Below are 57,671 nucleotides of genomic sequence, written 5' to 3'. Positions count from 1 at the left end.
CACGGACTCATTGGTCCTCCTGCGACGGAATTCGGCCGACATGTTTGCCGACGAGGACAAGGGCAAGAGCGTCCTGGGCTCCACGCTCGCACTCCAAGCCGACCTCCCGGACCACCCGATCCTGGACCGGGGGAGGATCATCGGGCTCTGGCAGTACGATCCCGGCAAGGAAAGGATTGCGGCGTGGACCTTCGCGGAACCCACAGCGGCGGTGAGTCAACGGGTTGGCGAGGTGGTGGCGTGGATTCGCGATGAACTGGGCGATTTCAGGTCGTTTAGCCTGGATTCACCGGCATCACGCCAACTGCGGATTGACGCACTGGACGAGGCAGCCGGACGCTGACGCCTGCAAACAACCCGCTCAGCCCGAACCGTATGGACGGGTGATCGCCTCCAGGAAATGCCCATCGGGGTCACAGAAGTAGATCCCCCGGCCGCCGTCGTTGTGGTTGATCTGTTGCGCGCGGGTTCGGGCAGGGTCGGCCCAGTACGGTATGTGTTCCCCGCTGATCCGCAGGAAGACCTGGTCGAAGTCCTCTTCGCTGACGAGGAAGGCGTAGTGCTGCGGTGCGACGTCCCCGTTGGCCTGGAGGAAGTCCAGCGTGACCCCGTTGTCCAACGCCACCGTGACGAACGACCACATGGGTTGCGGCTTCGGAAGCCCAAAGATTCGGGCAAGGAATTCCGCGGAACGGTGCTTGTCCGTTGCGTAGACGATGGTGTGGTTGAAAGAGGCTGACATGGCTTGCTCCCGAGTAGGTACGGCAAAGTCAGACCGGGCGGTGCTCCCCGCCGGCCACCCGATGCGAGGCGAAGAAGTCCCTTAGCAGGATTGCGCATTCCTCCTCGCGGATGCCCGCGTAGACCTCCACCCAGTGGTTGAGGCGGCGCTCGCGGAGGATATCGAACACTGAGCCCACCGCTCCCGCCTTCTCGTCCCACGCGCCAAACACGACGCGGGGAATACGGGCCAGGACGATGGCCCCGGCACACATGGCACACGGCTCAAGGGTGACCACCAAAGTACAGTCCTCAAGCCTCCAGCCGTCTCCATCGGCGCCCGCATCGTGAGCGCGCTGACGCAGCGAAGCAGCAGCCTGACGGATGGCGACGACCTCCGCGTGGGCGGTCGGGTCCCCGTGCGCTTCCCGTTCGTTGCGTCCGGAACCCAGCACGCCGCCGTCGGGCCCCAACACGACGGCGCCAATCGGTACGTCGTCAGTTTTCAACGCCAGCCGGGCTTCCTCCAGGGCAAGGCCCATCCAGGCCATGTGTTCTGCGTGATACGGCTCGGTGGCGCTCATGTCTCAATGATAGTTTTGGGGGATGCGCACACTCGTCGTGGACCACCCGCTGGTCGCTCACAAGCTCACCGTTCTGCGGGATAAGAACACCCCTTCACCGGTCTTCCGGCAACTCACTGAAGAACTCGTCACCCTCCTGGCCTATGAAGCCACCCGTGAGGTCAAGACGCAGCCAGTCGAGATCGAGACCCCTGTCACCAAGACCGTGGGCACGGCGTTCACCAAGCCCACTCCGCTGGTGGTCCCCATCCTGCGCGCAGGCCTTGGCATGCTCGAGGGCATGACCAAGTTGGTCCCTACCGCTGAGGTGGGCTTCCTGGGTATGGCCCGCGACGAAGAAACCCTGGACATCATCACTTACGCCGAGCGCCTCCCCGAGGACCTCACCGGCCGCCAGATCTTTGTCCTGGACCCCATGCTCGCCACGGGCGGCACCTTGCGCGAGGCCATCAAGTTCCTCTTCAAGCGCGGCGCGTCGGATGTCACGTGCATCTGCCTGCTGGCCGCTCCGGAGGGATTGTCCAAGTTGGAAGAAGAGCTCTCTGACGCCAATGTGAAGATCGTCCTGGCTTCGATTGACGAGAAGCTCAACGAAAAGTCATACATCGTGCCTGGCCTGGGCGACGCCGGCGACCGCCTCTACGGCGTGGCAGGCTAAGAGAGCCCCCTACCGGTTTTCCATGCGCCCCGTTAGCCTGTGGCGCATGGACTGGAAACTTGAACTGGTGTTTGTCCCTGTGTCCGACGTCGACCGGGCGAAGGATTTCTACGTCAACAAAGTTGGTTTCAACGCCGATTTCGATGAGCGTCCCATGGACGGCATCCGCTTCGTGCAGTTGACACCGCCGGGTTCGGCTTGCTCCATCGCCATCGGCGAGGGCCTCAGCGACGACCCTCCGGGGTCGGCGCCGAGCCTGCAAGTGGTGGTGGCGGACATCAACAAGGCGCACGAGCAACTCAAGGCCAACGGCGTGGACGTCAGCGACGTCGACATCCAGGATTGGGGCCATTTCGTCTACTTCGCCGACCCCGACGGCAACAAGTGGGCGGTGCAGTACCTCCCGCAGCGGCCTAACGGCTAAGTCACACTTCGGCACCACCGCATGAGTGTGAGGCAGGATGGAACCATGAGCCATCCCGCCGAACCTGCCGGCCAACCATCAGTGCTGACCGTCCGTGCCGTCCTCTTCGACATGGACGGCACACTCGTGGATTCAACAGCGATCGTTGAGCAAGTGTGGCTCGAGTTCTCCGAGCGATACGGCTTGGATTTCGATGAGATCCTGCGCACTTCCCACGGCGTCCAGGCCGGCGATACTGTTCGCCGGTATGCTCCCGCTGGCGCTGATTTCGAGGCACTGACGGCCGAGCTCGGCGAGATGGAACGCTCCCGGACCGATGGCGTGATCGCGCTTCCCGGGGCAGAAGCCCTGCTGGCAGGACTGCCTGATGCCGCCATCGCATTGGTCACCTCCGCGGACCGGATCCTTGCCGATATCCGCATGCAGGCGGCCGGGCTTACCATGCCGTCCACAACGGTCACTGCCGAGTCTGTCACCCGCGGCAAGCCGCACCCGGAGGGATACCTGAAGGCGGCGGCGCTGCTGGGAGCCGACCCGGCCGACGTCGTGGTTTTCGAGGATGCGCCTGCCGGGATCGCTGCTGCGCGTGCGGCGGGGATGCGGACCGTTGTGGTGGGCGACGCTGGCGGCGAGCTGGAGCCGGGCATCTGGCGAATCCCGGACTACTCGGCGGTGACCGTCAGTGCTGTGAAGGACGACGACGGCGGTCACCTCCTGACGCTGACCCTTTAGCCCTTTCTGCGCGGTCTGTTCCAAGCCGTGAACCGGGCGTAGGCTGTGCGCATGTCTGCGATGCCGGAGGCGTACGGTGCTGCATTGGAGCGGGCCATGGTCCACGCCGGTGATTGGCTTGCGTCGGTTCCCACCCGTTCTGTCCGCCCTTCGTCCGACGCCGACCAGGTGGCCAAGAGCATCCTGCCGCGTCTCCCCGACGAAGCCACCGATGCTGCGGAGGTGGTGGACGAACTCGCAGCGCTGGCCGAGCCCGGCTTGATGGCTATCCAGTCCGGACGGTTCTTTGGGTGGGTGATGGGCGGTACCCTGCCCGCCGCCATGGCAGCCGATTGGCTTGTCTCCGCCTGGGACCAGAACACCGGGCTCCGGTTCGCCACCCCCGCGGCCGCTGCCATCGAGGAATCTGCCGCCGCCTGGCTTTTGGATCTCCTGCATCTGCCCGCCACCGCCGACGTCGGATTCACCACAGGCGCCACCACCGCCAACTTTGTTGGACTGGCTGCGGGCCGTCAGTACCTGATGGACGAGGCAGGCTGGGACCTTGAGGCGCTTGGCCTCAGTGGCGCACCACGCATCACCACGTTTGCCGGCCGGGAACGCCATGCCGCAGTGGATCTTGCGTTGCGGTACCTCGGATTGGGTGCATGCGTCCCTGTAGACGCCGATGACGAAGGACGGATCCTTCCCGATGCGCTGGCCGATGCCATGGATCAGCAGCCCGGCCCGTCGTTGGTCTGCCTGCAGGCGGGCAATCTGCACTCCGGCGCATTCGATCCCATGGAGGGAGCAATAGCTGTGGCCCACGATCGCGGGGCGTGGGTGCACGTGGATGGCGCATTTGGTTTGTGGGCCGCGGTGAGCCCGAAGCTGCGAGGCCGGCTGGCAGGTGTGGAGGACGCGGATTCGTGGGCAACCGACGCCCATAAAACCCTTAACGTCCCCTACGACTGTGGGCTGGCAATCGTTGCCCGCCCGGAAGTCCTGAGGCGTGCCTTCAGTGTCCACACGAGTTACCTCATTGCCACGGATGCCGGGCCTGGGGATCCCTTCGAGAAAGTTCCGGAGATGTCCCGCCGCGCCCGGGGCATTCCGGTCTGGGCCGCACTCAGGCAGCTGGGCCGGGACGGCGTGATTTCCATGGTTGAGCGCCTGGCAGCAAATGCCCGTGCTTTGGCTGAGGGCCTCGCCGCGATCCCCGGTGTGGAAGTCCTCAACGACGTCGTGTTCACGCAAGTTTCGGTGAGCTTCGGCAGTGACGATCGCACACACCGCATCACCCAGCGGCTCATGGCTGAGGGAGCGGTATGGATGTCCGGTTCGGCGTGGCGGGGCCGGGAGATTTTGCGGATCTCCGTGAGCAATTGGACCACGGACGCAGGCGATGTCGCCGCCTCCATCGCAGCCGTGCGGGGTGCGGTGGAGGCCGAACCGGAGACGTAGCGTTCTTCGGCGGCGGACCCATGGTGAAACGGCAAAGCCGCGCCCGTTGCCGCCATCCGCTCCAGTGGGTACTGGTGCGAACGGCGGCAACGGGCGCGGCAATCAAGCAGTCCGGCTTAGTACCAGTTGTTGGCCAAGTGGAAGCCCAGAGCGGCGGACGGGGATCCGTAGCGCTCCTTGATGTAGTTCAGGCCCCACTTGATCTGGGTCTGGTAGTTGGTTTCCCAGTCAGGACCAACGGTAGCCATCTTGGAAGCAGGCAGGGACTGGACGATGCCGTAGGCGCCGCTGGAAGCGTTCATCGCCGTGGTCTTCCAGTTCGATTCCTTCTCCCACAGCGTGTTCAGGGCAGTCATCTCGCCCGGGCCCCAGCCGTAGTTGCCAAGGATGCTCAGTGCGTACGCCTTGGCAGCAGCGGGGTCGTCTACAGCTTTCGGAGCTGCGGCAGCTGCTGCGGCTTCCGCGGCGGCAGCGGCAGCAGCGGCGTCGGCAGCTTGCTTGGCAGCAGCGTCGGCAGCAGCCTTCTCAGCTGCGGCTTGGGCTGCTGCCTGATCAGCGGCAGCCTTTTCGGCCGCGGCCTGCGCGGCTGCTGCCTGATCAGCGGCAGCCTTCTCAGCAGCTGCCTTGTCCGCAGCGGCCCTGTCGGCTGCGCCCTTTTTGGCGGCAGCATTCAGGGAAGCGGAGATCTCAGCCGACTTGTTGGCGTTGACCTGGGCGCTGGCCTGGGTTCCGGCTACGCGGCTCGCCTCGGGGAGGGTCAATGCGGCGTTTGCGGCAGTTCCGAGCGATGCAACGCCCAGTGCAGCTGCCACGACACCGGCTACTACGGACATGCGGTGGCCGGACTTACCCTGGCGGGCTGCGTTCTTGAGGACGGACTGCGACTTGGTGAGCGGTGCGTTGTGTTCGTCGCGGTGACGCGCGGAAGGGCGCGTCTGATCGTTAAATTCAGACATGTGATTACCTCTCAGCGCCTGCGGAGTTAGCTGTCGGGTTCGGATGAGGTCATCCGGCCGCGCATCATGCTGCGGCTTCACCCCAAGGGCCGGCCAAAAAGGCCTGGCCCGGAGACTCTGGGTCCCCCGTCTCTGCCTCGGAGAAAGAACGGACTCCGGGAAGTGGCAGAGCTCGGCGCATCCCGGATGTGGGCCTGCTAGGGACGACCCACCCTTTCGACGGTACAGGAGGTTTCCGCAGAAGTCACATTTAGGTAACAGAGATCACGACGCCGGTGAGTCGCCTTGCTCAATTCGTTACGGACCCTCGCTGCTGACGGTGGGGAGTCGCAGGGCGAATTCCGTGTGTCCCGGCCGTGAGGTCATTTCCACGCTGCCGCCATGCGCTGAAACGATGGATTCAACGATAGACAAGCCGAGTCCGGAGGTGCCCTCAGACCCCGATCTTGCGGCATCAGCACGGGCAAACCGGGAGAAGATCCGGCCTTGGAAATCTTCAGGGATGCCGGGCCCGTTGTCCGTCACGGTGACCACCGCGCTGCCGTCTGCGGAGAGCATGACGCCGGTGACCACAGTCGTGCCCGGGTTGGTGTGCTTTCGGGCGTTGGACAGCAAATTGGCCAGCACCTGGTGAAGTTGGGTGGCATCGCCGCGAACGGTGATGGGCTCATCGGGCAGCTGGAGCTGCCAGATGTGGTCCGGAGCCATGACCTTCTCGTCGCTGACGGTCTCGATCACCAGATGTGTCAGGTCCACGGGCTCAACCTTCACCGGCTGCCCTTCATCCAGCCTTGCCAGAAGCAGGAGGTCCTCCACCAGGGTGGTCATGCGCTCGGATTGGCTCTGGACGCGCGCCAAGGATTTACGGCCGTCCTCGGTGAAGTTCTCGGTCATCCTCAGCAGCTCCGTGTAGCCGCGGATGGCAGTCAGAGGCGTCCTCAGCTCGTGCGAAGCATCTGCAACGAACTGACGCACTTTGGTTTCGCTTTCCTGCCGGGCTTCGAGGGCGCTGGAGACGTTGTTCAGCATTTGATTCAGGGCATACCCAACGCTGCCCACTTCCGTTCCGGGATGGGAGGCCGACGGCGGTACGCGCACCGCAAGTGCCACGTCGCCGGCGTCGAGAGGCAGGCGCGAAACCTTCGTGGCCACCTCGGAGAGCTGCTCAAGCGGCCGCATGGTGCGGCGGATAATGACTGTGCCTGCCAGACCGATCAAGACCAACCCGCCCAGCGAAACCAGCACCATGGTCCACACCAGCGAGGCCTCGGCACTTTGCTTGTCCGCAAGCGGCAACCCTGTCACGATCACGTCGCCGAAAGCAGTTTCGACTGCCACGAGCCGGTAGTCGCCGTTGGAGAATGATCGGTCAACAGGGCCGTTGTCCCCGGGGAGGGAGAGCAGAACCTGCTCGTCGTCGTCAGAGAGGGCGACGCGGTTGCCTTGGGCGTCGATCAGACCTGAGCTTCGCACGCTGGATCCGTCGATCCTCGCGTTGAGTGTCCCCGCCGCCTGGCCTCTGGCCTCCAGCGGGTCAGGCCTACCTGAGGGGGAGGAGGGAAAGTTCGACGGCGGCCTGCCGAAGCTGTTCGCGCGGCTGGACGCCTGCTCCAACTGCCTGTCGAGCTGCTTGTTGAAAAACATGTCCATGGAGGCGTAGCTGACCACTCCCACGGCACCGCAAATCGCGATCAACAGGGCCATAGCCACCAGGACCAGCCGTGTGCGCAAATGCCAGGTGGACGGGTTGAGCCAACTTCGCGGTGGCTTATTGGCCACTCCCGAACGTTTGCTCAACGCTTAGTCCGCAGGCTTGATAACGTATCCGGCACCGCGAATGGTGTGGATCATGGGCGGGTGGTTCGCTTCGATCTTTTTGCGCAGGTAGGAGATGTAAAGCTCCACGATGTTGGCCTGTCCGCCGAAGTCGTAGTCCCACACACGGTCCAGGATCTGGGCTTTGCTTACCACTCGTTTCGGGTTCTCCATGAGGTATCGCAAAAGCTCAAACTGCGTGGCTGTGAGGGGAATATCCTCGCCGGCGCGTGTCACTTCGCGGGTGTCCACATTCAGGGTGAGGTCTCCCACCGCCAGCTCTGCTGTGTCCATGGCTGCCACGCCGGAACGCTGGACCAGCCGGTGAAGGCGAAGGAGGACTTCCTCCATGCTGAAGGGTTTGGTGACGTAGTCGTCCCCACCCGCTGCGAGTCCCACGATGCGGTCCTGCACAGCGTCCTTTGCGGTGAGGAACAGGGCGGGAACTTCCGGGGCGAAAGTGCGGATGCGGTTCAGGACCTCGACGCCGTCGAAACCGGGCAGCATGACATCGAGGACCAGCACGTCGGGCCGGAAGTCCTTGGCAAGGCTCACTGCTTCCGGACCATCGCCGGCTACGGCAACGGACCAGCCCGCCATGCGCAGGCCCATGCTCATCAGCTCGGCGAGGCTGGGTTCGTCATCCACCACCAGGGCGCGGATTGGAGAGCCGTCCGGGTGGGTCAGCTGGGGAAGGTTGTTGGTCATGGAGTGCGAGGAGGCCATGGGACAACTTTCCCTTCTGCCGGTAAGCCGACGCTTTGCACGTCCTGTGAGGACGCTGTGAAGTCCACACTAGCGAGGTGGGAGCACCTGCACACGCTCTTGCGGAGGCACCTTGTGCGCCGATTTCGTTGTGTTCTACAGCTTGTAGCAGACTTTGGGGCAGAAAATCGGCGAGGGGGGATACCTACGATTGGACAACAAGTGTTTCAGATCGTGAGATTCAGTGTGGAGGGAGTTCCTTGGAAGTGAGGTGCGCAGGATGCCGACCTCGCCGAAGATAATTCACTGAAGTGCGAAGATTTCCTACTCCAGCCGAATGAAATGGTGTTCATTTATGACCTCCACTGAATTGTGATTTGCAGCACAATAGACCTCCGCGTCTCAAAATGTGGACGGTTCCGCGCTTTGTTACTTGCGTGTTGCCATTGTTACGTTGCACACTTCCAATGTGAACAAGAACTCAACAGCACCTGCAGCCGCAGCAACCTGGCCCAGCACACCCGCTGGCCATGATGACCGCTGTTGTCGAATGCAAGCCTAACTTTCCACCCCAAGAAGTTTCAGGCATTCGCCCCCTAGCCCAGCGTTGGGCGCCCCTCCCCAAACTCATTGCGGGGACAACCAGCATTCGAAGCCGCGATGACGGCTATTCACTTTTGAGGTAAGCACTCCATGTCAGTTGCATCTGGATACGTCCACATCTCCGTCCGTAACGCCAACAAGGCCGCGTCAAACGCAGGGCTTCGCCCCGGCTTCGGCAGCCGTCCAGGCTACTCTCCCGCTCCGCAAGGGGCTGGTCAGCAGGCGCCCGGATACGTGCCGCAGGGCTACAACCCCAACTCCTACGGCCAGTTGCGCGCAGTCCCCACCGCAGAGCCGGCACCCATGACGGCCCCCACTCCTGTGATTGCGCAGTCGGACAAGCTCCGCCCCGTTGCCAACGACAACGTCGCCCGCGGCTTCGTCCTCTACATGGGCATTGACGAAGAAACCGCAGCAGCTGCAGGAACCTCCATCGCCAAGCTGGCCCAGGAAATCCGGGCCTACGCGCAATCCCTCGTGACCGGCGCTGAAAGCTACGCCGCCGTCGCAGTTGCCCCCGCAGGGGCACCCGGGTCCGCGCTCGACGTCGTGCGTTCCACCTTCGGCGACCCCACCGTTGCCGCACGCCAGCGCACTGAAGCCGCACGCCCGGCGCCCCAGCAGGAATCCCGTCCGTCCGGCGTGCTGATCGACCTCGCCCGGCGCGAAGTGCACCTCGACGGCGAATCGCTGAACCTGACGTTCAAGGAATTCGAGCTTCTCAACTACCTCGTCGAGAACGGCACCCGCACGGTTGGCCGCGACGAATTGCTCGAGGGCCTCTGGCGCAATGCCGAAGAGGTACCCAACGAGCGCACCATCGACGTCCACATCCGCCGCCTCCGCTCCAAGCTGGGCCGCCTCGCCAACACCGTCCGCACGGTCCGCGGCCAGGGTTACCGCTTCTACGAGCACCCCGAAGTTATCGTTTGGGCAGCACCCGAATACTCGATCTAAGTAGCACTACGCCGAAAGCGCCTGTCCTGTAAGGGCGGGCGCTTTCGCGTTCGCGGGGTGATTCAGCGGCGGGCGCTTCCGGCGCCGGTGCTGCCATCACCCACATTGGCCGTCAAATACCTTGGACACGCCTGCTTCACCGCGTGTCGTGGTTGCCGCGAATTCAAAGTTGGTGACGGCGGCCCGCAGGAAGCCTCGGGGGTCTGCGGCGGATAGGGTTGGGTTATGAGTGACCATCACATTAAGCGCCTGGTGATCATGCGGCATGCCAAGGCCGATTGGCCCATGGGTGTGCCTGATCATGAGCGTCCCTTGGAGGAGCGTGGGCACCGGGAGGCTCCGTTGGCTGGGAAGTGGTTGCTCAAACAGGGTGTTGTGCCCGACTTTATCCTGTGTTCGTCAGCGTTGAGGACCCGGCAGACCTGCACCTGGGTGTGCGATGAGTTGGGGGACAAGGCACCGACGCCCAAACTTGAGGACGGCTTGTACTCCGCCTCGGCCAACCGGATGTTGACGGTCATCAACCACGTTCCCGACACCGTGACCACGTTGATGGTGATCTCGCATATGCCCGGAGTTCAGGATCTTGCCATGCATCTGGCTTCCCGCGATTCGGACCACGACGCTTACATGGATGCTGCAACCCGCTACCCAACGAGTGCGTTGACGGTAATGGAAACGGAAAAGTCGTGGGCTGAGCTCGATGGGCAGGATGCCAGGCTGACGCACTTCAAGGTCCCCCGCCCCTAGGCCATCTGGCCCGCAAAGTTGCCTTTGTTGGGTGCTTTTGCAACACTGTAGTCCTCTATTCCCCAGTGTTAGGCCGATGTTTTGACGGGCATTTCAGGTTTCACGACGCCAACCGTGCGCTGACCTTTCCCTGATGCCCTTTGTGGGCCGGTGGTTGCAGCGCATTCGCTGAAACCACTGGAGCCTCGGAGCATCATGTCTACATCAAAAAACCCGTCCATCACCCTGACCGACGTACGCCTTCAATGGCCGGACGGCACCACTGCCTTGGCCGGAATCTCCGGAACTTTCGGAACTGGCCGCACAGGCCTGGTGGGGTCCAACGGCGCCGGAAAATCAACGTTACTGCGCCTCATTGCCGGGATCCTCACCCCGACGGGTGGAGCTGTATCCACCAGCGGCGACGTCGGCTACCTTCCGCAGGCACTCACCCTCATTACTGACTCGACGGTGGCGGACCTGCTCGGCATCGGCCACAAAGTGAAGGCCCTGCGGGCGATTGAATCGGGTGACGCTTCGGTGGAGAACTTCGATGTGTTGGGCGATGACTGGGACATCGAAACGCGCGCGGACGAGTCCCTGCGCCACATCGGCTTTTCAGGCGCGGACCTGGACCGGAATGTTGGCGAAATCTCAGGAGGCGAAGCCATGCTGGTTGCCATCACGGGACTCCGGCTCCAGAGGACAGCAATTACCCTCTTGGACGAGCCAACGAACAACCTGGACAGGGACGCACGAGCCAAGCTTGCCAGCCTCCTCTCTACCTGGCCGGGAACGCTGGTGGTGGTCAGCCATGATCTCGCCCTGCTGGAGCTAATGGACAACACGGCGGAACTGCATGGCGGGGAACTCACAGTCTTCGGAGGGCCTTACAGTGCCTGGCGGTCCCATGTGGATGAGAAACAGGCCGCGGCAGTTCAGGCCGCCCAGGCCGCGAAGCAGACCGTGAAGGTTGAGAAGCGCCAACGCCAGGAAGCTGAAGTGAAGCTGGCTAAGCGTTCCCGGACCGGTCAAACCAGCTATGACAACAAGAAGGGCTCCAAGATTCTTATGAATCAGCGGGCCTCCGACGCGCAAGTGTCCGCGGGGAAGCTGCGCTCGGGATCGGACCACAAGGTGAATGCCGCCCAGGCTGCACTGGACGCCGCCTCGTCCAGGATCAGGGAAGAGGAGCGGATCAGTGTTAATCTTCCGGATCCGGACGTTCCCCGCAGCCGGCGGATCGCGGAGTTGTGGGGAACGAATCGTGCTTTCCTGGTGGAAGGACCGGAACGGGTGGCCATCATCGGCGCGAACGGCGTAGGGAAGACCACGCTGCTAGAACGCGTGGTCCGGGGCGAAGCGGTGACAGGCGACGACGGCAGCCGTCACGACGTAGAATCCGGAGCCGCTGGGGGTCGTCTTCTCACCGAGCGGGCCGGTTATCTGCGGCAGCGACTCGATGGCTTGGACGACGCCGCGACCACGTTGGAAAATGTCCAGTCGGCGGCACCAACCGTCCCTGCAGGTGAAATTCGCAACCAGTTGGCGCGGTTCCTGCTGAGGGGCGATAGTGTCTACCGGCCCGTTCATACTCTCTCAGGGGGCGAACGGTTCAGGGTTTCGCTTGCCAGGCTTCTCTTTGCCGATCCGCCGCCGCAGGTACTGATTCTCGATGAGCCGACCAACAACCTCGATATCCAGAGCGTGGACCAGCTCGCGGACGCGTTGAATACCTACCGCGGCGCCGTCATCCTGGTCAGCCACGACGACGAATTCCTGGCCCGCCTTGATCTGGACCTGGTGCTGAACCTGGACCATGACGGGTCACTCACCGAAATGCCGTCGCTGCCTGGTGGGTGGGCTTCTCTATCCAGAGAATAGCTCCTCGGCGGCTATTTCCCGCAGCATTCGAACGGCGAGCTGGATGTTGGGGCTGGCGGTCATCGTCTTCCGGTACACCACGCCCACGGACCGTTGCTGCGCGGGGTTCATCACTGGAATGGCAACCACACCCTGTGGGAGCGGCGGTCTGCCGAGCCGCGGTACCAGTGCTACGGCCACACCCTGTTCCACCATGGCGATGTGTGTGGAGAAGTCGGGATCATAGACGCGGATATCCGGGACCCTCCCCAGCCCGGCGAAAATCTGCAGGAGTGCCTCGTTGCAGATGGCGCCCGCCGGGGTGCTGATCCAGGTCTCGTCCAGCAAGTCTTCACGCTCGACGGCGGCGCGTCCGGCAAGTGCGTGGGTGCTGTTGACGAGGACGTCGGCTTGGTCGACGCAGAGGTCCTCATGTGCCAGGTTCTCCGGGATCACCAAGGGCACCGAGTTCCAGTTGTGGACCACCGCGAGTTCCGCTTCGCCGGAGGTAACCCTTTGCACCGCTTCTCGGGGATCCTCGGCAATGACCGTGATGTCCAGGGCGGAGTGGGCGGCGGCCATGCGCCCGAGCATGGGTCCCACCAAGCCTCGGCATGCGGTGGAAAAGGCCACCAGCCTCAGGAGCCCCGAAGGTCTCGCGGGGTCGGCGAGCAGGGTGGCCTGCAACTCCTCAAGCTCACCCATGATCCGGCGGCCATACCCTGCCAGGGCCAGGCCACGCTCTGTGAGGAGCACTCCGCGGCCGTTCCGTTCGAGAACGGTAACGCCGGTTTGCTTCTCAAGTTTCTTGATCTGCTGCGACACTGCGGACGGACTGAACCCCATGACGTCCGATGCCGCCACAACCGAGCCGTGCTGCTCTACGGCAACCAAGGCCCTCAATGCGGAGATATCGATCATGAAGTAAATCTACGCTGTTCCATAACGAATTCAACGCTGGTGCTTCAACCAAAAGAGGACCAGAGTGTACATGTGAACCTTCGCCACTCCGCCCTTGCCGTTGTTGTTGCTGTCCTGTGGGGCATCAACTTCGTCGCTATCGACCTCGGTCTGCACACGAACGGACGGGAGGTCCCGCCACTGCTCTTCGTGGCCATCCGCTTCTTGCTGGTGGTCTTTCCCTTCATCCTGTTCATCCGTAAACCAGAGGTGGGCTGGAAGGCGATTGTCGGCGTCGGGCTCTTCATGAGTGCCGGCCAATTCGGCCTCCTGTACCTGGGCATGGCACTGGGCATGCCGGCTGGCCTGGCATCCTTGGTACTTCAAGCACAAGTGTTGTTCACCATCCTGATCGCAGCGAGATTCCTGGGCGAGAGGCCGAGCCGCCGCCAACTGGCGGGCGTGGCCCTGGGCATCGCGGGCCTGGCAGTGGTGGCATTGGGGCGCAGTGCCGTGGCTCCGGTGCTGCCGCTCATGATCGTTCTCGCCGCGGCGTTGTCCTGGGCGATCGGCAACGTAGTGGCACGGCACTCGAAGGCTGCTTCGGGCTTGGGCCTGGTGGTGTGGTCAGGCGCCGTAGTGCCGGTTCCGTTGGCTGGCTTGTCGCTGGTGGTGGATGGGCCGGACACAGTGTGGGCGACGCTCACCGACCTTCAGCCGGCCACCATACTGAGCGCGATCTACACCGCCGTGTTTGCATCCCTGATCGGCTACGGCATCTGGAACCGGCTGTTGTCGCTGTACCCGAGTTCCGACGTCGTGCCTTTCACGCTTCTGGTCCCTGTGGTCGGGATGACGGCAGCGTGGCTGGTCCTCAACGAGATTCCCACGCTGACCGAAATCCTGGGCGGGCTGATCCTGCTCCTCGGAGTTGCCACCGCAGTCCTTGGCGGTCCCCGGAAACGCCAGGACATAGCCGTTGTGGGGCCCGCTCTGCGGCTCTAGATCCCGCGCGAGCACGCAGAGGAGGCCCCACAAGGCAAAGAAGATCACCGCAGGTTGAAGATGGTTCGATGCCAATCTTTCTCGGTCACGTCGTCCAACCCGAACATCACATGCTTGACCTGGGTGTACTCCTCAAAGGAGTATGCGGACATGTCCTTGCCGAAGCCGGATTGCTTGAAGCCGCCGTGGGGCATCTCGGAGATGATCGGGACATGGTCGTTGACCCAAAGGCAGCCGGCCTTGATCTCACGGGTAGCCCGCAAGGCCCGCTGGAGGTTGTTCGTCCAGGCCGAGGCTGCCAGTCCGTAGACGGTGTCATTCGCCAACGTAATGGCTTCATCATCGGTATCGAACGGGAGGACCACCAGAACCGGTCCGAAGACCTCATCCCTAACGATCTCCGAGTCCGGCGCGGCGTCAACCACCAGGGTGGGCCGGTAAAAGGCGCCGTTCTCCAAGCCCCCATCCGTAGGAGCGTAGCCGCCGGCCATGACCTTGCTGTAACTGCGGGCACGGTCCACCATTCCGGCCACGTGGTCCCTCTGTTTGAAGGAAACCAGGGGACCCAAGTCTGCGTCGGTATCCCCGGGAGTGCCCAGGACGATCCCTTCGAAGCGGGCGGCGACCTTAGCTACGAACTCCTCGTACACGCTCCGGTGCACGATTGCCCGGGTGGCCGCGGTGCAATCCTGACCGGTGTTGATCAGCGAGCCGGCCACCGCGCCATGCACGGCAGCCTCCAAATTCGCGTCGTCGAACACTACAAAGGGTGCCTTGCCGCCCAACTCAAGGTGCACGCGCTTGGCGTTGACGGCGGCAGCTTCCAGGACCGTGCGGCCAACGATAGTGGAGCCTGTGAAAGAGACCATGTCCACGTCGGGGTGCCGCATGAGGGCTGCCCCAACGGTGGCGCCGTCGCCCACCACCACGTTCACCACGCCGTCGGGCAGGCCGGCATCACTGAGCGCTTGCGCGAACATGAGAGACGTCAGCGGCGTGATCTCGGCGGGTTTGAGAACGATCGTGTTGCCTGCGGCGATGGCCGGAAGGACCTTCCACGCTGCCATTTGCAGGGGGTAGTTCCACGGTGCGATGGATCCCACCACGCCGATCGGTTCCCGGCGGATGGAGGACGTGTGTTGGGGCGAATACTCGGCGGTGGCCTTGCCTTCGAGGTGCCGCGCGGCGCCTGCGAAGAAGTCGATGTTGTCGATCGTGCCGGGGACGTCGAATTCCCGGGTCAGCCGCAGTGGCTTGCCCGTCTGTGAACTCTCAACCCGGGCGAATTCCTCCGCACGATCTTCGATGATGCGGGCGAATTTTTGCAGAATGCCGGCTCGTTCTCCCGGGGCGGTTCGAGACCATGCCGGGAAGGCCGAACGGGCGGCTGCTACCGCGGTCTCAAGGTCCGACAGGGACGCCAGCGCCACGTTTTCCACCACCTCTGAGGTAGCTGGATTGATGACCGTGAGGCTTTTTCCGGAGGTGCCGGACAGCAGTTGTCCGTTGATGAACTGGTGCATTGGGTACCGTGCTTTCCCTGCCGGGCGTCGCTGTCCGGGCAGTGCTGAATGGACGACGCCGGATGGTGGCGTCGTGCGGGGAAGGTGGGTTGCGTTGCTGGTCAGGCGGCAGGTTTGGCCAGCAGCCAGTCAGGCCTGCTTGGTGCTTTCGCGTTCGGCGCTGTCCAGGATGGCCGAGAGACCGGCTTGGAACGCTTTGAGGGAGTCGAGGTTTTGCAGTGCAGTGTGATGTTTTTCAAGGAGCGGGCGACCGGTGATGCGCGTGAAAACCCGTGGGTTGAGCCAGGGGTCATGCCCTTCTGAGTCCGGGAGCCGCTGGATTTCAACCGCAATGCCCGCTCCGAGCGCAAGGGTGTAGCTTTCCAGGGCCGCGTAGTAGTGCACCACGCGGTCCTCAGCCAGCCCGGCGTCGGTGAGGCATTGAAGGACGAACTCGATTGCTTTTAGCTCGCCGGGGCCATAGGTGTCCGTGGCGAACGACTCGCTGCCTAAGGAGGGATGCTGCATGAAGGCTTTGAGGAGCTCGTCAAGGTAGGCCTCCAGCCGGGCACGCCAATCCTGGTCGCGTGCAGTGGCTAGTGTGCGCTCAACGGACATCATGAACAACTGGTCCAGTGCTGCCCTGACGATTGCGTCCCTGTTCCGGAAATGCCGGTAAACGGCCGTGGCGTCCACCTCGAGTTCCTGTCCCAATCGGCGCACGGTCAGCCGTTCCCCGAGTTCCTGGCTGGAAATCCGCAGGACGGCGTCGATGATGGTGGCCGGGTCAAGGCGCGTTCGGCGGTCCGTCGACTGTGCTGGCTGCACCATCAGTTGTCCGCCTTCCATGCGTTCCGGGGTTGATTATCAACCTACATGATTCATGGCGTCCTCCTTTCAAGAACCAATCAAAGTCTTTGTCAGCATTGATGTCAACACTGTTGACTTAAGTGTGATCCGGCTCATAGTGTGTCTCGCAGCGTTGAATTTCCCCACGAAAGGACTCGAACGTGCACGCAGAGATTTTGTTTGAGAACGGATGGGTGTACACCGGCAATGACGCCGAACCCCTCCGCGCAAACCTTGCCATAGCCGATGGCCGGATCGTCGCCGTCGGAACACCCGACGAGCTTCAGGGTTCGATCACGCCGGAAACCCGCAGGGTGGACCTGCAAGGGCAACTGGTGGTCCCTGGCTTCCAGGATGCCCACATCCACCCCATCTTCGCCGGGATCGAATTGCTTCAGTGCGACCTGACGGAGGCCACCAGCGCAGAAGAAGCCGTGGCGAGGGTGACCCGTTACGCAGCCGACAACCCGGATGAACCCTGGATCCTGGGCGCCGGGTGGTCCATGGATTTCTTCCCGGGCGGCACGCCAACACGGGAACTGCTGGACGCCGTGGTGCCGGACCGGCCCGTCTACCTCCTAAATAGGGACCACCACGGCGCGTGGGCCAACACGGCAGCGTTTGAGGCGGCGGGAATCGGCGCGGAAACACCTGATCCTGAGGGCGGCCGGCTGGAACGCGAAGAAGACGGGACGCCCGCAGGCACAGTGCATGAGGGGGCCATGGACCTGTTCAATGCCGTCAAGCCAGCGGTGCCGTATGAGTTGGCGTACCAAGGCCTGCTCGCGTCCCAGCAATTGCTGTTGTCGCAGGGCATCACGGCCTGGCAGGACGCCTGGGTTCCCATCCCCGAGGGCGAACATGCCGATCATCTGGACGTCTACATGGACGCGGCGAAGGCGGGAGACTTGAAAGTCCGGGTCACCGCATGCCAGTGGTGGGACAGGACAGCGGGAATGGCCCAGCTGGATCTGATCACAAAGAGGCGCCAACGTGTGGCCGATTCCTTCGACCACTATCAGCTCAACGCCAACACCGTGAAGGTGATGGTGGACGGAGTGGCAGAGAATTACACAGCCGCAATGCATCACGTGTACCTCGATCACCACGGCCACCACACGGACAACCGTGGCATCGAATTCTTCGAGCCCGAGGAGCTGAAGGAGTTCGTCACAGCGATAGATGCGGCCGGCATGCAGGTTCACTTCCATGCTCTCGGCGACCGCGCCGTGACTGACGCTTTGGGTGCACTTGAGGCAGCGCGGGACAGCAACGGGGCCAACGACAACCGGCACCATCTGGCGCACCTCCAGGTGGTTCGCAGCGAGGATGTTCCCCGTTTTGCCGAGCTGAATGCGGCGGCCAACGTGCAGGCTCTCTGGGCGTGCCACGAAGAACAGATGGACACCCTCACCCTCCCATTCCTGGAACCGGGTGCCGAGGACAGGCACTACCCCTTTGGCGAGCTTGCTTCCGCGGGTGCCCAATTGGTGGCCGGGAGCGACTGGCCTGTCTCCACGGCGGACCCGATTGCGGCCGTCCACGTCGCAGTTAGCCGCGTAGCGCCGGGGGAGGACCTGCCCCCGCTCGGCCCGGAATCGCAAAAGCTCAGCCTCAAACAGATCCTGGATGCCTACACGCAGGGATCAGCGTGGATCAACCACCTGGACACGAAAACGGGAACGCTGGATCCGGGAAAACTCGCCGACCTCGCCGTACTGGACCGAAACGTCTTCGACCTCCCTGCGCAGGAACTGCACCGGTCGGTGGTGACGCAGACGTGGATTGGGGGCGAGTGCGTTTATGACCGCGCGCTCACCCGAAACAGTCAAGCTCAACCGGCCTCGGTGATGCCATGAGGCCGCAGCCAGCGCCGCAGCCCGCGAAAGGTGCCGTGCGTTTGAAACAGCGGACGACGCCGTCGCGCATCACCGCGGTTGGGGTCGCCGCCGTCGTCGCCGGTCTGGTCCTGGGCGGCTGCGGTGTTCGATCCGCCAGCGTGACTGACGCCGCGAACGGAGCCAAGTTCAGCATGTCCGACTCCACGCCGGCCCCCACCAAGGAGATCGATAACTTCAACTGGGCCATGTACGCGGAGCCGTTCTCCCTGGACTATGCGTATGCCTTCGACTACCCGGACAACACTGTCCTGTCCAACGTGTGTGAGTCGCTGTTCCGCTGGAACGCTGACCTGTCCACGGCGCCGGGCCTGGCCACGGGAGTTGAAAACCCCGATCCGCTGACCTGGATTTACACCATCCGGCAGGGCGTGAAGTTTCACGACGGAACCGAGATGACAGCGGACGATGTGGTTGCCTCCTTGAGCCGCCACGTGGACCCCGAAGTGGGATCCTTCTGGGCCTCCGCATACCAGAACGTGGAGTCCATCGAGAAGACCGGCGACTTCGAGGTCACGGTGACCACCACCCGGCCGGACTACGTGTTCAACAGCTCCTTGGTGGGAGCTACGGGCGTGGTGGAGTCCGCCGAAACGCTGGAAGCTGCCGGCAAGGACTACGGCAACTCAAGCACCGGCGTGAACTGCACCGGCCCGTTCCAATTCGAGCAATGGGAAGCCGGTGAAAGCATCACCCTCAAGCGCTTCGATGATTACTGGGACCCGGAACTCAAAGCCAAGTCCCAGCAGGTCACCTTCAAAATGCTGCCCGATGCCACATCGCGTATCAATGCGTTCCAGACCGGCGAAATTGATGGCGGCTTCGCGATCCCTTCCAATGCCATGGACATCCTGAAAGCCAACAAAGATGCCGGCTCGCTGTACTTCGGCGAGGACACGTCGGTGCAAAGCCTGGTCTTCACCAACCTCGGCGGCACCTTCCAGGACGTACGGGTCCGCAAGGCGCTGATGATGGCCATCAACCGTGAAGCCTTGATCAAGGCGGCCGAACAGGGCTATGCGAAGAAGACGGACGCGCTGACCACCAAGAGTGTGTGGAAGGACGTGGCATCGCAAACTACGGACGAGGCTTTTGACAGCCTGCTGTCCACTCCCTATGACCTGGAAGAAGCCAAGAAACTCATCAAGGAAGCAGGGGCCGAGGGCAGCAAGTTTGTCTTTGCCACCGCCTCACTGAACGCAGCTTTCGACATCACGGCAAGGGCCATCGCATCCGCAGCCAAGGAGATCGGCCTGGACCCGGAAATCCAGACAATGTCCAACGACAAATACACCACGCTGTTCTCAGACCCCGAGTCGCGCAAGAACGTGGACCTCCTGGTGACCTCTTGGTATCTCTCCAGCACCGAGCCCTTGGAAATGTACAGCGTGCTGCGAACCGGCGATTTCAGCAACTACGGCGGCTGGAGCAACCCGGAATTCGACGACCTGGTGAACTCTGCCTACGGCGTGCAGGACCCCGACGCCCGGGGTGAACTCACGGGCCAGGCCGCCAAACTGGCCAGCGAGGAAGTGGTGTGGGGGCCGCTCTACGAGACCGTCACGTCCATGTGGCTGGGCAAACGCATTACCGGGGCGGACCCCTCCATCAACTACATGTACTTCCCGTGGGCAGCCCAGATAGGAGGTCGCTGACATGACCGCTACAGATCAAGTCCAAGCAACCACCCCGCCGGGCGCTCCCACCCGCAAGCGGGAAAAACGCAGCGCAGTCCGCCCGGCCGTGTACATCGTGAAGAAGCTGCTGGCCTTGGTTGCCACACTCTTTGTTGCCTCACTGGCCGTGTTCTTCTCACGCTTCCTGGTTCCCGGCGACCCGGCGCGCTTCCTCCTGAGGGGACGCAGCCCCAAGCCTGAGGCACTCGAAGAGATCACCCGGCAGTTCGGCCTGGATAAACCGGCCTGGGAACAGTACCTGAACTGGCTCGGCGGCATTCTCCAAGGGGATTGGGGCCGCTCGCTGACCTACCGCCAGGACGTCTCCGACGTCTTACTGGGACGGTTGCCAACCACCCTGCAACTTGTGGCGCTCGCCGCAGTGTTCATCACAGTCCTGGGATTGTTCGCCGGCATTGTGGCCAGCCTCAACAAGGGCTTCGGCGACCGCTTTATCCTCATCACCCTTACCGCTGCCGGGGCAGTGCCGCCGTTCGTGGCAGCCATCGCTTTGGTGGCGCTCTTCTCCGTGGGCCTGGGCTGGTTTCCCTCCTTTGGAAGCGGCGACGGCGGATGGGACCGGATCTGGCACCTCACCCTCCCGGCGCTCGCCTTGGGCATCACCTACATCGCCATGGTGGCGCGGGTGACCCGTTCCTCGATGAACGAGCAACTGCTCCGCGAACACGTTGAGGTGGCAACCAGTCGCGGCCTCACCCGCGGATCCGTGGTGGCACGCCACGTCCTGCGCAACGCCCTGGGTCCCATCCTGACTGTGAGCGGCGTGCTCGTGGCCGGACTTTTGGTCTCCAGCGCCATCATCGAGCGGACGTTCGGCCTCTCCGGCATCGGACAGCTCCTTGTGCAGTCCATCGACAGGCTCGACTTCGGCGTCGTCCAAGCAATCGTCATGGTAGTGGTGGCAGCTTTCGTCCTGGTCAACACCGTGGTGGACCTCGTCCAACCCTTCATTGATCCGCGTATCGCGGCCGGAACGGAGTCCCGATGACGTTAGCCATCCAACTGCCGCAGGCGGGCCTTCGCCGTTACGGCAGCCTCCTGTCACCCATGGCGTGGGGCGCGCTCGCCGTCGCCGCCGCCGTCGTACTTCTCTCACTGTTCGCCCCGGTCCTGGCGCCCTACGACCCCGACTATGTGGACCTCAATAACGTCCTTGCCGGTCCCGGCGGACAGCACCTGCTGGGGACCGACGCGCTGGGCCGTGATCTCCTTAGCCGGCTCATGCACGGCGGGCGGACCTCGCTGCTGGGCCCCACCATCGTGGTGATCGGATCCACTGTCCTGGGTCTGCTGCTTGGCTTGGTTGCCGGCTGGTCCGAGGGCTGGCTGGGCAAAGTATTGGGCCGCCTCTTCGACCTTCTCTTTGCTTTTCCCGCGCTGCTCATGGCCATGCTTGCCATCGCCTTGTTCGGTAAGGGGCTCTTCGCACCCATTTTGGCCATGACCATTGCCTACGTTCCCTACGTTGCCAGGCTCGCCCAGTCCCTGGTGGTGGCTGAGCGCGGGCGGCCGTATGTCCAGGCCTACCGCGTGCTCGGATTCCGCACGCCCTGGGTGGTGCTGGGACGGGTTCTCCCCAACCTGATTCCGACCGTTGGCGCCCAATCAACATTGAACTTTGGCTACGTGCTGGCCGACCTCGCGGCTCTCTCGTTCATCGGACTGGGGGTCCAGCCGCCTACCAGCGACTGGGGCGCAATGATCGAGGAATCCCGCGGCGCACTGCTGGGCGGCTACATCCTGCCCGCCTTCTGGCCGGCATTGGCAGTTGTCCTGGTGGTGGTGGCCGTCAACGTCATTGGCGAGGAACTGTCAGACCGCATCGGAGGAAAACTTTCATGAGCCAGCTGTTGCAGATCGAAAACTTTACGCTCGGTTTCCCAGGCAGGCCGCCGCTGCTGGACAGTATTTCCTTGCACGTGAACGACGGCGAAGCGGTCGCCTTGGTGGGGGAGTCCGGCTCAGGCAAGTCCCTGACTACCCGGGCCGCACTGGGGCTGTTTCCTGGCGGCTCGCAGTCCTCCGGCGTCGTGTCGGTTCAGGGACTCGACACCCTCACGGCGAGCAAACAACGCCTCATGGAGCTGCGGCGGAGACACGCTTCCATGATCTTCCAGGACCCCAGGGCCGGCATCAATCCTGTCCGGACCGTAGGGGACTTCCTCACAGAGACGCTGCTGCGCTTTGACGGGCTGTCCCGGGCCGAGGCCACCGAACGCTCCGTGAAGCAACTGGAGCAGGTGGGTCTTCGGCGAGCCAAAGAACTCATGGATCAGCACCCGCACCAGCTATCGGGCGGCATGCTCCAACGAGTCATGATCGCAGCCGCACTCCTGAACTCACCGGATCTGTTGCTGTGCGACGAACCCACCACCGCCTTGGATGTCACCACTCAGGCAGGGATCGTGCGACTCCTCCGCGAAGAGCAACAATCGCGGGGAATGGGCATGCTCTTCATCACGCACGACCTCAACCTTGCCGCCAGCTTGTGTGAACGTGTCTACGTTCTTCGGCGCGGCGAAGTGGTGGAGCACGGACCAACCCAGACTGTTTTCCTGACGCCCCAGCAGGACTACACGCGGCAGCTGGTGGAGGCGACGCCCGTGATTGAAGTGGGCGGTTTGGCTGCGCCGGTGGCCGCGGGGTCACCCCTGCTCCACGTTTCCGGGCTATCCAAAACGTACCAACTGCCCCGCGGCGAAATCATCACCGCCTTGGATGGCGCCGGTTTCAGCCTGCCGGAGGGTGGGTCCTTGGGCGTGGTGGGTGAGTCGGGTTCCGGAAAGTCCACCCTGGCCCGCCTTGTGGTCGCGCTGGAAACCGCCACATCCGGTGAACTCACGCTGCGGGACATCCCCCGGCCGCACCGGGCCCTGAAAGCCTCCGAACGGAAAGTCCTGGCCAAGGATGTCCAAATTGTGTTCCAGGACCCCTACCTGTCTTTGGACCCGCGTATCCCTGTAGGAAATGCTGTGGCAGATGTCTTCCGCCTGCATCAGAAGCAAGGACGCAAGGAAGCCAAGGACAGCGCCCGGGTCCTGCTGGGGCGGGTGGGAATTGGACCGGAACGGTTCGATGCACGGCCGCGCGCACTGTCGGGTGGGCAGAGGCAACGGGTTGCGCTGGCCAAGGCGCTCGCTGCCCGCCCCCGGCTTTTGGTCCTGGACGAGGCCACCAGTGCCTTGGACGTCTCTGTCCAGGCTCAGGTACTGGAGCTCGTGGAGGAGTTGCGGGACCAGCTTGGACTGACCATCTTGTTCGTCACCCATGACCTGGCCGTGGTCTCGCGTCTTTGTTCCGAGCTCCTGGTGATGCATCAGGGACGGATCGTGGAGCAGGGGCCAACGGCTCGAATCCTTGAGGACCCCGGGGACGATTACACGCGGAACCTCATCGCCTCCCGTCCCCGGCCATTGTGGGACGCCGAGCCGGTCACTGCCTAGGCAATCCCGCCAACACCAGCAGCCCCGGCCACCATCAACAGTCCCGGCGCAATGTGAGTGCGCCCAGAAGCAGGAGAATTTCCCGTGAATACCACCGTTTTCGAACGGAACGTCCCGCAGGCCGCCGTCGTAGCCCGTGCCTTGGAAGGCGCGGCCCACCGGCCGTTCTGGATCGACGACCTCAAGGACTCAGCCACACGCTACCCACAACTCGACGGCGACGCTGCCGCGGACCTCGTGATCGTCGGCGGCGGCTATACCGGGTTGTGGACGGCGCTGCGTGCCAAGGAACGAGACCCTGGCCGGACGGTGATCCTGCTGGAAGGGGAGCGGGTGGCATGGGCAGCGTCGGGCCGCAATGGCGGTTTCTGCGAGGCGAGCCTCACCCACGGCCATGAGAACGGCAAGAACCGTTGGCCGGACGAGCTGGAGACCTTGGACCGGCTGGGCATGGAGAACCTGGACCGCATGCAGGAAGCCGTGGAGAAGTACGGCATGGATTGCGAGTGGGAGCGGACGGGTGAACTGAACGTTGCGGTGGAACCGCATCAGGTGGCCTGGCTCCAGGAGGATGACAGCCCCGGCAGCGTTTTCCTGGACCAGGAGGCCGTGAGGGCGGAGGTCAACTCGCCCACTTACTTGGCCGGCCGCTGGCATAAGGACTCCGTGGCGATGGTCCACCCGTACAAACTCGGCCTCGAGCTGGCGCGGGTGGCAGTGGAGCTGGGCGTGGTGATCTATGAGGGCACACGCGTCCGCGAGCTGAAGGACCACGAGGACGGCGTCACGGTGGTGACGGAACGGGGAAACGTAGAAGCGGGAAATGTGGTGCTTGGTACCAACGTGTTTCCGTCCCTGCTCAAGCGGAACCAGCTGATGACGGTGCCGGTGTACGACTACGCGCTCATGACCGAGCCCCTCACCCCGGAGCAGTTGGCGTCCATCGGCTGGTCCCAACGGCAGGGGATTGGTGATGTTGCCAACCAGTTCCACTATTACCGCATCACCAAGGATCATCGGATCCTGTTCGGTGGCTACGACGCCCTCTACTTTTGGGGCCGGCGCGTGGACCAGCGGCACGAGCACCAGCCAGCGACGTGGGAGAAGATCGCCTCGCACTTCTTCACGACGTTCCCGCAATTGGAGGGCCTGAAGTTCACGCACAAGTGGGCCGGTCCCATCGATTCGAGCACGCAGTTCTGCGCATTCTTCGGCACTGCCCGGAAGGGGCGGGTGGCGTATGCGGCAGGTTTCACGGGGCTCGGAGTGGGTGCCACGGCATTTGCTGCCGATGTCCTCCTGGATCTTTTGGCCGGCCTGGATACCGAACGCACCCGGGTGGAAATGGTCCGGAAACGGCCGCTGCCCTTCCCGCCTGAACCGCTGGCTTCCCTGGGCATCAACCTGACGCGCTGGTCCATGGACCGCGCCGATCACAATCAGGGAAAACGGAACCTCATCCTCAAAGCGCTCGACGCCGTCGGGCTGGGCTTCGATTCCTGACCCCCTTCGTTGTGGGGCCTGCTTTGCGTGTCTGGATTTCGAGTTGGGGCGCAGAGTGGGCCTCGCAACGGGGGGTGGCTTGTTGTGGGGCCTGCTTTGCGTCCCCACCGCCTCCCTAACTTCGCAAGCTCAGCCAGGGAACCCGGGCGGCGTGGGCCCTATCTCGCATTAGGGCGCAGAGTGGGCCTCGCAACGGGAGGGTGGCTTGTTGTGGGGCCTGCTTTGCGTGTCTGGATTTCGAGTTGGGGCGCAGAGTGGGCCTCGCAACGGGGGGGTGGCTTGTTGTGGGGCCTGCTTTGCGGGTCTGGATTTCGAGTTGGGGCGCAGAGTGGGCCTCGCAACGGGGGGTGGCTTGTTGTGGGGCCTGCTTTGCGTGTCTGGATTTCGAGTTGGGGCGCAGAGTGGGCCTCGCAACGGGAGGGTGGTGGCCAGTCAGCGTTTGGGGGCTGGTTTGCGTTGGGTGGAAGAGTTCGACGCCGGACGCTTGGCCTGCGTGGTTGGCGTACGGGGAGCGGGACGCTTCACGATAGCGGCCTTCGCTGCGCCAGATGCCTTCGTTGCACCGGATGATCGCGGAGCCGAAGCGGCCGGGCGCTTGGCGGGGGTTCCAGCACGCGGGGCAGGTTTGCGCGGAGCAGGGGTGCGCTTTGCTGCTGCCGAAGGCCGTCGAACGGGAGTTGCAGCCCGCGAACCAAACGACGGCACCACTGCTCCGAGGAACAGCACCGCCAGCGTCCCAACTCCTGCCGTAGCTGCCAAGTAGAAGTAGATGTCTGAGTCCTGGGTGCTCACCGCACTGCCCAAAGCGTTGGCGTCCTGGTTGAACGCGATGCCCCACATCCGCAGGAATGCGATGCTGCAACCGATGAACAGGCTGGTGCCCGCTGCGCCTAGCAGGACCACGAAGTAGCGTCGCCGGTTGAAGACCTGCACGATGGACGCCAAATAGCAGATCAGCACGGAACCCAGGAACAGGTACAACACCAGTTCTTCCAGCACCACAGCGGCCAGCACCAACAGCCCGAGCGAGACGAACGCGCTCACCACCGCAAGCTTCCCGCTGTTCCCCATGTGACGCATGAGGTTAATCATCGCCGACCAAGTGGCCACGCCACGCCGTCGTACATTGCAGTTGGATACCGTTGTGGGGCCTGCTCTGCGTCCTAAAAGCCAGTGAGAAGGCGCAGAGCGGGCCCCACAACGGGCTGCCCAAACTTACTTGATGACGTATCCATGCATGATGGTCATGACGGCAGCGACGCTTTGCTCGCGGGTGCGCTCAGGGTTGTACGTCTGACGGTCGAGGCCCACCACGAAGATGGCCCCGAAAATCGCTGCCTCCAGAGACCCGCGGGCAATGCTCTCATCAACCTTGTACCCGGACGCGACGCTTTCCACGGCAGAGCCGATCACGGCCAGGAGTTCAGCGCGGAGTTCTGCAAACACGGCACTCCACTCGCCGGGAGTGCGCCAGGATTCGCTGACCCACAGGCGGGCAAATGAGGGGTAGTCGTCCATGAACTCCATGGCCTGGCCCACCATGTTGTTCATCGATTCCAGCGGGTCATTGGCTTGTCCGCGGACGTCTTGGAGTCGGACCAGCATGATGTCCACACCGTGCCGCAGCAACTGGGCGATCAGATCGGATTTGCTGCCGAAGTTGTAGTAGACGGTCCCCTTTGAGACCCCGGCGGCGGCCGCGATTTCGTCCACGGTCACCCCCGCGGCGCCGCGCTCGCCAATCAGTTCCATGGAGGCTTCGAACAGGCGCTGCTTGGTAGCGTTGGTGCGGCCGGGGCGAAGCTTCTTCTCCGCAGGACCTGATTCGCCTGCTTGGGAATCCGCTTGGGAGGGGACCGGCTCGGTGGTGCTCATACTGCGATCTCCGGCTTCAGCGTCTTGAGGGTCCACATCTTGTGCTTGCGGACGGCGAGCGTTGACAGTGCCGCTCCCAGCAAAGTGTATCCAAGCAGGCCCAGTACGGTGGGCCAGATCATGCTGAGCTCACCGCCGTAGATCAGGTGCCTCATGCCGGTCACTACGTATCCCATAGGCAGGACCTCGTGCACAACATGGAGCGGCATCGGGGTGGTCTGCCACGGGAATGTGCCTCCAGAGGACACGAGCTGCAGAACCAGCAGGATCAGCACCACAAACTTGCCGGGTGTTCCCATGAGCGCCACGATGCCTTGGATGATCGCGCTGAATGCCATTACGGCCGCAAGCATGAACAGCCACATGCCGATCGGGTGTGCGGGGTTCAGACCCAGGCCGAGATTCACCACCAGGGTGAGGATGGTGGCCTGCAGCACCGACACCACGAAGAACGGCAGCCAGCCTCCGACGGCGATTTTCCAGGCGGGGGCGTTCGACGCCAGGGCCCGTTGGGTGATCGGTCGCATGGCCTGGACCAGCATGAACACACCGATCCATAGTGCGAGCGTCAGGAAGAACGGTGCCAAGCCGGCGCCGTAAGAGCCCGCCTTGGCCTGCGACACATTGTCCACGGCCACTGGATCCGCGATCACCTTGGACACGCTGCTCTTTTGCTCATCGTTCGGGTTGGGGATGTCTCCCGCGCCCTTGGCGAGCTCGGTGGCCAACGTGTGGGCGCCGTCGGAGGCCGTGACTCCGCCGCTGGCAAGCTGGCCTGCGCCATCGTCCAGTTGGTGGGCGCCGTCGTCCAGCTTGGCGGCCCCGTCCAAGGCGGTTTGCTGCCCGGCGGCCAACGTTGATGCGCCTGTGCTCAGTTGCCCGGCCCCTTCGGCGGCCTTCGAGATCGCATCGGTGAGGGCCGGTGTCGCGGCGGCGAGCTTGGATGCTCCGGCGCTCACGGCAGCTGAACCGTCCGAGAGCTGCTGGATTTTGGCAGCATCGCCGGTGATCTTGGTCTTCGCGTCCGTGACAGGGCTCGATGCAGCGGCGGCGTCAAAGTCCGCCAGAACCTTGGTTGCCTGCTCCTGCGTCAGGACACCGGCAGTCACCAGTCGTGCGTTCGATTCCACCACGCGGTTGCGGAGGCTTTTGTCTGCCGCTTCGAGCTGCCCGACGACGTCCTGGACTTTGGCGTTCAGCTCAGCGTTTCCGGCGGCTACTTGGGCGGCGCCGTCGGCGAGCTTCTTGGAGTCGGCAGGCAATGTGGCGGTCTTGTTCTTGAGTTCCGTGAGGCCCGAGCTCAGCTGGCTGGCCCCGTTGTTGAGTTGCACAGCGCCATCCCGCAACTGGGCCTGCCCGTCGACGAGCTGGTCTGCCCCGGTGACCAATTGGGTGGTTCCTGTGTGAAGGGTCGCGGCGCCGTCACTGAGTTTGCCCACGCCAGTGGCCAGCTCCGAGGCACCATCAGCGGCCTTCACGATGGACGCATGGATGGTGCCGAAACCGGTGAGGAGCTGGTTGGCTGTTTCCTCGCCTACTTCCTTGGCCACCGTTGAATGCACGGCTGTTGTGAGCTTGTCCACGATGGTGCTCAGCAGGTAGTTGTTGGCGTCGTTGGTGGTGACATGCAGCATGGCCTGGTTGGCAGCGTCGAAGCTGCCGGGGGAGACCAAGTTGGCGGAGAAATCCTTGGGGATGCGCAGTGCGAAGGCGTACTCACCCGTCCGAACACCCGCATCTGCGTCCTCAGCGCTGGACACCTGCTTCCAGTTGAAGACGTGGCCCTCAACCAAGCTGTCCGCCACTTTCTTGCCGGCCTGAAGTTCCGTGCCGTCCTTTGAGGTGGCGCCCGTGTCCTCAACCACCAAGGCGGCGTCGATCTGGTTCAGGTTGCCGTACGGATCCCAGTTCGCGTAGAGATACACGGCGCCGTAGAGCAGCGGGACCATGGTCAGGGCGAGGATGGTCAGCTTGGGCAGGAGCCCGCCGGTCATGCGCTTGAGTTCGGAGCGGGCGAGCCGCAGAACAGTCACTTTGCAGTCCTTTGGAGGTTTTGGGATTCAGTTTCGGCAGCTGTTTCGAGTGCCACGGGTGTTTCAGGCTTTTGGGGTGCTTCCGGTGCCGGTTCGGCCGCGTGCTTGGCTTTGGGCCCGACGGCAGCTGGCTTGGGTTCGACGGCGGGTGCGGGTTCCGCTTCCGGTTCAGGGGGATGCGAGACGGAGTTGCCGATCACCGCGGCCGCGCCGGTCCAGTTGTCCGGTAGGGCACCCACGACGGCGACGACGGCGAGCGGCCGCCCGGCGTCGGACGCTAATGCCTGGAGCCGGGGCAACCAAGCCGCGGGATCGGCGCTGTGGCGGTCCGGGGAGTCGACCACCAAGAGGTCTGTGGCTGGATCTGCCAAGGCGAGCGCGGTCAGGAGTTCGAGTCGGCGTGCGGCCGGAATTTGTTCTATCCAGAGTCCGGCGATGTCCTCGAAACTGTTGACCTTCAGCCACGGCTTGCTCAGCAGTGCGCCACGGTACCGGCGGGGGATGAGTGAGAGATCTTCAGTGACGAGGTCGCGGACGCTGAGGTGTTGCTCGGGCTCGTTGACGCCGGGGGAGTCCACCAGGGCGCTGGCCAGGCGGATCTTCTTGGTCTTGGTGGTGTTGTCCCAGCTCAGGACGCCGTTGCTTGGCTTCATGCGGCCGCTCAGAGCCAACGCCAACGCGGTCCGCTGGTCCTGGCCCTCTCCGGCGACGAGCAGGAGTTCGCCGCGGCGGACTTGGAGTGACGTTGCCGGAAGGAGATCGTCCCGGCGGCCGTTGATCTGGAGTTGCTGTACGGACAGCACAATGAAGCCTTTCGCAGAAATGGTGTCTGCTGAAAGTCTAACTAAACTGACTGGTCAGTTCAAATAGGAGTCTAGAGCCCGTACTTTTCGAGAAGCCGCAGCCATACTTCGCTAATGGTGGGATACGACGGAACCGCGTGCCAGAGCCTGTCCAGCGGGACCTCGCCCACGATGGCAATCGTTGCCGAGTGCAGCAGCTCGGCGACACCCGGGCCCACAAACGTCGCGCCCAGGATCACCTTCCGGTCTTCGTCAACCACAATCTGCGCCCAGCCCTTGTAGTCGGCAGAGTGCAACTGGGAACCGGACACATCGATAGGCAGCTCCACACCTGTGACGTTCTTGCCCTGTAGCAGCGCCTGCTCAAGGCCTGGGCCCACTGAGGCAACCTCGGGGTCGGTGAAGACGACGCTTGGTACTGCCTGCTGGTTGGCTGTTTGGGCCCAGGGGCTCCACGGTTGGGGCGTTCCTTTGAGCTTGCCGTTGGCGCGGGCGACGATGGCATCGCCAGTGGCACGGGCCTCGTATTTGCCTTGATGGGTGAGGAGTACCTTGCCTGCGGCATCCCCGACAGCGTACAACCAGAGTCCGCTGGTGCCATCGCTCGCCGGGCCTTCCACCAGGCCGCTGGCTTCGGTTGTGAGCCGGAGGGGTTTGCCGTTTTGGGGTTCAACACCGACGTTTTCCAAGCCCAGATTGGCCAGGGCAGGGTGCCGTCCCGAGGCGACCAGGAGTTTGTCGGCTGTAAGTGCCTTGTCCTCGAACGTGACCGTCACTGAGCCGCCGTCGTTCTTCTCCACCTTTTCCACGTCGGTGTGAAGGTGAACGGCGATGCCATCGGCGCGAAGCCCGGCCAGGACCAGGTTCGCGGCTTCCTCCGGGTAACTGCTCAGCAAGCGGCCGCGGGCGATAAGCGTGACGTCCGAGCCGAGCCGGGCGTACGCCTGCGCCATTTCCACGCCCGCCACGCCGCCGCCGAGCACCACGAAACGCTTGGGAACTTCCTTGGCTGCCGTGGCGCCGCGGGTTGTCCAGAAAGGTACGTCTTTCAAACCGTCAATGTCCGGAATGGTGGGAGTTGAGCCCGTCGCGATCACCACGGCATGGTGTGCTTTCAAGGCGTAGCTCTTGCCATCGAGCCCGTCCACCTGGACCTCGCGCGGCCCAATGATGCGGCCACGGCCACGGATCAGCTCGATGCCCGCGCCATCCAGCCATTCAACCTGGCTGCTGTCCTGCCAATTATTGGTGAACCAGTCCCGGTGCTTTAGCGCGGCCTCGGCATCTATGGTTCCAGTGATCGCCTCTTTCGCACCGGGCACCACTTGGGCGGCGTGGAGCACACTCCCCGGACGGAGGAGCGCCTTGGAAGGAATGCACGCCCAGTAGGAGCACTCGCCGCCCACCAATTCGCTCTCGACAATCACCGCCGTCAGGCCGCCGCGAACCACTCGGTCCGCCACGTTTTCCCCTACGGCGCCCGCGCCGATCACGATTACGTCGAATTCCCGGGAGCTCTCGGCAGTCATGGGGAAAGCCTACAACTGCTGCCTGAACGTTGTGGGGCCCGATTTGCGTGCTTCTCGCTCCTATCGGGGCGCAGAGTAGGCCCCGCAACACGGGCGGGAAAGGGCTAGGAGTTAGGAGTGCAGCGCGCCTTTGAACCAGCCCGTGATGCGCGCCGGGTGCATGATTGCGGCGCCGACCACCACCGCAAACGCGCCAGCATCGAGGGCCTGCCGTGCATGGGCCGGAGGCACGCGGGAACTGACGACAGCTAACCCTTGTACACGGATCGCCGCAGCGCCCCGACGGCAGATCCCGCAATGTTAGGGAATTCCCGGCGCATGGCTGTGAGGGAGGTGGGACATCCGATATTGTGTTTGCGAGTCGCTCATTCTTGGTGAGCACTAAGCTCGCCTCATATTAACACGGCACTTAGTTCCAACGCTGGCCTTCGCCGACGCTGGGGCCAGTGCATCGGCAAGGAGAATGCCATGACAAGTTCCGGTGTGGTTCCGCAGGCGCGGTTCAGTGCACAGGCCCGGCTGCGTGCCTTGCAGTCGGACATTATGGATTTGATCCTTGAGCGTGAGCTAGAGGCGGGCGATCCGTTGCCGACGGAGAGTGAGCTCTCCGTCGCCCTTGGGGTGGGGCGAAACACGCTCCGTGAATCCCTTAAGGTGCTCCAAGCCCTGGGTGTCATCGAAATCCGCCACGGCTTCGGCATGTTTGTGGCACCGAGCAACTTTGATGCACTGGCTGATGGGCTCGCGTTCCGGGGGCGGCTTTCGCTTCGCCATCAGGGACTTGAAGCCCTCCAGCTGGTAGATGTACGCCAGGCTCTCGAATCCGGGCTGATTGGCTCTTCCATCGATGTCATGACCAAGGAACAGCTCGCTTCCATCGAAGAAGCCGTGAAGCAGATGGAAGAACTGGCTGCGGCTGGCGAAAACTTCGTCGCCGCCGACGCCGAGTTCCACCGCCGGCTCTTCGAACCCCTGAATAATGAACTCCTAATCAATCTGATGGGCGTCTTCTGGAAGGTGTACCGGAAGATCCACGTGGAAATCGGCCCGGGGAACGAGGATCTGAGCAAAACCGCTGCGATGCACCGCGGTATCTATGCGGCAGTTGCTGCCGGCGACAAGGATTCGGCTTCTGAACTGCTGTACCGGCACTTCGACGGCATTCGCCGCCGGATCAGCGAGGCCGTGGGCGAGTAAACGCTCCGCACCAGCGCAAAGGGCCGCCGTCGTACTTCTGTGGAAAGTACGACGGCGGCCCTTGCGTTTCTGCGTGCGGGTCACCTTCCGCTGCGTTCGCCCAAGTAGCGGTCAGGCGGCGCTGCCGCACCGTGGTGTTAGAAAGTGTGTGCGGGGTGTAACACGGGTCTGTTGTTACCGGGCGGGGCGGTGGATCATGGGATTGTCTGCTGTGGTTGAGGTCGCTGTGACCTTGGTGCCTTTGTGCCCGTCAAGTAGCGTGACCCGGAGGACTCCACGGGCACCGTGGATTGTTGCTTTGAGCACGAGTGTTAGATTCCTGAATAGTTTCCCTGTCCTCCCCGTGGCAGACACCTAACTAAGGAGCTACAGGGGTAGGAGGGTGCAATGGATATCGTGCACGAGCGGGCCGCGGGGTTGGATATTTCCAAGCGGGACGCGAAGGTCTGTGTCCGGGTTCCGGGGACGCGGGCGGGGACTTACATCTCACGGGTTACGACCTGGGGTGCAACCACACAATCGATCTTGGAACTGCGGGACTTCCTGGAGCGTGAACGGGTTTCTGCCGTGGTGATGGAAGCGACCAGCGATTACTGGAAGCCCTTCTTCTATCTGTTTGAAGAGACGTTGCCGGTGATGCTGGTCAATGCCAAGGCTGCACGGAATATCCCCGGGCGCAAAACCGATGTTTCGGACGCGGCGTGGTTGGCGCAGTTGGCCGCTTACGGGTTGCTCAAGGGTTCCTTTGTTCCACCCGAGCCAATCCGTGAACTCCGGGACCTGACCCGCGCCCGTGCTATCGCCGGCAGGGACAGGACCCGAGAGATCCAGCGGCTGGAGAAATTTCTGGAGAGCTCGGGAATCAAGCTTTCCTCGGAGGTCTCGGACCTGATGGGGGTCTCGTCCAGAGAGATGCTTGAGGCCTTGATCAGCGGAGAACGTGATCCTCAGGTATTGGCAGGAATGGCTCGAGGAACCTTGCGCTCCAAAGTCCCTGCCCTTGTTGATGCCCTTACCGGCAGGTTCAAGCCTCACCACGCATTCATGGCAAGGCTGCATCTGGACCAGATCGATGCCCAGACCCGAACCATTGAGGCGCTCACCGGGCGGATCGAGGAGGCTATGGAACCCTTTCGTGAAGCCAGGCAGGCCCTGGCCACCATCCCCGGAGTATCCCTCAAAGTTGCCGAAGTGATCATCGCCGAAACCGGTGCAGACATGCGCGTCTTCGAAACGCCGGCCCGGCTCGCGTCCTGGGCCGGCGTCTGTCCCAGCGCCAATGAATCCGCCGGGAGGATCAAGTCCAGCCACATCATGCCCGGCAACAAATACCTCAAAGCCGCTCTCGGCACCTCAGCCCTATCAGCGACACGAACGCAAGGCACGTACCTCGCAGCCAGATACCACCGCATAGCAGCCCGCCGCGGACCCATGAGAGCGGTCGTAGCGATCGAGCATTCCATCCTGACAGCGGCATGGCACATGCTCGCCAACGGCGAGTGCTACACCGACCCGGGCGCAGACCACTTCACCCGCATCAACCCATCCCGCGCGAAAAACAACGCCATCAAACAACTCAACAACCTCGGCTACAACGTCACCATCAGCCCAACCACCGCAGCCTGAGTCACCACTACTTTCGTATTAGGTCGCAGCTGAGCGCGTTTTCAGCCCTCAAAACGCGCGGTGCTGCGACTTACTTGGGTACGTCCGGGCAAAATAAAAGACCCGCACCGGCGAACCGGTGCGGGTCTTTATCTGTGCGCCCAAAGGGATTCGAACCCCTGACCTTCTGTTCCGTAGACAGACGCTCTATCCAGCTGAGCTATGGGCGCATTTTGTGTGATTCTCGGCGGTCTGTTTCTCTGACCCCCTCGAACCTCAATAAACTTTACAGAAGTTCATGTGAAGTTCCAAATCGAAAAGCTGTAATCTAGGCGACTAGACCGGTCTACGTGACCTTCGTCACTTAAATTGAGCCTCTGTGATCTTCGATCCTTGAGTTCTAGCGGTTTTCGCTCCATGCCTCTTTGGATGTCCGATGTCTGACAGCGGATTGGTCTGGTCCGCGGCCCCTATCGTTTAGGACACACCACTGAACCCGAGGAAGGGAACCGCAATGGGCGATCTGGCGCGACTGCCGCTGCTTGAGAAGGCACCCACTACGCATGCACGCCTGCTGGCCTGGGTTGAGGAAGTTGCCGAGCTGACTCAGCCGGACCGCATCCACTGGGTCGATGGCAGCGAAGCAGAAAACAAGAAGCTCACCGACGAACTCGTCGAGGCCGGCACGCTGAAGCGGCTAAACCCGGAAACGTTCCCGAATTCCTTCGCGGCGTTCTCTGACCCCGCTGACGTTGCCCGTGTAGAAGAGCAGACCTTCATCTGCTCCGAGAACGAGCGCGACGCAGGCTTCACCAACAACTGGATGGCCCCGGCCGAGATGAAGCAGAAGCTGCGCGGACTGTTCGCCGGTTCCATGCGCGGCCGTACCATGTACGTCATTCCGTTCGTCATGGGCCACCTGGATGCCGAGGACCCGAAGTTTGGCGTCGAGATCACCGACTCCGCCTACGTTGTTGCCTCCATGCGCATCATGGCCCGCATCGGTACGGACGTCCTTGACCGCATCACGCAGACTGATGCCTTCTTCGTTCCGGCCCTCCACTCGCTGGGCGCACCGTTGGAAGCCGGCCAGGCCGACGTCGCATGGCCTTGCAACACCGACAAGTGGATTGTCCACTTCCCCGAAGAGCGCTCCATCTGGTCCTTCGGTTCCGGCTACGGAGGCAACGCCCTCCTCGGCAAGAAGTGCTACGCGCTGCGCATCGCTTCGGTGATGGCGCGCGACGAAGGCTGGCTGGCCGAGCACATGCTCATCCTCAAGCTGACCTCCCCCGAGCAGAAGACCTACTACGTCTCCGCTGCTTTCCCGTCCGCCTGCGGCAAGACCAACCTCGCGTTGCTCGACCCCACCATCAAGGGTTGGAAGGTTGAGACGCTTGGTGACGACATCACCTGGATGCGCTTCGGCAAGGAGGGCGAGCTCCGCGCCGTCAACCCTGAGGCCGGCCTGTTCGGCGTTGCGCCGGGCACAGGCTGGGGCACCAATCCGAACGCCATGCGTGCTATCGCCAAGGGCAACAGCATCTTCACCAACGTCGCGCTAACCGACGACGGCGGCGTCTGGTGGGAAGGCATGACGGAAGAAACCCCGGCACACCTGACTGACTGGCGCGGCGAGTCCTGGACTCCGGACTCGGACGCCCCCGCTGCGCACCCGAACTCGCGTTTCTGCACGCCGATCGACCAGATCGACATGCTGGCCGAAGAGTACTTCAGCCCGGAAGGCGTTGAACTGTCCGCGATTCTGTTCGGTGGGCGCCGCAAGACCACCATCCCGCTGGTCACCGAGGCCCGCGACTGGTCAAACGGCATCTTCATGGGTTCCACGCTGTCCTCGGAAACCACGGCTGCTGCCGCCGGTGCTGTTGGCGTGGTCCGCCGCGACCCGATGGCCATGCTGCCGTTCATCGGCTACGACGCAGGTGACTACCTGAACCACTGGGTCAACCTGTCCGCCAAGGCCAACCCCGAGCGACTGCCCAAGATCTTCCTGGTCAACTGGTTCCGTCGCACGGCTGAAGGCGGCTTCGCCTGGCCTGGCTTCGGAGACAATGCCCGTGTGCTCAAGTGGGCCATCGAGCGTCTCGAAGGCAAGGCCGATGCTGTGGAGACCCCGATCGGCTTCGTACCGACCGGTGAATCCATCGACCTTGAGGGCCTGGACATGACTCCGGCCGAGGTTGAGTCGGCTGTTCGCGTCGACCCCGAGGAATGGGCAACCGAGCTGGCGTCCATCGAGGAATGGTTCGCCAACTTCGGCGAGTCACTCCCGGCGGCACTCCAGTCCGAGCTGGACGGTCTTAAGACCCGTCTGGGCTAGACCTCTTAGGAACAACGGCGTTCTTAAGTGAACGACGACGGCCCGTCACCTTTCGCACGAAAGGTGGCGGGCCGCCGTCGTTTTTTGCCTTAGTGGGCGAGCCAAACGTCAGGGCCAAACACTTCGTAGTGGATACGGGTGGCCGGAATCCCGGCATCTATGGCTTCGTCGCGGATCTTCTTCATGAAGGGGAGAGGGCCGCACAGATAGAGCGAAGCATCGGCAGGCATGGACACTTCCCGCAGCGACATGAAGCCCTCGTTGGCTCCAGGCTGGGGAGACTCGAGCCAAAGCTGCAGCTCTGCGTCGATTTTCGCCGCGTCGGCGCTCATCTGGCCGCTCAGTGCCCAGTTCTCCTTGGTCCTCTCGGCGTGAAGGACCATGACCTGCCGATCCGTGCCGGTCTTCGCGAGTGACCGCAGAATTGAGGCCGTTGGAGTGCAGCCAATACCCGCGGATGCCAGGATGACGGGACCATCGCCGTCCTTGAGGGTAATTTCGCCGTAAGGGTTTGAGATCTCGAGGATGTCGCCAGGTTCGACGCCGGCATGGAGGGCGGTGGACACCTCGCCGCCGTCGTTCAGCTTGGTAGTGAAGGTCCGGCTGCTGCCCGCGTCACCGGATAGCGAATACTGGCGTACTTGGCGCAGCTCGTCGGGGAGTTGGACCTTAACGCTCACGTACTGACCGGGTTTTGCTGCCGTCACCGGGGTGTTGTCCGCAGGTTCCAGGGTGAATGTCATGGCATCCGGGCCTGCTGGCTCTTTGCTGATGACACGCCACGGCATCCACATTTTTTGGTTTGCCTGGCATGCGTATAGGTCCTTCTCAAGTTTGATCAGGGCGTCCGCCATGAGCCAGTAGACCTCTGTCCACGCTTCGGCGATCTCCGGAGTGATGACCTCGGCCAAGTCCGCGGCGATGGCTGCGAAGAGGTGGTGGTAGACCACCGCGTATTGATCCTCAGTGATTCCGAGGGAAGCGTGCTTGTGCGCAATGCGGGAGAGAACCTTTTCGGGGAGTGTGTCCGGGTTGTTGATCAGGTGGCTCGCGAAGGCCGCGATACTCCCGGCGAGTGCCCGCTGCTGATCTCCAGAACGCTGGTTGGAACGGCTGAAGAGCCCATCGAGCAGTTCGGGATGCGCGGCGAAGAGTCGGTTGTAGAAGTCGACGGTGATCGCGCCGATCCGCGAACCAACCAAGGGCAGGGTGGCTTCGATGATGGGGCGGGACTTTTCCGAGAGCATGGTTCTCCTGGCTGTAGGGCCGGGTTGGTCCGGCCAAATATATACGCATTGGTAATGCCTATATTTATATCCAATTTCTACACTGCGTAGAAGAGATGTGCAAACGGGAAGGACTGGCCTTACGGAGACGCTTTGCTGATGCCTATGGTGGCTACGACAGCGTTGCGGGCGTCCTGAACTCCGGCCGGAGCCCGATGGATTGGAACACCGGGTTCATCTGACGGGCATGGGGGAGGGACGCGATAACCACGGTATCGAGCTCGCGGTAGAAGGCTTCCCTGGCCCGATTCATCGCATGACGCAGTCCGCACTCGTTGATGAGGGGGCAGTTCTTTGTGGGGGACTGGCACTCGGCTGGATCCTGCCGGCTGTCGAGATGCCTCAGAAGCTCGCCAACGGTGGCTTTTCGTCCGGCTTCATTGAGCCGGGAACCGCCCAGTCGTCCCCGTTCAACGTCGATGTAACCCAGTGCGCGCAGGCGGACCATCGCCTTGCTGACGTGGTTGTACGGGGTCCCCACGGCATCCGCCACCGCTTGGGTAGTGAGCAATATGCCTTCGGGCGCCGCGGCCAACACCATGATTGCGCGGAGGCTGACATCTGCGAAGGCGTTGATTTTCATGGGATCAGCTCACGGTTAAGGTCTAGTCCACCCAGATGGATGGTTCGTGGGTATCGGGTTCCATGGCGCTAAAGGCAAAACCGTCCACTGTGGGCGTGTACGGAATGATGGCCGCGCGGACTTCGCCATCCCTGTGTTCGGCTGCACCATGGATGCCGTCAGAACCATGGTCCGGCAGGCTGACGTCACTCACCACTGCTACAGCCTTGAAATCGTCACGGCCTTGGCGCAGCAGTTCATGGATGTCGGTCAACATTTGCCCGGCATCCACGTCACCATTCTCGTCCGGCTCGCCCGGGGCAATCATCAGTATCCGGAGTTCGCCATCGTTCGCCAACGTGACGCCGAACGGGAAGAAGCCGCCGTTCTGCTGGATGTGCTCCTGGGCTGTCCCGAGTGCAGTGCCCAGAGTCTCGCGGAGTTCGCGGTCCTGGACTGATTCGCCGGGGTCGGTAGTGGGCTCGCTCATGCGGACCAGTTCCTAGGCCCGGACCAGCGCCAGGACGCGGTCGCGGATCTTTTCCATGGTTGGCTGGTCCTTGGCTTCTGCGTTCAGGCGCAGGAAGGGCTCGGTGTTGGACGGGCGAAGGTTGAACCACCAGCTGCCGTCCTTGGCTGTGAACGTGCTGCCGTCCATGTGGTCGATGTCGATGTCTTCGGTTTCAAAGTCGACGCGAACGCGTTCGACGGCGCCGGCCTTGTCTTCGATCTCGGAGTTGATCTCGCCGGAGGAGACATAGGGCTCGTATTGCCGGCCAAGTTCCGAGAGCGGTCCGTCCTGCTCACCCAAGGCGGCGAGGACGTGCATGGCAGCGAGCATGCCGGTGTCAGCGTTCCAGAAATCCCGGAAGTAGAAGTGTGCAGAGTGCTCCCCGCCGAACACGGCACCTTCCTCGGCCATGACAGCCTTGATGAAGGAATGTCCCACCCGGGTCCGTACGGCACGGCCGCCGTCCTTGGCTACCAGCTCGGGCACGGCCTTGGAGGTGAGGAGGTTGTGGATAATCACCGGGGTCTCTTCACCTGCGGCCTGGGCGCGGGCGATCTCACGCCGGGCCACCATGCCGGTGATCGCGGACGGGGAGACGGGCTCGCCCTTTTCGTCGATGACAAAGCAGCGGTCCGCGTCGCCGTCGAACGCAAGGCCGATGTCGGCGCCGTGCTTGATGACAGCGGCCTGCAGGTCCCGCAGGTTTTCCGGCTCCAGCGGGTTGGCCGGGTGGTTGGGGAACGAACCGTCCAGCTCAAAGTAGAGCGGAACGATCTCGAACGGCAGGGCCGGGAGCAATTTGTCGCCCAGGACGGCCGGGGTGGTCAAACCCGCCATGCCGTTGCCGGCGTCAACGACGATTTTCAGCCGACGCGAGCCGGACAGATCCACCAATTGGCGAAGGTACTCGGAGTAGTCCTTCAAAACGTCCTGCACACCAATCTCGCCGCGGGTGCCCGCTGCAGGGATGGTGCCGGTGTTAAGGTACTGCTCAGCGAGGGCCTGGATTTCCTTGAGGCCGCTCTCGGAAGAGATGGGCTGGGCGCCGGGCTTTGCCATCTTGATTCCGTTGTACTCGGCCGGGTTGTGGCTGGCGGTGAACGTGGCGCCGGCAGCGTTCAGGGCGCCACACGCGTAGTAGAGCTCGTCGGTGGAGATCAAATCGAGCAGTTGGACGTTCGCTCCGCGCGTTGCTGCACCATTGGCGAAGGCTTGGCTGAACTCCGGCGAGGAAGGGCGCATGTCACCGCCAACAAGGACGGTCCCGCCCTCAAGACCCAGGACGTCGACGAAGGCAGCGCCCACGGCCTCGACAATTTCAGCCGTGATGGACTCACCCACGATGCCCCGGACGTCGTACGCCTTGAAGGAAGCCGAGAGGTCGAATGTCTTGTTCTGCTCGCTAGTCACGGGCTCAATCCTACTGTGGCAACGCAGATGGGGTTGAACCTGAACAGAAGGCCTGTGGATAGTCGTTGTCCTCATGGCAGCCGTTGTCCACATAGCAGGGTAGTCAGGTTCCGGCTGTCAGGGGCGGCTGGAATACTGGGTTGATGGCCAACAACTCCCCAAACACTGCCGTTTCCGTGCAATCAACTACCCTTCAGCAGGCGCTGGCGTGCCTTCGTGAGTTGGTAGGCCATCCCGAAGCGCAATTCCACGACGGCCAGTATGAAGCCATCGAGGCGTTGGTGGACTCGGGCCGCCGGGCCTTGGTAGTCCAACGCACCGGCTGGGGAAAGTCGGCGGTCTACTTCGTGGCGTCACTGCTGTTACGTCGGCGGGGCGCCGGCCCAACGCTGATTGTGTCGCCGTTGCTCGCGCTCATGCGTGACCAAGTGGCCGCAGCCGCCCGTGCAGGAGTGCGTGCCGTGGCCATAAACTCCGCCAACGCCCTTGAATGGGACACAGTCCTGGCCCAGCTGGCCGCGGACGAGGTCGATGTCCTCTTGGTTTCCCCGGAGCGGCTCACCAACCCTTCCTTCAGGGAGAACCAGCTTCCGGAGCTCATTCGCAGAACCGGGCTCTTGGTGATTGACGAGGCACACTGTATATCGGACTGGGGGCACGACTTCCGCCCTGACTACCGTCGCATTGCGGACCTCATTGCCCAGTTGCCGGAGTCCGTTCCCGTCCTGGCCACCACAGCCACCGCCAATTCCAGGGTGGTTCATGACATCGAAGAACAACTTGGCGCGGGAGTGCTGACCATACGTGGCGCCCTGGGACGCGAATCACTGCGGCTCGGTGTCCTGACACTGCCCGATTCCCGGGATCGACTGGGGTGGCTGCTGACGCACCTGGCCGACATGCCCGGCAGCGGCATCATCTACACACTCACCGTCTCGGCTGCCGAGGACACGGCACGGCTCCTCGCGGAGGCCGGGCACAATGTCTTGTCATACACGGGAAGGACGGATCCTGCGGACCGGGAGCGTGCTGAACAACTTCTAAAGGACAACCAAGTGAAGGCCCTCGTGGCCACCTCCGCCCTGGGGATGGGTTTCGACAAGCCTGACCTGGGGTTCGTTATCCACCTTGGCGCTCCGTCGTCGCCAGTTGCCTACTACCAGCAGGTTGGCCGTGCAGGCCGCGGAGCGGCCAACGCAGATGTCCTCCTGCTCCCGGGCTCCGAAGACCGCGAGATCTGGCAGTACTTCGCCACGGCTTCCATGCCGTCGTCCGAGAAAGCCGATTCTGTGCTGAACGTGCTCGGGGAGGCCGGCTCAGCCCTGTCCACGGTCGCGCTGGAAGCCAGAGTGGATCTTCGCCGCACGCCATTGGAACTTCTCCTCAAAGTCCTGGCGGTAGATGGAGCAGTAGAACGTGTTGGAGGCGGTTGGCGATCCACCGGCAAGCCATGGACCTATGACGCCGAGCGCTACGCACGCATTGCCGAGGCCCGTGTGGATGAGCAGGATTCCATGGTGATCTACCAGGACACGGCCGGCTGCCGCATGGAATACATCACCTCGGTTCTGGACGACGAAACAGCAGCCGCCTGCGGCCGCTGCGACAACTGCGCCGGCCGGTGGTTCCCTGTGGACGTGGCAGCCTCGGCAGCTGACGCCGCGGGACAAACTCTCCGGCGTGCCGGCATAGCCGTGGAGCCGCGCCTTCAGTGGCCCAGTGGCATGGACCGGCTCGGAGTGGCTGTCAAAGGAAAGATCAAGCCGGACGAGAGCGTTTCCGAAGGAAGGATCCTCGCCAGGCTCACAGACCTGGGTTGGGGCGGTGCTCTACGGGAGTTGTTCGCCGCCGGGGCTCCGGACCGCGCCGTGGACTCTGCCATGTTGCAGGCCTGCGTCCAAGTATTGCGCGAGTGGGCGGGGGCTGAAGGCGGAACTCCGTGGAGCGGCGTCGGCCGGCCGGCGGCTGTTGTCAGCATCCCGTCCCGGAGCAAGCCGCAGCTGGTGGAGTCCCTGGCACAGGGAATTGCCGGAATAGGACGGATGCCGTACCTCGGTCAGCTGCAGCCTCAACATGGAGGGCCGACCGGGGCACGTGGAGGCAACAGCGCATACAGGCTGGCCGGTGTCTGGGACAGGCTTGTCGTGGGTCCCGAGCTCGCGAAGGCCCTGGCGGATACTGGCGGCCAGCCCGTGTTGTTGGTCGACGACCTCGTTGACAGCCGCTGGACCATGACCGTGTCGGCCCGAGCGTTGCGCCAAGCCGGTGTTGGTGCCGTTCTGCCGCTGGCGTTGGCCCAAGCAGGATAGTAGGGTGCGGTCGAACTACGTCATGTTGTGATCGCTCCCACCCCAGGTCTATAGGATCGAGCAAACGCCTGCTTGCCTGTCGCAGGCCACCAGCCAGAACGTGGACCGGAGCCATGAGCACAAAAGCCAACACGGACGTCGAAGCGGCCAACGAATCAAGTTGGCGGCCGCGCCTGGCCCTGTTGGTGGCGGCCACGTTCTTCATGGAATTCCTGGACGGGACCATCCTGACCACGGCTATTCCGAGCATCGCGTCCGATTTCAGCGTGGCACCGGCCGACGTCAACATCACCATGACGGCGTACCTGGTGACAGTGGCGATGGGCATTCCGCTGAGCAGTTGGCTAGCTGAGCGGTTCGGCGCCCGCAGGATCTTCTGCCTCGCCATCTCGGTGTTCACCATTGCCTCCCTGCTCTGCGCAATGAGCACGGACCTGACCATGCTGACGCTCAGCCGGGTCGCTCAGGGCGTGGGCGGAGCCATGATGGTTCCCGTAGGCACCCTGGTGGTGTTGCGGGGCACCCCGAAGTCCGAGCTTCTCCGCGCCACCGCGTATCTCGTGTGGCCTGGCCTCCTGGCGCCGGTCTTGGCCCCGATGGTGGGCGGCGCCCTCACCACCTTCCTTTCATGGCACTGGATCTTCATCATCAATGTCCCCCTCGGCCTGGCCGCGTTCATTGCGGCCCTCAGGCTGGTGCCGCGAACACAGTTTGATGCCAAGCGCCGGCTCGACTGGTTTGGGCTACTGCTCACTACACTTGGCGTGGGTGCCCTTGTGGTGGGACTGGAAACCCTGGGAGGCCACGCCTCCAATGTGCTCGCCGTCTTGGTGGTCACTGCCGGGTTGCTGTCCTTGGTTTGTGCGGTGTGGTGGATGAGCAAAGCCAGAGTTCCGCTGTTCAATCTCAGCGTCTTTGGCACCAGGACTTTCAGGGCGACCTCCACCGGTGGTTTTATTTACCGGCTGACCATCAGTTCGGTTCCTTTCCTGCTGCCTTTGATGTTCCAGGACGGGTTTGGCTGGGATCCACTGAAGGCCGGCGTGATGGTTGCGGCCGTGTTCGTGGGCAACATTGGAATCAAGCCGGCCACCACGCCCCTGATAAGGCGCTTTGGGTTCAAGCCTGTGCTCGTGTTTGCGTCGTTCGCGTCAGCCGTCACGTTTGCGTTGTGCGCCTTCCTGGACGCCCAAACACCCGAGCCATTGATATTTGCGTTGCTGCTGTTCAGCGGTGCGTTCCGCTCCATCGGTTTCTCCGCGTATGCCTCGGTGCAGTACGCCGACATCATTCCAAGGCAGTTGCCCTCAGCCAACGCCATCTCCGCAACGCTCGTTCAGTTGGCGGCCGCGGCAGGGATCGCGGTGGGTGCTCTGTTCCTTCGCCTGTTCGAAACCACCCATGTGTTCGGGGCGGATCACGTGGCCGCCTACAAAGGGGCGTTCCTTGCCATGGCCGTCCTGATGCTGATCAGCACGGTGGACAGCCTGACACTCCATCGTCACGCCGGAGCTGAAGTCAGCGGCGGACCGAAGCGCGGCTGACCAGCGGCTCAATGGATAAGAGCCTTAAACGCAAAAGGTCCCGGTTCGAGAACCGGGACCAATTCGCGGAGACGGGGGGATTTGAACCCCCGGTGGAGTTGTGCCCCACACTTCATTAGCAGTGAAGCCCATTCGGCCGCTCTGGCACGTCTCCAATTGCTATTGCTAGCCCACCAAGGATACGCAGAACGTGCCGTCTAGCGCAAAACAGCTGCTTGTCAGTTGCTTCCAGCAAGGGAAAGCCACAGGAAGTGGTTGCTCCTGGCCTGCAGTGCAGCGGCCTGCCTATTGTCGGATGCCCCCGCGTGACCGCCCTCAAGGGCTTCGTGGAACCAGACGTTGGGGATGCCCATGGCCTGCATGCGCGCGGCCATCTTGCGGGCCTGGACAGGTCCCACGCGGTCATCGGACGTGGCAGTCCAAAGGAAAGTCTCAGGGTATTCAACACCGTCGTGAAGGAGATGGTAGGGCGAGAAGGTGCGGATGAACTCCCACTGTCCGGGGATATCGGGGTCACCGTATTCGGCGATCCACGAGTATCCGGCGGAGAGCTTGGTGTAGCGGCGCATGTCCAGGAGCGGCACCCCACAGGAAACAGCCCCGAACAGTTCCGGGTACTGGGTCAGCATGTTGCCTACCAGGAGGCCACCGTTTGAACCGCCCACACAACCGAGTCGACGGCGGCTGGTGACGCCTCGCGAGATCAGGTCCCGGGCCACGGCTGCGAAGTCCTCGTAGGCGCGGTGCCGGTTTTCCTGAAGTGCTGCACGGTGCCAGGACGGGCCGTATTCACCGCCGCCCCTGATGTTGGCCACGACGTAGACGCCACCGCGTGAGTGCGCGGCAGCCCCGTTGTCGGAGGATGCGCCCACAGTGCGGCGCTCAAGCCAGGCCCGCCCAACGGTTCCGCTGTAAGCGGGCGTGCGGGCGATCTCGAACCCGCCATAGCCGGAAAGTTGGGTGGGATTTTGGCCATCCAGCACCAGGTCTTTGGATGCGACTTGGAAGTAGGGAACCTTGGTCCCATCGTCAGAGACAGCAAAGTGCTGCTGGACTTCGTAGTCGGCCTCGTTGAAGAACGACGGCGACCGCTTAACTTCGGCGTGCCGGCTCACCACGCCACGGCTCTCGGCCTCCGACGATGACACGGCAAGCCTCCCTCTGGTCAACGTTGTGGGCGTCGTGAAACCGGTGGCCACCAGCCAGAAGTCGTTGCCTTCGGCGCCCGGGTCTTCGTCATCCACGGCGTAAGCATTGACGTCGTGCAGGGGCGGGCAGGCGTCCAGTACGGTGGAGGCCCAAACTCCGGCGGAGTCAACAGTTGATGGATCCAACACCCGGATTTCGGAGGACACATCGCGCAGGAGGTTCAGCATGAGGTAGTCCTTGGTCCAGCTCCATGACTGCAGCGACGTATGAGCATCCGGCGTAAAAAGGACCAGCAAAGAACGCGAACCAGCCAGATAAGAGTCAAAGTCAGCTGCCAGGAGAGATCCAGCAGGGTACACAACACCAGCAACTTCCCAGTCCCGCTGCGGGCGGAACATCAGCCAGTCCCGGTGGGCGCTGATGTTCACGTCGGTGGGAACGTCGATGGCCACCCATGAACCGTCCCGCAGCAGCGACGTACTGCGGTTGTAGAAGTCGATGTAGTCCACGGCGAAGGTCCGCTCGTAGCCCGGCGTTGAGTCGTGGGCCACCATGGCCAGCATGTGGTCCTCGGGGATTTCGAAGAGGCGCTCTGCCTGGGCCAGCGACTGGCCGCGGCGAAGCTTCACTCCGGTCCGTGCATAGGAGGACGTAGTTGCGGGGAGCCCGTCCGCGGTGCTGGACACGAGCAAAGTATCGGCATCCAGCCAGTTGACGTTGCCCTTCGCTGTGGGCAAGTCAAAGCCACCCTCCACGAAGGTGCGGGATTCGACGTCGAACTCGCGGTGGCGGTCAGCGTCGCCGCCGTCGGGGGAGAGCGAGACCATGGCCAGGCGGTACTCGGAGCCGTCGGCAGGACGGAGGAAGCCGGCGCCATGGAATACCCACTCAACGCCTTCGGCGGCGGCAAGGGCGTCGATGTCGAGCAGAACATCCCACTCAGGGTCCTCAGTGAGATAACTCTCCCAGGTGGTGCGGCGCCAGAGGCCCTTGGGGTGTTCCTGGTCCTTCCAGAAGTTGTAGTAGAAGTCGCCGCGTTTGGAGACCATCGCGATGCGATCGGTGGAGTCGAGGACTTCCAGGATGCCGGCCTCTACGGCCTCATACTCGGCGTCCTCCAGCAAGTCTTCGGTGCGCGCGTTCTGCTCGCGGACCCACGCCAGCTGTTCTTCGCCGTGGATGTCTTCGAGCCAGACGTTTTCATCCGTGGGCTCAGGCGCGACGTCCGCTGCGTGGCGCGGGCCGGAGGCTGGCGCGGTCTCATTCTCGGGAAGTGGCGTCTGATCAGCTTCTGTGGTGGTCATCGCCCCATCCAAGCAACACTATTCAACGGTAAGCAAGTCACGCAGAAGTTAGGCTTGAGCGTGGCTAAATCCCAAACCAATCGTGTTGCCCTGATCGGGGCCGGCCCTCGGGGCACCAGTGTCCTTGAGCGGCTGCTCGCGAATTGGGCTGCGGACAGCCCACAAGGAACCACCCTTCACATCGACGTCGTGGACCCCTACCCGGCCGGTTCGGGTCACGTGTGGCAACCGGAGCAGTCACGCCTGTACTTGATGAACACCCAATCGTTCTATCCCACCCTCATTCCCGAGGACCCCAAGCTCGCACCGCCGCTCACGGGCGGCTCGTTCGATCAGTGGCGGGAGGCCCGGCGTCGTGATGGCGAGGGACTGAACGACGCCGAAAAGGCGGAGCTGGCCACGCTGGAATCGCACAACTTCCCCAGCCGCGCGCTGTACGGGCGGTACCTTCGCCAGACTTTGGAAGGGCTGCTGGAACGGCTGCCCGACGGCGTCGAGGTCACCTTCCATGGGACGCTCGCCATTGCTGCGCGTCCCGTACCGGAGGGGTTCGACGTCGAACTCGCCAACGGTGTGACGCTCACCGCCGGGTCCGTGGTCCTTGCGCTGGGCCATATCGAATCCCGGCTGAATCCCGAGCAGCGGTCCTTCAAGAGCGCCGCGGAGGAACAAGGCCTGATGTACTTCCCGCCCGCACCGCCCGCTGACGTTGATTGGCAGGCTGTGCCGGACAACGAGCCCGTGCTGGTCCGCGGAATGGGTTTGAACTTCTTCGATGTGATGGGCCAGTTGACGGAGGGCCGCGGCGGCAAGTTTGTTGAGGCTGGTTCGCCCGGCGCGGGTATCCTCGAGTACCGGGCATCGGGCAGGGAGCCCAAGATCATTGCTGCGTCCCGAAGGGGCACACCGTATCGCGCCAAGGCGGGGCTGGCTGGCTACTACCCCAGCAGCATCACCATGCGCTACCTGACAGAAGACGCCGTGGACCGGTTTCGTGCAGCCGGTATCCAACCTGGCTTCGATCATGACCTCTGGCCGCTGCTCCACCGCGATGCACTCTGGGCCTATTACTCGACGCTGGCTCGGTCCCAGCCCGCCGCGATTAAAGACCCCCCGCAGTTCCTCGCCGACCTTGAGGATGCGCTCCAACCGCATGCGCACACCACTGCGAACTGGGAAATCGAGGTGGGAAACGTCGTCGAAAAACACGTCGTCACCTCCCGCCGGCTGAATCTGAGGGGGCTCGCGGCGCCGCTCGCCGGCCGGACATTCGCTTCCCGGAGCGTGCTGGACGCCGCTATCACGGCCTACCTGGATGATGATGCGCGACGATCAGCGCTAGGTGAGGCCGACCCGGTCAAGATGGCCATCGGCGCACTCCACACTGGCCGGGCAATCCTCAAATCCGTAGTAGCGGACGGCGGAATTACCGATGAATCCTGGTTGGCAGGGCTGCGCGGCTGGTTCGAGTCGTTTGTCGAAGGACTGGCCAGCGGAGCGCCGGCGTTGCGCTCGGAGCAGTTGGCCGCTTTGGCGCGTGCCGGCGTCGTGAGTTTTGTGGGACCGGACCCGAAGTTCAGCGTGGACCGGGGTGCCAAGGTGTTCCGTGCCGTTTCGCCGTGGGTACACGACGCTCCGGTGGAAGCACGGACGCTTGTGGAGGCGATGTCGCCGGCCAACAGAGTGGGCATCAACCTCTCGCCTTTGCTGGAACAACTCATGGCCGACGGACTGGTGCGCACCAAGATCATGATGGGTGTTGAGGGGACGCCCATGCAGACCACCGGCCTTGACGTGGAACCGCACCCCTACAGGCCCCTGGCGGCCAACGGGTCCATCACCAAGAACTTGTACGTCCTGGGTCTTCAGTTATCAGCGTCGCAGTGGGGGACGGCCATCGCCGCTGAGGCCCGTCCGCGCACCGGACCGTCGTACGCGAGCGGCCAGCGGACGCTCCGCGATGCCGATGAGATAGCGCGTAGCATTCTGGGCCGTTGAAGACATGAGGTTGCAGCGCCACGCCCCCTTCGTTAGTGTGTGAGCTGCATCACCGCTTGGTGTTGCGCGCTTTTGATCTGCGGCGGGAGAGCCCTGCCGGTACATCCCGTCAGGCGCCGTAGGAGCAAACCCTCCCCAGGAATCTCTCAGGCCCATGTACCGCCGCGGCGAGGCAACTCTGGAAAGCAGTCCGGATACCGGGCTCACCGAAGGTGCAAGCCTTCCTGCCCGGCAGGAAGGCGGAAACTCTCAGGTCCACGTACAGAGCGGGGAGGAACCCGAATCAATGTGGCACTCCGTGCCGCCTGAACGATGGAGTTCCTTTGACGATTCAGCGCCCACCTTCCACTGGTCCCGATTCACCCCACCTCGAGCGACAGCTCAGCAACCGCCACATCCAGCTCATCGCCATCGGCGGAGCCATTGGCACTGGCCTCTTCATGGGCTCCGGCAAGACTATTTCTGCCGCCGGACCGTCCGTCATCTTCGTGTACATGATCATTGGCTTCATGCTGTTCTTCGTCATGCGTGCCATGGGCGAACTGCTGCTCAGCAACCTCAACTACAAGTCATTCAGCGACTTCGCCGCCGACCTTCTGGGACCGTGGGCGGGTTTCTTCACCGGCTGGACGTACTGGTTCTGCTGGGTCATCACCGGGATCGCGGACGTGATCGCGATCGCCGGGTACTCCCAGGAACTCTGGCCGTCCTTGCCCCTCTGGGTGCCGGGACTGATCACCATCGCCATCCTCCTTCTACTGAACCTCGCCACCGTGAAAGCCTTTGGCGAGACCGAGTTCTGGTTCGCCCTCATCAAGATCGTCGCCATCGCGGCGCTCATCATTGTTGGCCTGTTCATGATTTTCAGCGGTTTCCAGTCCGACGCCGGACCGGCCACCTTCACCAATCTCTGGAGCCACGGCGGCTTCTTCCCGAATGAGTTCATGGGCTTTGTAGCCGGCTTCCAGATCGCCGTCTTTGCGTTCGTGGGCATCGAACTCGTGGGCACTACAGCTGCCGAGGCCAAGGACCCCGAGAAGAACCTGCCCAAGGCCATCAACTCGATCCCCATCCGCGTTCTGCTCTTCTACGTAGGCGCCCTCATCATCCTCATGTCGGTCACCCCCTGGACCCAGTTCGCTGCTGGACACAGCCCCTTCATTGCCATGTTCTCGCTGGCCGGCCTCGGCGCAGCGGCCACCATCGTCAACCTCGTGGTGCTGACCTCCGCGATGTCATCGGCAAACTCGGGTATCTACTCCACGTCCCGCATGGTGTTCGGCCTCGCCCAGGAGGGCGACGCTCCCAAGGTGTTCGGCGCTCTCTCCGGACGCAAAGTACCCCGCAACGCCCTGTTCCTTTCCTGCGTTCTTCTGCTGTCCGGCGTCGTCCTCATGTACGCCGGTTCGGACATCGGCAAGGCGTTCGACATGGTCACCACGGTGTCCGCTGTCTGCTTCGTCTTCGTATGGTCCATCATCCTGGCCAGCTACCTGGCTTTCCGGAAGCGTCGCCCGCACCTGCACGAATCTTCGGCGTTCAAGATGCCCGGTGGCGTGGTGATGGTGTGGGTAGTGTTCGCGTTCTTTGCCTTCGTGCTCTGGGCTCTGACCACCCAACCGGATACGCTCGCCGCCCTGTTGGCCACGCCGGTGTGGTTCATCATCCTGGGGGTCGCCTGGTTGATTCTCCGCCGCCGTCCCGCGCACTTGGCCCGTTACGAGGAGTTCAAGGCTGAGCTCCAGCGCGATGCGGACAGGACGCGGGAGCCGGAACCGGCAAACAAGTAACCGCACGGTCAACAAGCGCAGGCCCCTCACGAAGAAGTTCGTGAGGGGCCTGCTGTTGCTACTGGCCTGCTGGTCCTGTCTCAGGGGTGGTTAGCCCCTCAGGCACTTCTGATACTCCAGCCAGGCAAACGCATACCGAAGCCAGCCCACGATGTCATACCACTTGGATGGCTTGGTGGGTGCGGTGCACTGCGGCGGGTTGGTGCCGCTTTCCGCCACGTTCACCAGCGTCTTCACCACGGTTCCACTCTCGACGGCGGTGAGCACCAAGGTGCCGGCGCCTGCAGCCGCCGCAGCGGGAACCTTGAGGTTCACCGTGGCCTCGCCGGCCGTGACCGGAACAGAACCGAGCGCCAAAGCCGCGCCCTTGGCATCAACGAACACTGCATTCAGGGTTGCGTTGGCCGGGCTGCCGATCGAGGTGAGGTTCAGCTTGGACACGGCCAGGGAAACGGGCTCTCCGGTCTTGACCTCAGACGCCGTGGAGTTGACCACGGCCACAGAACGGCGTGCGAAGTCCGGCGACACCGGATTGTGCTCGCGCAGGTACTTGATCCACGCGTCGCGGTCCACCAGACCCGTGTCCTTCGTGTTGCTGCCCTCCTTGAAGACCCGGAAGTTGTCACCACCGGTGGCCAGGAAGCTGAAAGTCCCGACCCTGTACTCCTTGGCAGGATCGATCACAGCGCCGTTCACCCAGATGCCGGTGATGCGGTCGCCCGCGGGGCGGGCGGCATCGTAGGTGTAGTTGACGTTCTTGGACACGCCCAGCTGCTGGTAGGGGCGGCTGGGGATGGTGCCGTCAGCGTTGGTCTGCCACTGCTGCTCCAAAAGAGTCTTGAACTGTGCACCAGTAAGGGACGTGGTCCAAAGGTTGTTCACGAATGGCAGCACCGCGTTGGCCTCGGCATAGGTGATGGTCCCGTCAGGTGCATAGTACAGCTCGTTACGCAGGCCGCCGGGGTTCACGACGCCGATCTCCGCCGCGCCCAGTTCGGGCGCCTTGAGTGTATCCACGAGGGAGTCCGCCACCAGGTTGCCGAGTGTGGACTCATTTGCGCGATCGTCCCGCTTGGGGGCGCCGCCCGCCGGGTCCGGGGTGAAGGCCGTGGTGATATCAGCGGTCACTGCGCCCACCGGCTGGTTGCCGATCTCGGCTGCCTGGGCGAGGGCCTTGTCCACGATGGTCTTCACAGCCGCCACGCGAGGGTAGGCAGCCACGAGGCTTTCAGCGGTGTCAGTGGTCCGATCCACGATGGCGGCCTTGTAAGCAGTCACTGACTTGCTTGCGGTGTCCACTGTGAGGGTCACGCTGCCCACGTTCTCGCCGTAATTGCCGGTCTGCACAATGGGTCGGGTCTTGCCGGTCGGCTGGCCGTTGGCGTCCAGTACCGGGGCGTTCCAGGCGTATTCCTTGTGGGTGTGCCCCGTGAAGATCGCGGCGACGTCTGGAGTCGTTTCGTTGACGAGCTTGGCGAATGGTCCGCCAGCGGCGACTTCCTGCTCCAACGTGGCACCCTCAGGCGTTCCGGAAGCAGCGCCGTCGTGATTTTCCACGATGATGAGGTCGGCCAGGTTCTCGGCCTTGATCTTCGCCGCCACCCGGTTAATGGCATCCACAGGATCACCGAACTCCAGGTCCGCGATTCCGGCCGGAGTCACCAAGGAAGGAACTTCCTGCGTGACAGTGCCGATCACTGCCACTCGCATGCCGTTCATCTCCAGGATCTTGTACTCCGGCAGGACAGGAGTGGTGGTGCCCTTCTGGTAGACATTCGCACCGAGGTAGGCGAACTTCGCGTTGGTGCCGCCAGCTACGACGCGATCGCGCAGGTCCGCCCAACCGCCGTCGAATTCGTGGTTGCCCACCGCGGATGCCTGCAATTCAAGCGCATTCAAGACGTCGATGGTGGGCTGGTCCTTCGCTACCGAAGAAGCGAAGAGGGAAGCGCCGATGTTGTCACCGGCAGAAACGAAGGCCGTAGCGCCGGGGGCAGCTGCCGCGCGGAGCTTCTCGACCGTCCCGGCGAACAGGACTGTGTTGGAGTCGATCCGGCCGTGGAAGTCGTTGATACCCAGGAACTGCAGGTCAACGGTTGCCGGTTCGTCGGCAGTAAGGTTCAGGCCCACCACCACGGGGTCGTGGTCGCTGGCCCGGAACTCGTCCCCGGCATAGTAGTTGGTCACATTGTTGTTATACCTGCTGTACTCCAGCGCGACGGACTCAAAAGAGTTGATGTTCCAGATGTCGGTTCCGGTCACAACCTTGTTGGCGGCCGGGGAAGCGAGGATGTGGTCCAGGGAACCCACCATGCCACCGAACAGATATGAGTGCTTGCCGGTTCCAGCCTCCAGGTCCGTGTAACCGGCGCCTGTGAGGACATTGATGGGATCTTCCTTGGCGTAGGCGTTGAAGTCGCCGATCAGGAAGACCTTGTCCGTGCCCTTGGAGGCCTGGAGGTCCTTGGAGAAGGCAAGCAGTGATTCAGCCTGCTTGGTGCGGGCGATGTTCGAGGCGCCCTGGCCCTTGTCCGTATCGTCCGGCGTGGCTGCGGAGCCCTTGGACTTGAAGTGGTTCACGATCGCGATGAACTTCTTGTCATCGTCCCCGCCCACGGGCCTGAAGACCTGTGCCAGCGGCTTGCGGGCACTTGCGAAGGCCGCGGTGTCGTTATGGATGATGGACTCGCCCACGGGCTCGGCCACGGCCTTCTTGTAGATGAATGCGGTGCGGATCATGTCTTCATCGCTCAGCGGGGGAGCGTTGGCGGGTGTGCGCACGTAGTCCCACACACCAGGTGTCTTGATGTTGAGCGCGTCAACCAACTTGGACAACGCGTCGTCGCGGTTCTTGCCGAACTGTGCCGAGTTCTCGATTTCTTCAAGGGATACAACGTCAGCGCCGGACTTGGTGATAGCGGCGAGGATCTTGCTTTGCTGGCGCTCGAAGTTCTCCGCATTGGCAGCACCGCGGGCGTTGCAGCCTTCCTTGACCGTGATCGGGTTGCCCTCGCGGTCGGTGTAGAAAACGCAGCCGGCCAGCTGGTCACCGGTGGTGGGGAAGTAGTTCAGCACGTTGAAGGACGCCAGTTTGAGGTTGCCTCCCACATCAGCGGGACCTTCGGGCCGGGTCGCGGTGAAGCTCGCAGGCTGGACCGACTCAGCGTTGGCCGGGTTCAGCGCCGTAAGTGGCTGGAACTTCCAGGAGTTGTTGCCGTAGCCCAGGACCACGTCGGTCCGGAACTGCGCCGGGGAGCCCACACGAACGGGATCGGACGTGGTCAGGTATGGCAGCTGCTGGGCCTTGGTTGTGGCGTCCTTGAGGAAGTTGGTGGACGCGCCGTCGTCGAGCTTGATACCGCGCAGCGCGTTGTCCGCCACCACCGCGGCGTACTCCGGCGAACCGTAGGCGGCCACCGCGGTCGGCTGCACCAACGGGGATGTGCCGGCCGCGAGGCCGATCTCGCCGTACTGGTTCAAGGAATAGTTGTCCGTGACCGTGAAGTCACCCTGCGGAGCCAGGAGCATGCCCTCCAGGCTTTCCCGCGCGGTCTCATTGGCTGGCAACGTGAACGGCGTCGACTTTACCTCGGGTGCCGCCTCGGTGAGCTTGTTCAAGCCCGCAGCTTCCACGGAGAGCTGGGTCTGGTTGGCGAATTCGCTGACAACACCGGTGAGTTGCACGTAGTCGCCCGGCTGGACCGTTGCCGCCGTCGCGGGTGAATAGACGAACAAAGCGTCCGACGCCGCCCTGGCCGCCCCGCCACTTTCACCGCCGGTTCCAGGGGTCTGGACGTAGTAGCCATTGAACCCGCCGGTGGCGTACACGGCGGTGACCTTGCCGCGCGTCGTCACGGTGCTGCCTACAAGCAGACTCGCCGTACCGGTTCCTTGGATCTCGGCAATGGTCTTGACACCGGGCTCCGGCTCGGGATCAACGGGCGGAGTTCCGCCGCCCTTGGAGGCGGTGGGGGTGATGGTTGCGCTGAGGCTGAAATCTGCGGCGTTGGAGTCCGTGTCAACACCGCTGGTGCGGTTCAGGCTCTTGACATCCGCATTTCCGGCGGGTGCGGTTGCAACGGCAGTTTCGAAAGTGTTGGAGGTGCCGTAACCCAAGAGGTCAGCGATGGCTGCGTTGCCCGTCACCGACCCGGCCGGAAGCGGTGAGACCGCGGTGGCCTGCCTGGACAGGATCAGGGTCCCGGTTGTCCCGCTGGGGTTCAGCGTGCCGGTTGCCTGAACATCGGCTGTGGGCAGTTCCGGCGCCGTGGAGGTACCGCTGTTGGTGGCACCTTGTACCAGGAAGTACCCCTTCGGGGGAATGCTGCCCGTCAGGGGAGTGATTCCCGTGGGCGCGGCCGTGGCAGTGGCAGACCTGTACTGTAGCGACCAGCCCGCCAGGCTGACCGGGGCGTCCGAGGAATTGTAGAGCTCCACGAACTTGTTCTTGAAGGCGGCACCGCTGCTGCCTCCGCTGAGATAGGCCTCATTGATCACCACCGGGGAGGTACCGGCGACGGTTGGATCATCCGCGGCCATGGCCGGGACAGCAGTCAGCGGGGCTGCAAGCAACCCGACTGACAGGACAGTTCCCGCAATTAATTTCAAATGTTGTTGGTGCATCCGCTCTAACTTTCATTAGGGAGCCCTGTAGGGCCCTGTGGACGACGCCCGCTGTCTTGTGAAGCGGGCATCCCGGAAGTTACTCCGGGGTAAACCTGTAGCTCGGGCATAGCAGAACACGATGGAATGAATGGGAGATGGACCTGTGGTGGCCGGAGGGTTCGGTGCCCGCAGGTAATCAGTGGATCCGACCCGCCGCCTGGATGGCAGGCAGCCGGGCGGGATCCGAAAAGTCACACTCTAGGCGGTTTGCCCCAAGTCCTGGATCACCTTGAAGACGGCTCCGGTGGGGTCCGATAACGTGGCCAACCGACCGAATGGCGTGTCCTCGGCGGGCTGCATAGTGGTGGCACCGAGTGCCGTGGCTTGCTCCACGGTGGCGTCCGTGTCCTCCACCGCGAAGTACACACTCCACATGGAGGGGACCTGTTCGGGCAGGAAACCGGAGGCGTCCATGATGCCTGCCTTGGCGTCGTCGCCGGCGCCAAGGGTTGTGTAACGGAATTCCGGAGTGTCGCTCATGACGTCCGTGTCCCAGCCGAAGACCTTCTGGTAGAAGGTGACCGCGGACTCGTAGTCCTTGGAAAGAAGTTCATGCCACGCGGGAGCTCCGGCCTCGGCCGCAACCTCGTAGCCCTTCATTTCACCGAACTGCCAGGCGCCGATAGCGGCACCTGAGGCATCCCCGTACATGGCCATGCTGCCTTGCTCGGGGACCTCCATGGGTTCCAGAAGCACCTGGCCGCCATTGGCGGCAGCGGCCTCGGTGGTCGCCTTGATGTCGTCGGTGCGGAGGTAAGTGGACCAAACGTCCGGCATGGCACCCATGTCCGCCTGCTTCTCCATGATGCCCGCTACCATCCGACCGTCCTTGGAAGCCGTGATGTAGCCGCCGTACTTCTCCTGGTCTCCGGTTTCATAGGTCCAACCGAAAAGAGCCGTGTAGAAGGCCTTGGCCCTCTCCGTATCGGACGTCATGAGGTCAATCCAGCAGGGGGAACCGGGAGTGATATCAGGCTTGGGCATAAGTGAGGCTCCTGTTGTTATTCCGCAGCCAAAGCTGCGGCCGATGTCAGTGGGGTGGCGACAGTCAGAACACTATGCGGGGCCTCTGACACTTTCAATGATCTTCCGGGTGTCAGTTCTCAGTTCCGGGCGGAGCCTCGCCGCAGATGCAGTCTGCACAAACAAAGATGCCCCGGGTCCTGGAACCCGGGGCATCTCATTTGCGGAAGGTAAGGGATTTGAACCCTTGGCGCGGGGTTACCGCACACTGGTTTTCAAGTTTTGTCGGTTGTGTTCCGCTTCGGTTCGCTCCAGTCCGAAACAGCTGATTTCATCGGAATCTAGCGGCCTCCTGGTGCTGTCCGATGATGGGTTATTACTGCTCCAACTGGATCGTCCGGCCACAGTTTGGCCACAGCAGAGCAGTCGTCAGCGGGCCGAGGTGAGTCAAGAACACCTGAGCTTGAGGCCTGCGGGTTACTTCCATAGACCCATCAGGGAGGAAGGCCGGCTTTGGCAGGGGCTCCGGCAAGCCCCAAGGAGCCCGTCACATCGGATGGACGCCCCAAAACGCATTGTAAGCTTCTATGCGCTGGATCGTCGCGACCTTGTTCGCTTCAAGTGCCTATGGTCGCAATGCCGGCAGAAGGAACGTGCTGTAACGGCTCTACTTTGCGGTCGGAGAGGGGCTGGGGTTGGCAGGGAGGCCGAAATTTTCGGGATACAGCTCTTTGTAGATTGCGGTTTGGTCTCCGGCAACGCAGACGCTGTCCATCTCCAAGCCGGAGCCTTCGATGTTTGCGTAGTAGGAAACCAATTGTCCGCCGTTTTTGTCAGCGTAGAGGCGGATGAGACCTGGGTCCCGGGGGTTGGTTTCTGTGCGGGTGGTGAAGCCCTTGGATTCCCAGAACGTTTTGACCACTTTGACTGATGCTTGCAGATCGACGGGGTCGGAAGTTTGGCTCAGGACGATGTAGTTCACGCCGTCTTTGCCGTCGCTTGTGTTGCAGGGACCGTTTCGGAGGCCTTCGTCGGCCCATTTTTGAGGTCCGATAGCTTTTTGGGTTTCCGTTTTGAAGGCGTGGAGGTCCGCGAGGGCCTGTTTGAGTTCTTCGACCTGGGCTTTGACGGTTGCGGGGTCGCTGGGATTGCTTGAGCCGGTCATGGTGTTCTCCGGGGCAGGGGGCGTGCAGGCGCTCAGTGCAAGAGTCGCGCAGAACAATCCGGCGAGTATGCGGCGGGCCTTGAGCCGGGCCTTGGGTTCACGGGGCATGCAGTTCACTCTTCCTGAGTTGTTCAACGGCCCGCAAATCCAGCCGGTGGCGATACGGGTCGTGCGCCTGGCAGGATACGGTCTCCGTTGCCGGTTGTTGTCAGGGCCGCCTCGTACAGAGCCGTGGTTCCCTTATCCAGGTACCCGTAACCGTCGCCGCCATTTTCATGTACCAGTGTGTTGTGTTCTGTGGTGCCTTGATACTGGGTCCCGTCGATCGTGACCTCTTCTGAAGAGAACACTTCGCGCCGAAGGATTCCAGGCGCGGATCCTGGCGTTGGAAGCGGCCCATTTGGGCCAGTACGTGCAGGGTCTCCGGGGTCCTGTTACCCAAACCCTCTCTGACGGCGTTGAACCCCTGAAGGTCTGCGACGAACCGGTCGGCGCCGGCCCGGGCGGCATCGCCGCTGTTCACGGTCGGAACAGTGGGCGGTTCATAGTTGATCCACGCCACCACCGCGAAGGACTTCTTCCTCGAGATCAGCTTTTGTTGCGACTGGAGGTTCGCAGCGTTGAATGCCCAATCATTGAAGCCGCT

45 protein-coding genes, 2 tRNA genes and 2 riboswitches (2 of these 49 cut by a window edge) are annotated in these 57,671 nt (G+C 62.9%); of the genes, 22 read left to right on the top strand and 25 right to left on the bottom strand.

The window, feature by feature from the left end:
* Positions 1-343, top strand: partial view of a winged helix DNA-binding domain-containing protein gene (locus tag AC0J5Z_RS19975; RefSeq protein WP_475035829.1) — the end only. The gene continues 701 nt to the left of window position 1, outside the view; 343 of the gene's 1,044 nt are visible here — the last part of the coding sequence; its start codon lies off the left edge, out of view; it ends in the stop codon at positions 341-343.
* Positions 344-361: 18 nt separating this feature from the next.
* Here the strand turns inward: AC0J5Z_RS19975 and AC0J5Z_RS19970 are convergent, their stop codons facing one another.
* Positions 362-742: a VOC family protein gene (locus tag AC0J5Z_RS19970; protein WP_475035827.1), complete on the bottom strand. Its 381-nt coding sequence runs from the start codon at positions 740-742 to the stop codon at positions 362-364.
* 28 nt (positions 743-770) lie between these two features.
* Positions 771-1,304 carry a nucleoside deaminase gene (locus tag AC0J5Z_RS19965; protein ID WP_475035825.1) on the bottom strand — a complete coding sequence of 178 codons (534 nt, stop codon included), beginning with the start codon at positions 1,302-1,304 and terminating at the stop codon, positions 771-773.
* A gap of 22 nt (positions 1,305-1,326) precedes the next feature.
* Between AC0J5Z_RS19965 and upp the strand changes: the two genes are divergently transcribed.
* The 4 genes from upp to AC0J5Z_RS19945 are packed head-to-tail and all read left to right on the top strand — an operon-like array spanning position 1,327 to position 4,561.
* Complete coding sequence (gene upp / locus AC0J5Z_RS19960; protein WP_011773542.1) at positions 1,327-1,962, top strand: uracil phosphoribosyltransferase; 636 nt, start codon at positions 1,327-1,329, stop codon at positions 1,960-1,962.
* Between the two features lie 46 nt (positions 1,963-2,008).
* A complete protein-coding gene (locus AC0J5Z_RS19955) occupies positions 2,009-2,386 on the top strand; it encodes a VOC family protein (RefSeq protein WP_475035823.1) in 378 nt (125 codons plus the stop codon).
* A gap of 45 nt (positions 2,387-2,431) precedes the next feature.
* Entirely contained in the window at positions 2,432-3,118 is a 687-nt protein-coding gene (locus AC0J5Z_RS19950) for an HAD-IA family hydrolase (RefSeq protein WP_475035821.1), read from the top strand.
* Positions 3,119-3,169: 51 nt separating this feature from the next.
* On the top strand, positions 3,170-4,561 hold the full coding sequence (locus AC0J5Z_RS19945) for a pyridoxal phosphate-dependent decarboxylase family protein (protein WP_475035819.1): 1,392 nt from the start codon (positions 3,170-3,172) through the stop codon (positions 4,559-4,561).
* A gap of 116 nt (positions 4,562-4,677) precedes the next feature.
* Here the strand turns inward: AC0J5Z_RS19945 and AC0J5Z_RS19940 are convergent, their stop codons facing one another.
* The 3 genes from AC0J5Z_RS19940 to AC0J5Z_RS19930 all read right to left on the bottom strand — a co-directional run bounded on the left by AC0J5Z_RS19940 (position 4,678) and on the right by AC0J5Z_RS19930 (position 8,058).
* On the bottom strand, positions 4,678-5,517 hold the full coding sequence (locus tag AC0J5Z_RS19940; RefSeq protein ID WP_475035817.1) for an aggregation-promoting factor C-terminal-like domain-containing protein: 840 nt from the start codon (positions 5,515-5,517) through the stop codon (positions 4,678-4,680).
* Positions 5,518-5,520: 3 nt separating this feature from the next.
* Positions 5,521-5,681: riboswitch (cyclic di-AMP (ydaO/yuaA leader) on the bottom strand.
* Between the two features lie 133 nt (positions 5,682-5,814).
* Positions 5,815-7,314 (bottom strand): sensor histidine kinase, encoded by a 1,500-nt coding sequence (locus tag AC0J5Z_RS19935; RefSeq protein ID WP_475035815.1) that lies wholly within the window; start codon positions 7,312-7,314, stop codon positions 5,815-5,817.
* A 3-nt stretch (positions 7,315-7,317) separates the two neighbouring features.
* On the bottom strand, positions 7,318-8,058 hold the full coding sequence (locus AC0J5Z_RS19930) for a response regulator transcription factor (RefSeq protein ID WP_475035813.1): 741 nt from the start codon (positions 8,056-8,058) through the stop codon (positions 7,318-7,320).
* Positions 8,059-8,730: 672 nt separating this feature from the next.
* Here AC0J5Z_RS19930 and AC0J5Z_RS19925 point away from each other — a divergent pair.
* The 3 genes from AC0J5Z_RS19925 (at position 8,731) to AC0J5Z_RS19915 (ending at position 12,210) form a co-directional block, all read left to right on the top strand.
* A complete protein-coding gene (locus tag AC0J5Z_RS19925; protein WP_142936617.1) occupies positions 8,731-9,597 on the top strand; it encodes a winged helix-turn-helix domain-containing protein in 867 nt (288 codons plus the stop codon).
* A gap of 225 nt (positions 9,598-9,822) precedes the next feature.
* Positions 9,823-10,347: a SixA phosphatase family protein gene (locus tag AC0J5Z_RS19920; RefSeq protein ID WP_475035811.1), complete on the top strand. Its 525-nt coding sequence runs from the start codon at positions 9,823-9,825 to the stop codon at positions 10,345-10,347.
* A 195-nt stretch (positions 10,348-10,542) separates the two neighbouring features.
* The gene (locus AC0J5Z_RS19915; protein ID WP_475035809.1) at positions 10,543-12,210 is read left to right on the top strand and encodes an ABC-F family ATP-binding cassette domain-containing protein; all 1,668 of its coding nucleotides are present in this window, start codon (positions 10,543-10,545) and stop codon (positions 12,208-12,210) included.
* On the opposite strand, the gene AC0J5Z_RS19910 is transcribed toward AC0J5Z_RS19915, so the two are convergent.
* Positions 12,196-13,110 carry a LysR family transcriptional regulator gene (locus AC0J5Z_RS19910; protein ID WP_475035807.1) on the bottom strand — a complete coding sequence of 305 codons (915 nt, stop codon included), beginning with the start codon at positions 13,108-13,110 and terminating at the stop codon, positions 12,196-12,198. The genes AC0J5Z_RS19915 and AC0J5Z_RS19910 overlap by 15 nt on opposite strands.
* 72 nt (positions 13,111-13,182) lie before the next feature.
* Here AC0J5Z_RS19910 and AC0J5Z_RS19905 point away from each other — a divergent pair, with 72 nt between their 5' ends.
* Positions 13,183-14,094, top strand: coding sequence for an EamA family transporter (locus AC0J5Z_RS19905; protein WP_475035805.1), 912 nt, complete (start codon positions 13,183-13,185; stop codon positions 14,092-14,094).
* Positions 14,095-14,138: 44 nt separating this feature from the next.
* On the opposite strand, the gene AC0J5Z_RS19900 is transcribed toward AC0J5Z_RS19905, so the two are convergent.
* Together AC0J5Z_RS19900 and AC0J5Z_RS19895 are read right to left on the bottom strand one after the other, a co-directional pair.
* Positions 14,139-15,617, bottom strand: coding sequence for a gamma-aminobutyraldehyde dehydrogenase (locus AC0J5Z_RS19900; protein WP_475035803.1), 1,479 nt, complete (start codon positions 15,615-15,617; stop codon positions 14,139-14,141).
* 129 nt (positions 15,618-15,746) lie between these two features.
* Complete coding sequence (locus tag AC0J5Z_RS19895) at positions 15,747-16,427, bottom strand: TetR/AcrR family transcriptional regulator (RefSeq protein ID WP_475035801.1); 681 nt, start codon at positions 16,425-16,427, stop codon at positions 15,747-15,749.
* A gap of 179 nt (positions 16,428-16,606) precedes the next feature.
* On the opposite strand from AC0J5Z_RS19895, the gene AC0J5Z_RS19890 reads away from it, so the two are divergent.
* The 6 genes from AC0J5Z_RS19890 to AC0J5Z_RS19865 all read left to right on the top strand — a co-directional run bounded on the left by AC0J5Z_RS19890 (position 16,607) and on the right by AC0J5Z_RS19865 (position 24,986).
* Complete coding sequence (locus AC0J5Z_RS19890; protein WP_475035799.1) at positions 16,607-18,304, top strand: amidohydrolase; 1,698 nt, start codon at positions 16,607-16,609, stop codon at positions 18,302-18,304.
* The gene (locus AC0J5Z_RS19885) at positions 18,301-19,998 is read left to right on the top strand and encodes an ABC transporter substrate-binding protein (RefSeq protein ID WP_475035797.1); all 1,698 of its coding nucleotides are present in this window, start codon (positions 18,301-18,303) and stop codon (positions 19,996-19,998) included. The genes AC0J5Z_RS19890 and AC0J5Z_RS19885 overlap by 4 nt, the downstream gene beginning before the upstream one ends.
* A 1-nt stretch (position 19,999) precedes the next feature.
* Complete coding sequence (locus tag AC0J5Z_RS19880) at positions 20,000-21,028, top strand: ABC transporter permease (RefSeq protein ID WP_475035795.1); 1,029 nt, start codon at positions 20,000-20,002, stop codon at positions 21,026-21,028.
* Positions 21,025-21,882: an ABC transporter permease gene (locus tag AC0J5Z_RS19875; RefSeq protein ID WP_475035793.1), complete on the top strand. Its 858-nt coding sequence runs from the start codon at positions 21,025-21,027 to the stop codon at positions 21,880-21,882. Before AC0J5Z_RS19880 ends, AC0J5Z_RS19875 begins: the two co-directional genes overlap by 4 nt.
* Positions 21,879-23,483 carry a dipeptide ABC transporter ATP-binding protein gene (locus AC0J5Z_RS19870; RefSeq protein WP_475035791.1) on the top strand — a complete coding sequence of 535 codons (1,605 nt, stop codon included), beginning with the start codon at positions 21,879-21,881 and terminating at the stop codon, positions 23,481-23,483. The genes AC0J5Z_RS19875 and AC0J5Z_RS19870 overlap by 4 nt, the downstream gene beginning before the upstream one ends.
* Before the next feature lie 84 nt (positions 23,484-23,567).
* On the top strand, positions 23,568-24,986 hold the full coding sequence (locus AC0J5Z_RS19865) for an NAD(P)/FAD-dependent oxidoreductase (RefSeq protein ID WP_475035786.1): 1,419 nt from the start codon (positions 23,568-23,570) through the stop codon (positions 24,984-24,986).
* A 432-nt stretch (positions 24,987-25,418) separates the two neighbouring features.
* Here the strand turns inward: AC0J5Z_RS19865 and AC0J5Z_RS19860 are convergent, their stop codons facing one another.
* The 5 genes from AC0J5Z_RS19860 to AC0J5Z_RS19840 all read right to left on the bottom strand — a co-directional run bounded on the left by AC0J5Z_RS19860 (position 25,419) and on the right by AC0J5Z_RS19840 (position 31,226).
* A complete protein-coding gene (locus AC0J5Z_RS19860) occupies positions 25,419-26,066 on the bottom strand; it encodes a hypothetical protein (protein ID WP_475035784.1) in 648 nt (215 codons plus the stop codon).
* Positions 26,067-26,201: 135 nt separating this feature from the next.
* Complete coding sequence (locus tag AC0J5Z_RS19855; RefSeq protein WP_475035782.1) at positions 26,202-26,861, bottom strand: TetR/AcrR family transcriptional regulator; 660 nt, start codon at positions 26,859-26,861, stop codon at positions 26,202-26,204.
* A complete protein-coding gene (locus AC0J5Z_RS19850) occupies positions 26,858-28,894 on the bottom strand; it encodes a YhgE/Pip family protein (protein ID WP_475035777.1) in 2,037 nt (678 codons plus the stop codon). The genes AC0J5Z_RS19855 and AC0J5Z_RS19850 overlap by 4 nt, the downstream gene beginning before the upstream one ends.
* The gene (locus AC0J5Z_RS19845; RefSeq protein ID WP_475035772.1) at positions 28,891-29,697 is read right to left on the bottom strand and encodes a P-loop NTPase family protein; all 807 of its coding nucleotides are present in this window, start codon (positions 29,695-29,697) and stop codon (positions 28,891-28,893) included. Before AC0J5Z_RS19845 ends, AC0J5Z_RS19850 begins: the two co-directional genes overlap by 4 nt.
* Positions 29,698-29,768: 71 nt before the next feature.
* Positions 29,769-31,226: a dihydrolipoyl dehydrogenase family protein gene (locus AC0J5Z_RS19840; protein ID WP_475035770.1), complete on the bottom strand. Its 1,458-nt coding sequence runs from the start codon at positions 31,224-31,226 to the stop codon at positions 29,769-29,771.
* Between the two features lie 468 nt (positions 31,227-31,694).
* On the opposite strand from AC0J5Z_RS19840, the gene AC0J5Z_RS19835 reads away from it, so the two are divergent.
* The gene (locus AC0J5Z_RS19835; RefSeq protein ID WP_475035768.1) at positions 31,695-32,423 is read left to right on the top strand and encodes a FadR/GntR family transcriptional regulator; all 729 of its coding nucleotides are present in this window, start codon (positions 31,695-31,697) and stop codon (positions 32,421-32,423) included.
* Between the two features lie 174 nt (positions 32,424-32,597).
* Here the strand turns inward: AC0J5Z_RS19835 and AC0J5Z_RS19830 are convergent, their stop codons facing one another.
* A complete protein-coding gene (locus AC0J5Z_RS19830; protein WP_475035766.1) occupies positions 32,598-32,729 on the bottom strand; it encodes a hypothetical protein in 132 nt (43 codons plus the stop codon).
* A gap of 81 nt (positions 32,730-32,810) precedes the next feature.
* Between AC0J5Z_RS19830 and AC0J5Z_RS19825 the strand changes: the two genes are divergently transcribed.
* Positions 32,811-34,049: an IS110 family RNA-guided transposase gene (locus AC0J5Z_RS19825; protein ID WP_475035764.1), complete on the top strand. Its 1,239-nt coding sequence runs from the start codon at positions 32,811-32,813 to the stop codon at positions 34,047-34,049.
* 135 nt (positions 34,050-34,184) lie between these two features.
* Here AC0J5Z_RS19825 and AC0J5Z_RS19820 read toward each other — a convergent pair.
* Positions 34,185-34,258 (bottom strand) — tRNA-Arg (locus tag AC0J5Z_RS19820).
* 284 nt (positions 34,259-34,542) lie between these two features.
* Between AC0J5Z_RS19820 and AC0J5Z_RS19815 the strand changes: the two genes are divergently transcribed.
* Positions 34,543-36,369: a phosphoenolpyruvate carboxykinase (GTP) gene (locus AC0J5Z_RS19815; protein WP_017198121.1), complete on the top strand. Its 1,827-nt coding sequence runs from the start codon at positions 34,543-34,545 to the stop codon at positions 36,367-36,369.
* Positions 36,370-36,458: 89 nt separating this feature from the next.
* On the opposite strand, the gene AC0J5Z_RS19810 is transcribed toward AC0J5Z_RS19815, so the two are convergent.
* From AC0J5Z_RS19810 to AC0J5Z_RS19795, 4 genes are all read right to left on the bottom strand, one after another.
* A complete protein-coding gene (locus AC0J5Z_RS19810) occupies positions 36,459-37,616 on the bottom strand; it encodes a globin domain-containing protein (protein WP_475035762.1) in 1,158 nt (385 codons plus the stop codon).
* A gap of 151 nt (positions 37,617-37,767) precedes the next feature.
* Entirely contained in the window at positions 37,768-38,238 is a 471-nt protein-coding gene (locus tag AC0J5Z_RS19805; RefSeq protein ID WP_475035760.1) for an RrF2 family transcriptional regulator, read from the bottom strand.
* Positions 38,239-38,260: 22 nt separating this feature from the next.
* Complete coding sequence (locus AC0J5Z_RS19800; RefSeq protein WP_475035758.1) at positions 38,261-38,707, bottom strand: hypothetical protein; 447 nt, start codon at positions 38,705-38,707, stop codon at positions 38,261-38,263.
* A gap of 12 nt (positions 38,708-38,719) precedes the next feature.
* Positions 38,720-40,138 (bottom strand): phosphomannomutase/phosphoglucomutase, encoded by a 1,419-nt coding sequence (locus AC0J5Z_RS19795; protein ID WP_475035755.1) that lies wholly within the window; start codon positions 40,136-40,138, stop codon positions 38,720-38,722.
* A gap of 143 nt (positions 40,139-40,281) precedes the next feature.
* On the opposite strand from AC0J5Z_RS19795, the gene AC0J5Z_RS19790 reads away from it, so the two are divergent.
* Positions 40,282-42,447 (top strand): RecQ family ATP-dependent DNA helicase, encoded by a 2,166-nt coding sequence (locus AC0J5Z_RS19790; protein ID WP_475035752.1) that lies wholly within the window; start codon positions 40,282-40,284, stop codon positions 42,445-42,447.
* A 113-nt stretch (positions 42,448-42,560) separates the two neighbouring features.
* Positions 42,561-43,991 (top strand): MFS transporter, encoded by a 1,431-nt coding sequence (locus AC0J5Z_RS19785; RefSeq protein ID WP_475035750.1) that lies wholly within the window; start codon positions 42,561-42,563, stop codon positions 43,989-43,991.
* 66 nt (positions 43,992-44,057) lie between these two features.
* On the opposite strand, the gene AC0J5Z_RS19780 is transcribed toward AC0J5Z_RS19785, so the two are convergent.
* Positions 44,058-44,145: transfer RNA gene (locus AC0J5Z_RS19780), tRNA-Ser, on the bottom strand.
* Positions 44,146-44,209: 64 nt separating this feature from the next.
* Positions 44,210-46,444 (bottom strand): prolyl oligopeptidase family serine peptidase, encoded by a 2,235-nt coding sequence (locus AC0J5Z_RS19775; protein WP_475035748.1) that lies wholly within the window; start codon positions 46,442-46,444, stop codon positions 44,210-44,212.
* Positions 46,445-46,504: 60 nt separating this feature from the next.
* Here AC0J5Z_RS19775 and AC0J5Z_RS19770 point away from each other — a divergent pair, with 60 nt between their 5' ends.
* A complete protein-coding gene (locus tag AC0J5Z_RS19770) occupies positions 46,505-48,442 on the top strand; it encodes an FAD/NAD(P)-binding protein (RefSeq protein WP_475035746.1) in 1,938 nt (645 codons plus the stop codon).
* Between the two features lie 73 nt (positions 48,443-48,515).
* Positions 48,516-48,614: riboswitch (glycine riboswitch) on the top strand.
* A gap of 151 nt (positions 48,615-48,765) precedes the next feature.
* Positions 48,766-50,232 (top strand): D-serine/D-alanine/glycine transporter, encoded by a 1,467-nt coding sequence (cycA, locus tag AC0J5Z_RS19765; protein WP_475035743.1) that lies wholly within the window; start codon positions 48,766-48,768, stop codon positions 50,230-50,232.
* A 90-nt stretch (positions 50,233-50,322) separates the two neighbouring features.
* Here cycA and AC0J5Z_RS19760 read toward each other — a convergent pair whose 3' ends face one another.
* From AC0J5Z_RS19760 to AC0J5Z_RS19745, 4 genes are all read right to left on the bottom strand, one after another.
* Positions 50,323-54,855, bottom strand: a complete 4,533-nt coding sequence (locus AC0J5Z_RS19760) for an ExeM/NucH family extracellular endonuclease (protein WP_475035740.1) — start codon at positions 54,853-54,855, stop codon at positions 50,323-50,325.
* Positions 54,856-55,095: 240 nt separating this feature from the next.
* Positions 55,096-55,881: a VOC family protein gene (locus tag AC0J5Z_RS19755; protein ID WP_475035737.1), complete on the bottom strand. Its 786-nt coding sequence runs from the start codon at positions 55,879-55,881 to the stop codon at positions 55,096-55,098.
* Between the two features lie 646 nt (positions 55,882-56,527).
* A complete protein-coding gene (locus AC0J5Z_RS19750) occupies positions 56,528-57,133 on the bottom strand; it encodes a hypothetical protein (protein ID WP_475035735.1) in 606 nt (201 codons plus the stop codon).
* A gap of 100 nt (positions 57,134-57,233) precedes the next feature.
* Positions 57,234-57,671: the 3' end of an alpha/beta hydrolase gene (locus tag AC0J5Z_RS19745; protein WP_475035733.1), read on the bottom strand. It continues 567 nt past the right edge of the window; the window shows 438 of its 1,005 coding nt (coding positions 568-1,005); its start codon lies off the right edge, out of view; it ends in the stop codon at positions 57,234-57,236.

The organism is Paenarthrobacter sp. TRD_SC_7 (assembly GCF_056156245.1).
The sequence above is the reverse complement of the archived record's forward strand: the minus strand, read 5'-3'. Positions and strand labels throughout refer to the sequence as shown.

Excerpts from the sequence above, each read along its gene's own strand:
- AC0J5Z_RS19970 (WP_475035827.1), bottom strand. The coding sequence starts at position 742 with ATGTCAGCCTCTTTCAACCACACCATCGTCTACGCAACGGACAAGCAC.
- AC0J5Z_RS19965 (WP_475035825.1), bottom strand. The coding sequence starts at position 1,304 with ATGAGCGCCACCGAGCCGTATCACGCAGAACACATGGCCTGGATGGGC.
- upp (WP_011773542.1), top strand. The coding sequence starts at position 1,327 with ATGCGCACACTCGTCGTGGACCACCCGCTGGTCGCTCACAAGCTCACC.
- AC0J5Z_RS19955 (WP_475035823.1), top strand. The coding sequence starts at position 2,009 with ATGGACTGGAAACTTGAACTGGTGTTTGTCCCTGTGTCCGACGTCGAC.
- AC0J5Z_RS19950 (WP_475035821.1), top strand. The coding sequence starts at position 2,432 with ATGAGCCATCCCGCCGAACCTGCCGGCCAACCATCAGTGCTGACCGTC.
- AC0J5Z_RS19945 (WP_475035819.1), top strand. The coding sequence starts at position 3,170 with ATGTCTGCGATGCCGGAGGCGTACGGTGCTGCATTGGAGCGGGCCATG.
- AC0J5Z_RS19940 (WP_475035817.1), bottom strand. The coding sequence starts at position 5,517 with ATGTCTGAATTTAACGATCAGACGCGCCCTTCCGCGCGTCACCGCGAC.
- AC0J5Z_RS19930 (WP_475035813.1), bottom strand. The coding sequence starts at position 8,058 with ATGGCCTCCTCGCACTCCATGACCAACAACCTTCCCCAGCTGACCCAC.
- AC0J5Z_RS19925 (WP_142936617.1), top strand. The coding sequence starts at position 8,731 with ATGTCAGTTGCATCTGGATACGTCCACATCTCCGTCCGTAACGCCAAC.
- AC0J5Z_RS19920 (WP_475035811.1), top strand. The coding sequence starts at position 9,823 with ATGAGTGACCATCACATTAAGCGCCTGGTGATCATGCGGCATGCCAAG.
- AC0J5Z_RS19915 (WP_475035809.1), top strand. The coding sequence starts at position 10,543 with ATGTCTACATCAAAAAACCCGTCCATCACCCTGACCGACGTACGCCTT.
- AC0J5Z_RS19910 (WP_475035807.1), bottom strand. The coding sequence starts at position 13,110 with ATGATCGATATCTCCGCATTGAGGGCCTTGGTTGCCGTAGAGCAGCAC.
- AC0J5Z_RS19900 (WP_475035803.1), bottom strand. The coding sequence starts at position 15,617 with ATGCACCAGTTCATCAACGGACAACTGCTGTCCGGCACCTCCGGAAAA.
- AC0J5Z_RS19895 (WP_475035801.1), bottom strand. The coding sequence starts at position 16,427 with ATGGTGCAGCCAGCACAGTCGACGGACCGCCGAACGCGCCTTGACCCG.
- AC0J5Z_RS19885 (WP_475035797.1), top strand. The coding sequence starts at position 18,301 with ATGAGGCCGCAGCCAGCGCCGCAGCCCGCGAAAGGTGCCGTGCGTTTG.
- AC0J5Z_RS19880 (WP_475035795.1), top strand. The coding sequence starts at position 20,000 with ATGACCGCTACAGATCAAGTCCAAGCAACCACCCCGCCGGGCGCTCCC.
- AC0J5Z_RS19875 (WP_475035793.1), top strand. The coding sequence starts at position 21,025 with ATGACGTTAGCCATCCAACTGCCGCAGGCGGGCCTTCGCCGTTACGGC.
- AC0J5Z_RS19870 (WP_475035791.1), top strand. The coding sequence starts at position 21,879 with ATGAGCCAGCTGTTGCAGATCGAAAACTTTACGCTCGGTTTCCCAGGC.
- AC0J5Z_RS19860 (WP_475035784.1), bottom strand. The coding sequence starts at position 26,066 with ATGCGTCACATGGGGAACAGCGGGAAGCTTGCGGTGGTGAGCGCGTTC.
- AC0J5Z_RS19855 (WP_475035782.1), bottom strand. The coding sequence starts at position 26,861 with ATGAGCACCACCGAGCCGGTCCCCTCCCAAGCGGATTCCCAAGCAGGC.
- AC0J5Z_RS19840 (WP_475035770.1), bottom strand. The coding sequence starts at position 31,226 with ATGACTGCCGAGAGCTCCCGGGAATTCGACGTAATCGTGATCGGCGCG.
- AC0J5Z_RS19835 (WP_475035768.1), top strand. The coding sequence starts at position 31,695 with ATGACAAGTTCCGGTGTGGTTCCGCAGGCGCGGTTCAGTGCACAGGCC.
- AC0J5Z_RS19825 (WP_475035764.1), top strand. The coding sequence starts at position 32,811 with ATGGATATCGTGCACGAGCGGGCCGCGGGGTTGGATATTTCCAAGCGG.
- AC0J5Z_RS19815 (WP_017198121.1), top strand. The coding sequence starts at position 34,543 with ATGGGCGATCTGGCGCGACTGCCGCTGCTTGAGAAGGCACCCACTACG.
- AC0J5Z_RS19810 (WP_475035762.1), bottom strand. The coding sequence starts at position 37,616 with ATGCTCTCGGAAAAGTCCCGCCCCATCATCGAAGCCACCCTGCCCTTG.
- AC0J5Z_RS19805 (WP_475035760.1), bottom strand. The coding sequence starts at position 38,238 with ATGAAAATCAACGCCTTCGCAGATGTCAGCCTCCGCGCAATCATGGTG.
- AC0J5Z_RS19800 (WP_475035758.1), bottom strand. The coding sequence starts at position 38,707 with ATGAGCGAGCCCACTACCGACCCCGGCGAATCAGTCCAGGACCGCGAA.
- AC0J5Z_RS19790 (WP_475035752.1), top strand. The coding sequence starts at position 40,282 with ATGGCCAACAACTCCCCAAACACTGCCGTTTCCGTGCAATCAACTACC.
- AC0J5Z_RS19785 (WP_475035750.1), top strand. The coding sequence starts at position 42,561 with ATGAGCACAAAAGCCAACACGGACGTCGAAGCGGCCAACGAATCAAGT.
- AC0J5Z_RS19775 (WP_475035748.1), bottom strand. The coding sequence starts at position 46,444 with ATGACCACCACAGAAGCTGATCAGACGCCACTTCCCGAGAATGAGACC.
- AC0J5Z_RS19760 (WP_475035740.1), bottom strand. The coding sequence starts at position 54,855 with ATGCACCAACAACATTTGAAATTAATTGCGGGAACTGTCCTGTCAGTC.
- AC0J5Z_RS19755 (WP_475035737.1), bottom strand. The coding sequence starts at position 55,881 with ATGCCCAAGCCTGATATCACTCCCGGTTCCCCCTGCTGGATTGACCTC.
- AC0J5Z_RS19750 (WP_475035735.1), bottom strand. The coding sequence starts at position 57,133 with ATGCCCCGTGAACCCAAGGCCCGGCTCAAGGCCCGCCGCATACTCGCC.